This window comes from Butyrivibrio sp. AE3004 (assembly GCF_000703165.1).
Classification (GTDB): Bacteria; Bacillota; Clostridia; order Lachnospirales; family Lachnospiraceae; genus Butyrivibrio.
The window spans coordinates 3,100,377-3,158,047 of record NZ_JNLQ01000002.1 but is presented as its reverse complement, the minus strand read 5'-3'; the positions used below and the strand labels follow the sequence as shown (position 1 = coordinate 3,158,047).

Annotated in this window: 44 protein-coding genes (2 of these 44 cut by a window edge); 41 read left to right on the top strand and 3 right to left on the bottom strand. The window is 39.0% G+C overall.

Features of this window, described 5'->3' with window-relative positions; genetic code table 11:
* From BV60_RS0116525 to BV60_RS0116455, 14 genes are all read left to right on the top strand, one after another.
* Positions 1 to 80, top strand: partial view of a DNA-3-methyladenine glycosylase family protein gene (locus BV60_RS0116525; protein ID WP_029323519.1) — the end only. It extends 769 nt beyond the left edge of the window; only the last 80 of its 849 coding nucleotides appear in the window; its start codon lies off the left edge, out of view; it ends in the stop codon at positions 78 to 80.
* A gap of 27 nt (positions 81 to 107) precedes the next feature.
* The gene (locus BV60_RS0116520) at positions 108 to 1,073 is read left to right on the top strand and encodes an endo alpha-1,4 polygalactosaminidase (RefSeq protein WP_051656809.1); all 966 of its coding nucleotides are present in this window, start codon (positions 108 to 110) and stop codon (positions 1,071 to 1,073) included.
* A gap of 27 nt (positions 1,074 to 1,100) precedes the next feature.
* A complete protein-coding gene (locus BV60_RS0116515) occupies positions 1,101 to 1,724 on the top strand; it encodes a thiamine diphosphokinase (RefSeq protein ID WP_029323516.1) in 624 nt (207 codons plus the stop codon).
* A gap of 124 nt (positions 1,725 to 1,848) precedes the next feature.
* Positions 1,849 to 3,846, top strand: a complete 1,998-nt coding sequence (locus tag BV60_RS0116510) for a glycoside hydrolase family 31 protein (RefSeq protein ID WP_029323514.1) — start codon at positions 1,849 to 1,851, stop codon at positions 3,844 to 3,846.
* A gap of 33 nt (positions 3,847 to 3,879) precedes the next feature.
* Positions 3,880 to 5,640, top strand: coding sequence for a hypothetical protein (locus BV60_RS0116505; RefSeq protein ID WP_029323512.1), 1,761 nt, complete (start codon positions 3,880 to 3,882; stop codon positions 5,638 to 5,640).
* Positions 5,637 to 7,565, top strand: a complete 1,929-nt coding sequence (locus BV60_RS0116500; protein ID WP_029323510.1) for a sensor histidine kinase — start codon at positions 5,637 to 5,639, stop codon at positions 7,563 to 7,565. Before BV60_RS0116505 ends, BV60_RS0116500 begins: the two co-directional genes overlap by 4 nt.
* A gap of 75 nt (positions 7,566 to 7,640) precedes the next feature.
* Positions 7,641 to 8,810: a serine hydrolase domain-containing protein gene (locus tag BV60_RS0116495; protein ID WP_029323507.1), complete on the top strand. Its 1,170-nt coding sequence runs from the start codon at positions 7,641 to 7,643 to the stop codon at positions 8,808 to 8,810.
* Positions 8,811 to 8,952: 142 nt separating this feature from the next.
* A complete protein-coding gene (locus BV60_RS0116490) occupies positions 8,953 to 10,398 on the top strand; it encodes an ABC transporter permease subunit (protein ID WP_081846731.1) in 1,446 nt (481 codons plus the stop codon).
* Positions 10,399 to 10,409: 11 nt separating this feature from the next.
* Positions 10,410 to 11,387: a carbohydrate ABC transporter permease gene (locus BV60_RS0116485; RefSeq protein ID WP_330376315.1), complete on the top strand. Its 978-nt coding sequence runs from the start codon at positions 10,410 to 10,412 to the stop codon at positions 11,385 to 11,387.
* A gap of 104 nt (positions 11,388 to 11,491) precedes the next feature.
* Entirely contained in the window at positions 11,492 to 13,369 is a 1,878-nt protein-coding gene (locus tag BV60_RS0116480; RefSeq protein WP_029323502.1) for an extracellular solute-binding protein, read from the top strand.
* A gap of 198 nt (positions 13,370 to 13,567) precedes the next feature.
* Positions 13,568 to 15,229, top strand: coding sequence for a response regulator transcription factor (locus BV60_RS0116470; RefSeq protein WP_029323498.1), 1,662 nt, complete (start codon positions 13,568 to 13,570; stop codon positions 15,227 to 15,229).
* Positions 15,230 to 15,251: 22 nt separating this feature from the next.
* Positions 15,252 to 17,282 carry a beta-galactosidase gene (locus tag BV60_RS0116465; protein WP_029323496.1) on the top strand — a complete coding sequence of 677 codons (2,031 nt, stop codon included), beginning with the start codon at positions 15,252 to 15,254 and terminating at the stop codon, positions 17,280 to 17,282.
* A gap of 47 nt (positions 17,283 to 17,329) precedes the next feature.
* Positions 17,330 to 19,417 (top strand): beta-glucosidase, encoded by a 2,088-nt coding sequence (locus BV60_RS0116460; RefSeq protein WP_051656808.1) that lies wholly within the window; start codon positions 17,330 to 17,332, stop codon positions 19,415 to 19,417.
* Positions 19,418 to 19,558: 141 nt separating this feature from the next.
* Complete coding sequence (locus tag BV60_RS0116455) at positions 19,559 to 20,377, top strand: phosphatase (protein WP_029323492.1); 819 nt, start codon at positions 19,559 to 19,561, stop codon at positions 20,375 to 20,377.
* 91 nt (positions 20,378 to 20,468) lie between these two features.
* Here the strand turns inward: BV60_RS0116455 and BV60_RS0116450 are convergent, their stop codons facing one another.
* A complete protein-coding gene (locus BV60_RS0116450; RefSeq protein ID WP_029319159.1) occupies positions 20,469 to 21,728 on the bottom strand; it encodes an IS110 family transposase in 1,260 nt (419 codons plus the stop codon).
* A 315-nt stretch (positions 21,729 to 22,043) separates the two neighbouring features.
* Here BV60_RS0116450 and BV60_RS0116445 point away from each other — a divergent pair, with 315 nt between their 5' ends.
* From BV60_RS0116445 to BV60_RS23245, 6 genes are all read left to right on the top strand, one after another.
* The gene (locus BV60_RS0116445; RefSeq protein WP_029323490.1) at positions 22,044 to 23,195 is read left to right on the top strand and encodes an ABC transporter ATP-binding protein; all 1,152 of its coding nucleotides are present in this window, start codon (positions 22,044 to 22,046) and stop codon (positions 23,193 to 23,195) included.
* Positions 23,196 to 23,225: 30 nt separating this feature from the next.
* Positions 23,226 to 24,125 carry a carbohydrate ABC transporter permease gene (locus BV60_RS0116440; RefSeq protein ID WP_029323488.1) on the top strand — a complete coding sequence of 300 codons (900 nt, stop codon included), beginning with the start codon at positions 23,226 to 23,228 and terminating at the stop codon, positions 24,123 to 24,125.
* Positions 24,126 to 24,157: 32 nt separating this feature from the next.
* Positions 24,158 to 25,033, top strand: coding sequence for a carbohydrate ABC transporter permease (locus BV60_RS0116435; protein ID WP_029323487.1), 876 nt, complete (start codon positions 24,158 to 24,160; stop codon positions 25,031 to 25,033).
* Positions 25,030 to 26,691, top strand: coding sequence for an ABC transporter substrate-binding protein (locus tag BV60_RS0116430; RefSeq protein ID WP_029323485.1), 1,662 nt, complete (start codon positions 25,030 to 25,032; stop codon positions 26,689 to 26,691). The genes BV60_RS0116435 and BV60_RS0116430 overlap by 4 nt, the downstream gene beginning before the upstream one ends.
* 71 nt (positions 26,692 to 26,762) lie before the next feature.
* Positions 26,763 to 27,653 (top strand): hypothetical protein, encoded by an 891-nt coding sequence (locus tag BV60_RS0116425; RefSeq protein WP_029323483.1) that lies wholly within the window; start codon positions 26,763 to 26,765, stop codon positions 27,651 to 27,653.
* 250 nt (positions 27,654 to 27,903) lie between these two features.
* On the top strand, positions 27,904 to 28,659 hold the full coding sequence (locus BV60_RS23245) for a hypothetical protein (RefSeq protein ID WP_029323481.1): 756 nt from the start codon (positions 27,904 to 27,906) through the stop codon (positions 28,657 to 28,659).
* Here BV60_RS23245 and BV60_RS22840 read toward each other — a convergent pair.
* Complete coding sequence (locus BV60_RS22840) at positions 28,556 to 29,401, bottom strand: aldo/keto reductase family protein (protein ID WP_081846729.1); 846 nt, start codon at positions 29,399 to 29,401, stop codon at positions 28,556 to 28,558. The genes BV60_RS23245 and BV60_RS22840 overlap by 104 nt on opposite strands.
* Positions 29,402 to 29,431: 30 nt before the next feature.
* Entirely contained in the window at positions 29,432 to 32,479 is a 3,048-nt protein-coding gene (locus tag BV60_RS23535; protein ID WP_051656807.1) for a response regulator, read from the bottom strand.
* A gap of 274 nt (positions 32,480 to 32,753) precedes the next feature.
* Here BV60_RS23535 and BV60_RS0116410 point away from each other — a divergent pair, with 274 nt between their 5' ends.
* The 21 genes from BV60_RS0116410 to BV60_RS22260 all read left to right on the top strand — a co-directional run.
* A complete protein-coding gene (locus tag BV60_RS0116410; RefSeq protein ID WP_029323477.1) occupies positions 32,754 to 33,914 on the top strand; it encodes a glycosyltransferase family 4 protein in 1,161 nt (386 codons plus the stop codon).
* Positions 33,915 to 33,973: 59 nt separating this feature from the next.
* Positions 33,974 to 34,381, top strand: a complete 408-nt coding sequence (locus tag BV60_RS0116405) for a hypothetical protein (RefSeq protein WP_156036140.1) — start codon at positions 33,974 to 33,976, stop codon at positions 34,379 to 34,381.
* Positions 34,381 to 35,568, top strand: coding sequence for a glycosyltransferase family 4 protein (locus tag BV60_RS0116400; protein WP_029323473.1), 1,188 nt, complete (start codon positions 34,381 to 34,383; stop codon positions 35,566 to 35,568). Before BV60_RS0116405 ends, BV60_RS0116400 begins: the two co-directional genes overlap by 1 nt.
* Before the next feature lie 16 nt (positions 35,569 to 35,584).
* Complete coding sequence (locus tag BV60_RS0116395) at positions 35,585 to 36,715, top strand: glycosyltransferase (protein WP_029323471.1); 1,131 nt, start codon at positions 35,585 to 35,587, stop codon at positions 36,713 to 36,715.
* A gap of 9 nt (positions 36,716 to 36,724) precedes the next feature.
* Positions 36,725 to 37,666 (top strand): GDP-mannose 4,6-dehydratase, encoded by a 942-nt coding sequence (locus tag BV60_RS0116390; RefSeq protein ID WP_029323470.1) that lies wholly within the window; start codon positions 36,725 to 36,727, stop codon positions 37,664 to 37,666.
* A gap of 57 nt (positions 37,667 to 37,723) precedes the next feature.
* Complete coding sequence (locus BV60_RS0116385) at positions 37,724 to 38,512, top strand: ABC transporter permease (protein WP_029323468.1); 789 nt, start codon at positions 37,724 to 37,726, stop codon at positions 38,510 to 38,512.
* Between the two features lie 14 nt (positions 38,513 to 38,526).
* Complete coding sequence (locus BV60_RS0116380) at positions 38,527 to 39,762, top strand: ABC transporter ATP-binding protein (protein WP_029323466.1); 1,236 nt, start codon at positions 38,527 to 38,529, stop codon at positions 39,760 to 39,762.
* Positions 39,759 to 41,579 (top strand): hypothetical protein, encoded by a 1,821-nt coding sequence (locus tag BV60_RS0116375; RefSeq protein WP_029323464.1) that lies wholly within the window; start codon positions 39,759 to 39,761, stop codon positions 41,577 to 41,579. Before BV60_RS0116380 ends, BV60_RS0116375 begins: the two co-directional genes overlap by 4 nt.
* Positions 41,579 to 42,301 carry a glycosyltransferase family 2 protein gene (locus BV60_RS0116370; protein ID WP_029323462.1) on the top strand — a complete coding sequence of 241 codons (723 nt, stop codon included), beginning with the start codon at positions 41,579 to 41,581 and terminating at the stop codon, positions 42,299 to 42,301. The genes BV60_RS0116375 and BV60_RS0116370 overlap by 1 nt, the downstream gene beginning before the upstream one ends.
* A gap of 2 nt (positions 42,302 to 42,303) precedes the next feature.
* Positions 42,304 to 42,711, top strand: coding sequence for a DUF2304 domain-containing protein (locus BV60_RS0116365; RefSeq protein ID WP_029323460.1), 408 nt, complete (start codon positions 42,304 to 42,306; stop codon positions 42,709 to 42,711).
* A complete protein-coding gene (locus BV60_RS0116360; protein WP_029323459.1) occupies positions 42,701 to 43,513 on the top strand; it encodes a glycosyltransferase family A protein in 813 nt (270 codons plus the stop codon). Before BV60_RS0116365 ends, BV60_RS0116360 begins: the two co-directional genes overlap by 11 nt.
* Positions 43,514 to 43,564: 51 nt before the next feature.
* Positions 43,565 to 44,425: a dTDP-4-dehydrorhamnose reductase gene (gene rfbD, locus BV60_RS0116355; RefSeq protein WP_029323457.1), complete on the top strand. Its 861-nt coding sequence runs from the start codon at positions 43,565 to 43,567 to the stop codon at positions 44,423 to 44,425.
* Positions 44,426 to 44,597: 172 nt separating this feature from the next.
* The gene (gene rfbB, locus BV60_RS0116350; protein WP_029323454.1) at positions 44,598 to 45,686 is read left to right on the top strand and encodes a dTDP-glucose 4,6-dehydratase; all 1,089 of its coding nucleotides are present in this window, start codon (positions 44,598 to 44,600) and stop codon (positions 45,684 to 45,686) included.
* Positions 45,687 to 45,794: 108 nt separating this feature from the next.
* Positions 45,795 to 46,664, top strand: coding sequence for a glucose-1-phosphate thymidylyltransferase RfbA (gene rfbA, locus BV60_RS0116345; protein ID WP_029322986.1), 870 nt, complete (start codon positions 45,795 to 45,797; stop codon positions 46,662 to 46,664).
* A gap of 29 nt (positions 46,665 to 46,693) precedes the next feature.
* On the top strand, positions 46,694 to 47,254 hold the full coding sequence (gene rfbC / locus BV60_RS0116340; RefSeq protein ID WP_029323450.1) for a dTDP-4-dehydrorhamnose 3,5-epimerase: 561 nt from the start codon (positions 46,694 to 46,696) through the stop codon (positions 47,252 to 47,254).
* A gap of 18 nt (positions 47,255 to 47,272) precedes the next feature.
* On the top strand, positions 47,273 to 49,567 hold the full coding sequence (locus tag BV60_RS22265; RefSeq protein WP_051656806.1) for a glycosyltransferase: 2,295 nt from the start codon (positions 47,273 to 47,275) through the stop codon (positions 49,565 to 49,567).
* Between the two features lie 31 nt (positions 49,568 to 49,598).
* Positions 49,599 to 50,603: an ABC transporter permease gene (locus BV60_RS0116330; RefSeq protein ID WP_242840997.1), complete on the top strand. Its 1,005-nt coding sequence runs from the start codon at positions 49,599 to 49,601 to the stop codon at positions 50,601 to 50,603.
* Positions 50,604 to 50,622: 19 nt separating this feature from the next.
* The gene (locus BV60_RS0116325) at positions 50,623 to 51,375 is read left to right on the top strand and encodes an ABC transporter ATP-binding protein (RefSeq protein WP_242840996.1); all 753 of its coding nucleotides are present in this window, start codon (positions 50,623 to 50,625) and stop codon (positions 51,373 to 51,375) included.
* Between the two features lie 25 nt (positions 51,376 to 51,400).
* Positions 51,401 to 53,200 (top strand): glycosyltransferase, encoded by a 1,800-nt coding sequence (locus tag BV60_RS0116320; RefSeq protein ID WP_051656805.1) that lies wholly within the window; start codon positions 51,401 to 51,403, stop codon positions 53,198 to 53,200.
* Positions 53,172 to 54,950, top strand: a complete 1,779-nt coding sequence (locus tag BV60_RS0116315; protein ID WP_029323442.1) for a hypothetical protein — start codon at positions 53,172 to 53,174, stop codon at positions 54,948 to 54,950. Before BV60_RS0116320 ends, BV60_RS0116315 begins: the two co-directional genes overlap by 29 nt.
* Positions 54,951 to 54,964: 14 nt before the next feature.
* Positions 54,965 to 57,671 carry the 5' portion of a glycosyltransferase family 2 protein gene (locus tag BV60_RS22260; protein WP_197029584.1) on the top strand. It continues 968 nt past the right edge of the window, so only the first 2,707 of its 3,675 coding nucleotides appear in the window; it begins with the start codon at positions 54,965 to 54,967; the stop codon falls past the right edge of the window.

The following is a 57,671-nucleotide window of genomic DNA, read 5'->3' as shown; positions in this document are numbered from 1 at the left end:
AGTATGGTGAAAATGCCGGGATTATTCAGCAGTATATTTTTTATTATGAAAAAAATCATCCGAAGATGTTTGCTGACTGATTTGTATTTTTTATAGGGCGGTTTGTTATGGATATAAACATCAGAATTTTTTTTAAAAAGAGTGAGGTGAAATTCACCTGGATAAGAAATGGCGGATTACTTGTGGCTCGTTTCTTTTTGAGCTTAATGATAATTGTCCCTATGATTTTAATTTCATTTCCGGAAAGGGCTTTGGCAAAACATGTTGTTGATATAGAATCTCCTGACGGACCGCTTGGCTATGGAGTTTACATAGGTGCAGACTCTAATCAGCTGCATCAAAAGCTTGATGGTGATACAAGTATAGGACTTGCAATAATCGATGCCCAGAATGTTTCCGCCCGGGATGTGGCAGGCTGGAAAGCCGGTGGAAGGAGGGTATACAGTTATCTGAATGTGGGATCTATCGAGGAATTTCGAGATTATTACAGCCTGTTTTCGAAAATAACACTTTCGGAATATGAAAACTGGCCCGGAGAATATTGGATAGATGTTTCGGAGGAGAGCTGGCAAAATTATATATGTGACAACATTGCAGCAGAACTTGTACTTAAAGGTGTGGACGGATTTTTTATTGATAACTGTGATGTTTACTATTTGTACAATCACAGCTGGATATACAAAGGGCTGGTAAATATAATAACGAGACTTAAAGACACCTATAATCTTCCGATTATAATAAATGGCGGAGATACTTTTGTTACCGAGCTTATGAACAGTGGCAACGCTGATATCATAGTTGGGATAAATCAGGAATCTGTATTTAGCCGTATCGATGATTATGAAAAGAGGATTTACAGTGAGAATACCGCAATGGACAGGGCATACATGGAGGAATATCTTGCCCGAGCAAAAAAAGAGGGACTGCTTGTCTATATGATCGAGTACACACGTGATATGCGGCTTGTTGAAAAAATAAAAAAGTTTTGCCTGGAAAACGGCTATAAATGTTATGTAACAGATTCGTTAGAGCTTGATGGAAATGTGAAGACAGAGATGGATAGTGTCGAATAGTTTATGGAAACTGTGGAGAGTATGAAAATGGAAAGATGTGTCATAGTTGGGGGTTCTGCGATTGATAATTATGAATTTGTAAGAAAGCATATAAGTAAGGAAGATTATATCATTTACTGTGATTGCGGACTTGCTCATATGGAAAAGCTGAAAGCAGAGCCTTCTCTGATAGTGGGGGATTTTGATTCTCATGAAAACCCACACCTTGAAACAGAAACAATAGTTTTACCGCGAGTTAAGGATGATACGGATACTTTATATGCTGTAAAAGAGGCTATAAAAAGGGGATATACCGATTTTGTACTTGTTGGTGTTTTGGGAAAAAGATTTGACCACACACTTGGGAATCTCGCAATTCTTCTAATGCTTGAAGAAAAAGGGATGAGAGGAAAAATAATTGATGATTTTTCAGAAATTACAGTTGTTTCCGATAGCTGCATGATAAAGGATGACTGTAAGTACTTTTCTGTGCTTGCTGCAGGGGGGGATGCACATGGGGTAACAATAAAGAATGCAAAATACAATGCCCATGACATGGATATAGATATAACCTTCCCGATTGGAGTTTCAAACGAAGTACAAAGAGGCAGCAGTGCCTTTGTAAGTGTTAGGGAAGGAAAGGTTTTTATCATAAAAGTATATACCGAATGATGTACAGAATATCATGGGGAATATGTACAATATTTACGGTTACAAAAAGTGGTAAAAGCAAAGAAAATAACTAGGTCAATAGGATACCGAAAAATAATTTAAAGCAGTAAAGAGAGGGCATTACATGATTTTTCAGAATGACAACGGAGTTTTGATAGCAAAAAGACAGGGTGAAACGCTGAGAATAGAAAAGCACGGTAAGAATGCGCTCAGAGTTCGCACAACAATGTATCCTGATTTTACAGGAAGAAACTGGGCACTCACAGAGGATATAAGTGATAACACAAGTACGATTATCAGCATCACGGAGCGTGAGGACGGACCATTTGCAGAGATTACAAACGGGAGAGTGAAGGCAACTGTAAATTTTGCAGGTGTAATTACATTTTATAAAGATGACAAGATGTTTCTTAGAGAGTACTTCCGCTGCTACGGTGGTACAGAGTCCAGAGAATCAAGATGTCTTAAATATATAAACAGGGATTACAGACCGCATGTCGGTGGAGATTACCGTATAACTCAGAAATTTGAGAGTAATGACGGAGAAAAAATCTTCGGGATGGGTCAGTATCAACATGCTTACACAGATTTAAAGGGATGTATACTTGATCTGGAGCAGAGAAACTCTCAGGTATCAATTCCTTTTGCGGTATCAAGTCTTGGATACGGATTTTTATGGAATAATCCTGCAGTAGGTCGTGCAACCTTCGGAAACAATTACACGGAGTGGGTTGCGGAATCAACAAAAGAGCTTGATTACTGGATTACTGTTGCTGATACACCAAAAGAAATAATTGGAAACTATACACAGGTTACAGGCAGATCTCCTGAGATGCCGGAGGATCTTCTGGGACTTTGGCAGTGTAAGCTTCGCTACCGTACACAGGAGGAAGTACTAAAGGTTGCCCATGATTGCAAAGAACATGGAGTGCCGATTGATTGCATAGTTATCGACTTTTTCCATTGGACAGTCCAGGGAGACTGGAAATTTGATAAGACCTACTGGCCTGATCCAAAAGCCATGGTTGATGAGCTTCACAGCATGGGAATCAAGGTTGTGGTTTCAGTATGGCCTACTGTAGATAAGAGAAGTGAGCATTTTTATGACATGCTTGAAAGAGGTCTTCTTGTGAAGAACGAGAGAGGCGGACTTCAGAACTATGACTTTGAAGGAGACTGTACTGTATTTGATGCAACCAATCCTGAAGCCAGAGAGTACGTTTGGGAAGTATGCAAAAAGAATTATTACGATCTTGGAATAGATATGTTCTGGCTTGATAATTCAGAACCGGATCTTGTAAAGTATGATTTTGACTCACTTAGATATTACATGGGACCTGCGCTTGAAGTAAGCAACATCTATCCGCAGTATTATAGCAGAGTATTCTATGATCATATGACAAAACTGCAGGATAAGCCTGTAGTAAGCCTCCTTCGTTCAGCGTGGGCAGGAAGCCAGAAATACGGAAATGTGGTGTGGTCAGGAGATGTGCCAAGCACCTTTGAAGCACTGCGTGATCAGGTTGCTGCAGGACTTAACATGGGACTTGCGGGAATATCATGGTGGACAACCGATATAGGCGGATTCATGACAGATGATGTAAATGATCCTGATTTCAGACAGCTCCTTATCAGATGGTATGAGTTTGCTGTATTTTCACCGATTTTAAGAATCCATGGTGACCGCGGACCATACAACATCCCGCCGCTTGATAACAGAACCTTCGGAGGCGGATATCTTCACACAGGTCAGGATAACGAGCTTTGGAGCTACGGCGAGGACAACTTTAAGATTATGAAAGACCAGCTTGAACTTCGTCATGAGCTTAAGCCTTATATAAAAACTCTTTATGAAGAGACAAGTAAAAACGGTTCACCTATTATCAGAACACTCTTCTATGAGTTCCCTGAGGATAAGAAGTGCTGGGAAACCTATGATGAGTATATGTTTGGTGATAAGTACCTGGTTGCACCTATCCTTGAGCTGAACATGTTTGAAAGAAATGTTTACCTCCCTGAAGGAAAATGGGAAGATATCAGAGACGGCAAAATCTATGATGGTTGCCAGACAATTACTGCGGCAGCTCCGATTGAGTCAATTCCGGTATTTAAAAGAGTTTAAAAGAGCTGTTCTGCAAAGTGCAGTATAAGGATTATGAAGAAAAACAGCAAAACAATAATTTCAATACTTTTGTCAGTCTGCATCCTTTCAGGGTGCAGGCTTCCTTTTAGTTCTGACAACAGAACGGAAGGCGAAAAAAAATACCCCGAATTTCTGACTATTGATGTTTATGACACACAGGCAAATACGCAGGGACTTCAACGCGGATGGTTTGCCGGTATCATCAGGGAAAAATTCAATATGCAGCTAAATATCATATCTGCAAACATGGATGTCAATTCGGATGCAACCTATGAAACTATGCGTGCATCAGGAAAGCTTGGTGATATTATCATCACGAACGTAGATAACGGAAGACTAAACGATCTTGTCCGGGAGGGTCTTGTTCTGGACATGACGGATTACATGAAAAACTGTGTCAATCTGAATAAATATACCAAGCAGATTGCTGCAACTTCAGCTTTTGCTGATGCTGACGGATACTGGGCTGTTCCAAGTGAAATATCAGATTATCCTTCGACAGAGCCTTCAGAAGCAATAGAACCAACAAATGCGCCAACACTAAGATGGGATTTATACAAAAGAGCAGGCTATCCACAAATATCCACGCTGGAAGATTTGCTTCCGGTACTTAGAAAAATGCAGGATATGGCTAATGAAAGTGATTCGGGCAGACCGGTATATGCTTTTAGCCTTTTTGGGGACTGGGATGGTGGTGCAATGCAAAATGCCGGAGCTCTTGCATCTCTTTACGGTTATGATACCCAGGGGTTCATGATGTTAAATCCGAAGACAGGAGATATTGAGTCAGTGGCTGGTAAAGATTCGATTTATCTGAAAATGCTTCATTTTTTATTTGAAGCAAATCAGATGGGACTTGTGGATCCTGAATCACCAACCCAGAATTATGAAAATGTAGCTGCAAAAATGAGAGATGGAGCGGTTTTGTATTCGCTTTGGCCATGGATGGGAGAGTCTCTTTATAACTCAGATGAACATCTTGCGGTTGGAAAGGGATTTGCATCGGTAAAAATGGATGATGCCAGTTATATCTGCTGGGGAAATGATCCTGATGGAAAGCAGACCTTTTCAATAATGGTTGGAGGAACCACAAAAGATCCCGGAAGAATGGTGGATTTTATTGACTGGCTGTATTCAGATGAGGGGATTGAATGCTGCGGATCTCCTACCGGAGATATGCGGGGACCCCAAAATCTGACATGGGAAATTAAGGATAATAAACCATATCTTACAAAATTTGGAATAGATGCATTTATAAATATGAAAGAAGACCTTGATGTGCCGGAATCTTTTGGCGGAGGCACATGGAGCGGTGGCGTGTCAGAACTCAATTTCAAACCTGTAGACATGAAAAATACCGATAAAGATAATATTTCTTTTTACTATCAGGAGTGGGATGACTATAGGACAAAAACAGCAAGCAGTATAACCGATGACTGGCAAAGACACTATAATACAAAGCTTACACCTATAAAGTACTTTGAGGAAAATAATCTCATATCCGTAATTCCGGGATCGGAGTGGGCAGCTGAGGATTCCCCGGAGTATGTAAGAACGGTGGAACAACAGTGCAGACAGACGATTATTGATTATTCATGGAAAATGGTATTTGCGGAATCTGAGGAAGAGTTTGAAGCACTTTCCGATATAATGCTCAGCACACTCGTGAGACTTGGATTTGATGAAATTGAACAGATAAACAGAGAATCTGCAAAAGAGAGAGATGAACTATTGAAAAAAGCAGTTAAGGTTTCTGCAGAGGTGAAGCCATGATGCGCCGTGGAAGGGTTGGCAGGCAGATGTACAGGATACTTTTGCTAACCCTTATAATCCCTGTTGTCATAATAGGAATAATGGCTGCTATCATACTTGTAAGGCAGATGAACGGAAGGTATGAGGAACAGGTAAAGGCAGACAATACACGTGTAAAGTCAATCATGTTTGATGTTACTTCAAGCCTTTATACAAACCTTGAGCCTGTTGTTTCGGTACAGACATATAGAGATATGTTTTCTGCGGAGGAGTTTACCGACTACGAAAAAGACCAGTATGACAGCATAATAAATACCATTATGTCGCTTAGAAGATCGACAGCTGCGGTTTCAACCATAAATATTTATACCAATAATCCCAAGATTCCTACCGGAAACTATATCATCAACGTAGGCACTTCAGGTTATGATGAGGCGGGTGACGTAGCAGGAATTGCAGCAGGAAGCGGCGATGTTGATGATCCTTTTCTTCGATATGAATGGTACAGAAAAATCGATCCGAATGCATGGGATTCTTACACCTGTACACATGTACCGCTTAATGAACATGAAAACGCATTTGAGCTTACACTTGTAAGACGATTTAATACGGGTAATTCAACTAATAGGGCTTATGTTGTGGCAACAGTAAGTACCAATTACCTGAGAAACAGATTGATCACAACAGATAATTATATGCTTGCTCATGTTAAAGGAGAACCCGCATTCTTTTCGTCAGAATACGATGATAAGGAAAAAGAGATGCCGGAGACCTTTGCTGAGGGCACGTCAAACTACAATTATCTGGGAGATATGATGCTTGACGGAAAGCTGGCACTTACTTATGTTTCCAGCTTCGCACCATATAAAGTGGATACCAGATTTTTTGTACTTGTCGGAGATTATACGGCACACAATGCGGTAAGAGATATTTTAACAGGATATATTCTTGTGCTTATACTTGCTGTAGCGGGACCTGTAATTGCGATATTTTTATATTCAAGATATTTCACGAACAGAGTATACACCCTGAGAGAAGCCATGCACAGGGCAAGCACCGGTGATTATGACATAATTGAGAGCATAAGCGGTGACGATGAACTCTCAGATACCTTCAATGATCTAAAACTGACAACAGAGCAGATAAGGGACAACGAAGCAAAATATTATCAGGCGAAAATTCGCGAACAGGAGCTTGTTAATATGCAGCAGAATATGGAATTTAAGATGTTGTCCGGGCAGATAAATCCACACTTTTTATATAACACCCTTGAAGCAATAAGGATGCAGGCCATAAGGGGAGGCGACAGGGATGTTGCGACTTCGGTAAAATATCTTGCGAAGATAATGCATTATGTACTTGAGAGTACGGGAAGAGCAACAGCAAGACTCAGTGATGAACTAAAGCATGTGGAGAGCTATTTACAGATACAAAGGCTCCGTTTTGGTGAAAAGGTTGCATGGAATTTTTACATCTCTGACGATGTTGATCCCGAACAATATATGGTTTTGCCGCTTCTTATACAACCGATTGTGGAAAATGCCATAAGCCATGGCCTAAAGGAAATGGATAAAAACGGGCATATCAGCATTGTTGCGGAATACGAGAGCAGAAATAAGAAAAATGACAGCAATAATGAGGTAGAAAATGCTACACAGCAGTCTGATAATGGTGATCTGAAGAAAAAAACCGAAGAAAGACAGCTGATCATAACCATCAATGATGATGGAAAGGGAATGACGGAGGATGAAGTCAGGCGTCTTAATAAATCTCTTGATGAGAAGAGGAATGAAGGTGACGGAAAAGGCACTGCCAGCATAGGACTTTATAATATTCATCAACGCATAAAGCTTCATTACGGAGAAAATTACGGAGTAACCATACGTTCACAGGAAGGAAAAGGAACGAGCGTGGAGCTGCGACTGCCGGAAAAATCGGATGAGTAAATCCCTATCAGCAACATTTAGTCAGATAAAAATATAAATTCAGAAATCTATTGGTATTTACAAATGGAGGAGAAGATGAGAGACAAGAAAGAATTACTGCAAAACTGTATGAACAAAATGATCGAGGAGAAGGAACTGGTTGGTGTAAATCTCCTTGTTCTAAGCGATGGTAAGGAGGAAATATACGCAGAAGCAGGCTATGCAAATCTTGAACAGAAGAAACCTTTTAAGCGTGACACTATTGTAAGACTTTATTCTCAAAGTAAGCCGGTAACATCTGCCGCAGCAATGCTTCTTATTCAGGATGGAGTTATTGATCTTTACGAACCTGTGGGAAAATATATTGAGAGCTTCAAGAACCAGGAGGTTGTGGAGAAAGGAGAGAGAAAACCGGTAAGGTGGGATAGGCCAATGCTGATCAAGGATCTTCTTGATATGACTTCAGGGCTTGTTTATCCATATATTGATACCCCTGCGGAAATAGGTACGGCAGATTTATATAATGAAGCAATTGAGAGATTTGATTCAGATAATATGATGACCACCATGGAATTTGCTGAGAGACTTGGAAAGCTTCCGCTTAATTTTCAGCCAGGTGACAGCTTCAGATACGGTACAAGTGCGGATATTCTCGGTGCGGTAATAGAGAAGGCGTCAGGAATGAAGTTTAGTGAGTTTTTACAGGAGAGACTTTTTAAACCTCTGAATATGAAGGATACCGGATTTTTTGTACCTGATGAGAAAATGGACAGATATGCGATGGCATATAACTGCTATGGAGAGGAACCTCTGCCGTATAGCGGAAATAACCTGGCAATACGTGATGATGGAAAAAAGAATGCATTTGAGTCAGGCGGAGCAGGATTGTTTTCAACAATTGATGACTATGCTAATTTTGCGAGAATGCTGATGAATGATGGAACCTTTGAAGGAAAGGAAATCCTTACTGGGAAAACGGTTAAGTTCATGACAAGTCCTCAGCTATCTGAAGCACAGCAAAAGGAGATGGATAAAAACTGGCCATATCTGGCTGGATTTTCCTATGGAAATCTTATGCGAATCATGAAAAATCCGAATCGTGCAGGTATTATAGCAGGATGCGGAGAGTATGGCTGGGATGGATGGCTTGGTCCGTATTTTTGCAACGATCCCGAGAGCAGAACAACCATAATTATGCTGACACAGCGCGTTGACTATGGAACCGGAATTGCTACAAGGAAATTTAAAAATATAATCTTTTCATAAGACAAATAATCAGGTACAAAATTTACGGTATTTTATGTAAAAATATTTGGGTACTTGAAAAATAGAAATTCTTCTAAAATGACACTCGTAGGAAATGTCCTATTTTTAAGACATTTTCTACGGGGTTTTTAATTTTGGGAGGATGAAAAAAGTGAAAAAGGAAAAAGTGGCACAAATTGCCTATTACCCCTATCGAATCATTTCAGTAGCACTTCTCGTGATCCTGTTTTTTCCGGGATTAAATGTAGCGAGAGTAAGTGGTCTTATCAATAGGAGCACATCGCTTCTTACATCAGGTTTTTCCTACAGTAATTTAATAGCAAACTTTGGAAGAGCATTCAGAAAGGGCTGGGTTCTGGAGTCTACAATGAGGCTTCTTAACATCTCCAGTCTTGCAATCTGCATAGGCATTATCGCATGTGCAGTCGGAGCTTGTCTCTCTCTTGGAAACAGAAAGTGCAAATTTGCGGGAAATATCATTAGTACTGTCGGTGCTGTGATCTCAGCCTGCTCCATGGGAGGCATCTGGTCAGCATATTTTCAGATTGCTGCAACAACAAAGCCATCCAAGGTTGAGCCGATGTTTCAGAATTTCTTCTACATCATGCTGGCACTTCTTGTGGCAATGGCGATTATCTCGGTAGCGGTTCTTTTCCTTGTGGGAAGACCGAAGAAGGATGAAAAATTTGAGATGGAAACAAGATTTAAATTATTTCTTATGTTCCTCCCATTCATTCTTTTGACATTTGTATTTTGCTACCTTCCTCTTTGGGGATGGAGATATGCATTCTTTGATTACAAGTCAGGCGATACACTTAGCATGAGTAACTTTGTTGGCTTTAAGTGGTTTGGACAGCTGGTTCGAAACAAGTCGACAACCAGAGATATTGTCAATGTTATGAAGAATACTCTTGCAATGAGCGGACTTGGAATTGCGACAAGCTGGATGCCTATGGCATTTGCGATTTTCCTTTCGGAGATTAAAAATCAAAGATTCAGGAGATTTGTCCAGACATTTACGACGATTCCAAACTTCATCAGCTGGGTACTTGTTTTCGCAATAGCGTTCTGTATCTTTTCAACAGATGGATTTATCAGTTCAATGATGATGAATCTGGGGATTTGGACCGAGGGTAAAAACTTCCTTATGAGCGGTTCACACACATGGTTGAAAATGCTTTTGTGGGGAATGTGGAAGGGACTTGGCTGGAGCGCGATCATTTATATAGCAGGCATCTCAGGTATTGACCAGCAGCTTTACGAAGCTGCAACAGTTGACGGTGCAGGGCGCTTTCAGAAGATGTGGCATGTAACAGTTCCCGGGCTGATGCCAACCTTCTATGTTCTGCTCCTAATGGCTGTGGCAGGAATCTTGTCCAACGGTATGGATCAGTATCTGGTATTTGAAAACTCATCCAATACAGCACAGATAACAGTACTTGATCTTTATGTTTACAAGATGGGTATTGTAAAAGGCGCAATTCCGCTCTCTACGGTGGTCGGAATGTTGAAATCGGTTATAAGTGTGACACTTTTATATGCAGCAAACACCATTAGTAAGGTGCTCCGCGGCGAGACAATTGTTTAAAGGAGTAAATAATGAGTAGCATGGCAAGTGCGGCAAGACTCGAAGCGAAGGCAGAGAGAGAGTATGAAAAAAAACACAATAAAATGATGAAAAAAAAGCCCGGAGACATAGTTTTTAATGTCCTGAATTATACAGTATTTGCGGCTTTTACACTAATATGTATTTTCCCGTTCTACTATCTTTTCATAAATACGATAAGTGACAACGAGCTTGTAAGAAAGGGATTGATAAATTTTGTTCCCAAGGGAATTCATTTTGAAAACTATATAAGACTTCTTCAGGTAAATGATCTGTTCGGATCTTTTGGAGTAACGCTTATGCGAACAGTACTGGGAACACTTTTTATGGTTCTCGCGTCTGCCTTTGTAGGATTTCTTGTAACACAAAAGGATATGTGGGGAAGAAGCTTCTGGTACAGATTTCTTGTAATCACCATGTACTTTAATGCAGGAATTATTCCCTGGTATCTGAACATGGCAATGCTGGGACTGACAAATTCTTTTTGGGCATATATAATCCCGGGAATCGTAGCTCCTTATAATATCATTCTTGTTAAGACATACATAGAGTCGGCAATTCCCGGAGAACTTCAGGAGAGTGCATCACTTGATGGCGCATCACATCTTAAAATCTTCTGGACGATCATCCTTCCGTTGTCAAAACCGATCCTTGCGACAATTGCAATATTCGGTGCGGTAGGACATTGGAATTCATTCCAGGATTCGCTGATACTTATGCAGTCGGCTCCAAAGCTCTATACATTGCAGCACAGACTGTATATCTACCTTAATACAACAAGTAATCTGTCAGCACTTATGAGTGCGGGAAGTACATCCGGTATTAGTAAGAGTGTTCTCGATTCTGCTCTTAACGGAAAAGTAATCAAATATACGATCGCTATGGTAACAATAATCCCGATCCTGCTTGTATATCCCTTCATGCAGAGATATTTCGAAAAGGGAATCATGATAGGAGCAGTTAAGGGATGATGAGGAGTCCCTTAGAGTACTGATTTTTTATGAAAAAGGAAAACAGACTTAAGGAAATTGCAGAAAGCAGTAATTCCTTAGGTCGAAATATAAAGGAGGAAGATATGAAAAAGAAGGTATTATCAATTCTGCTGGCATCTGTAATGACAGTATCACTGGCAGCCTGTGGAACAAGTAACCCTGCAGGAACAGCAGACACAGACAAGGAAGAGGCACAGGATGCGGAAGATTCCGCAGAGGAAGCTGAAGAAAACAGGGAAGAGGCAGACGAAGAGGAAGCAGAAAGCGCAGATGATGCAGAAGCTTCTGAGGACAAGGATGATGCAGAAAACGATTCTGCAGAAGAGTCAGGTGATCTTGAAGGGGATTTATCTGATATCATCCCGAAGGAGACAGTAACACTTGATGTATATGATCAGCTTGCAAACTATTCGGGTGAGCAGACCGGCTGGTTTGGAAAGGTTATGCTTGATAAGTTTAACGTTAAGCTTAACATTATTCCGGAAAATGACGGTGTTTATGATACACGTATGGAATCAGGAAACCTTGGTGACCTTGTAATCTGGGGAAATGACGGAGACCAGTATCAGCAGGCTGTAGACAAGGGAATGCTTTTCGATTGGGAAGAGGATGAGCTTCTAAATGATTACGGCCCGTATATTAAGGCAAACATGGAATCTGCAATAGAGAAAAATAAGAGCATTTCATCAGACGGAAAACTTTATGGTCTCGGACATGATATAACAAAATCCGCAAAGGATCCCGGATCATTCATGTATACATGGGATCTTCGCTATGATCTTTACAAAGAAATCGGATCACCTGAGATTAAGGATCTTGACGGACTTGTAGATGTACTTGCACAGATGAAGGAAGCATGCCCTACAGATGATAACGGTAACCCGACCTATGGCGTATCTCTGTTCAATGACTGGGACGGCGACATGGTTATGTTCGTAAAATCAACAGCAACAGCATATTTTGGATATGATGAGTTTGGTCTTGGTTTATATGATCCCAAGACTCAGAGCTTCCATCCGGTACTTGAGGAGAACGGACCTTATCTTACAGCACTTAAATTCTATAACACATTATATCAGAAGGGACTTCTTGATCCCGATTCACAGACACAGGGATTCAACGGAATGCAGGAAGATTACCAGAATGGTACAGCTTTCCTCAATGTGTTTAACTTCATGGGATCAGCTCTTTACAACACACCTGACCACCTTGCAGCAGGAAAAGGAATGTTCCCTGTAAAACCTGCAGAAGCAACACCTATCAGATATGGTCTTAGTGTATATGGTGGAAACAGAATCTGGTCAATCGGTGCAAATACAGAGTATCCTGAACTTTGCATGGCAATCATTAACTGGCTCTCAACACCTGAGGGACGCATGACAGCAGAGTATGGCCCTAAGGATGTATGCTGGTATTATGATGAGAACGGAAAAACTTGCTTTACAGACACAGGTCTTGCATGCAAGACAGATATCTCAACAGAGATGGGCAACGGTTATGAAGGTACATATGATGACGGTTCCTTCAAGATGAACAACACAACATGGGCACTTGATGCTCCTAACCCTGACAGCAAGGGTGAGACATTTAACTACCGCAACTGGGCAAGCTACTCAACAGAAGCTGGCTCTGATATTGAGAAACAGTGGAGAGATTTTGCAGGTGCCAATACACCTGACCTTTACCTTGATAAGCAGGATTATATCCTTTCACCCGGAACAATGTACACAGGTGGCGTTCGTTCAGACGAGCTCCAGGTTGTATGGGATCAGGTTGCAACCTGCGTAAAGGATAACTCATGGAAGGCAATCTACGCCGAATCAGATGAAGAATTCGATAAGATTGTTGCAGACATGATTCAGCAGGCCGATGAATACGGCTATGATGAGTGCATAGAGTTCCAGGAGAACGAAGCAAAGCTCCGCGCTGAAGCTGAGAATGCAGCTCTTGCTGAAAACTAATAAGTTTACATTACCTCCCATTTTCGGTGTTTTGTTTCTTGGAAAGCTGCGGCCAATGTGTCGCAGCTTTTCTTTTGGGCAGCTATTTGCAGACTGCTTTTCCGAAGAGGAGGATTTATTGAAATTTAACGAATATATTAAAACCATTGTGATAGAATGATAATTAGCAGACTGGAAACTAATTGGAAGGAGATCTGCATGCAAACCGTACTGATTGCGGATGATGAAGAAAATATCAGAGAGGGAATTAAGCTGATCATAGATTGGGAAGAGCTTGGATTTGAAATTGCGGGTACAGCTTCAAACGGTGAGGAAGCTCTCTCGGCAATATCAAAACTAAATCCTTCACTGGTTGTTATGGACATGCAGATGCCCAAAATTCACGGAATAGATGTAATAAAGAAGGCCAGAGCTTCAGGATATGAGGGATATTTCATTATATTATCGGGGTATTCCAATTTTTCTTATGCTCAGGATGCCATAAGAAACAGAGTAACAAACTATATCACAAAGCCGGTGGACGAGGATGAGCTTTATGATACGGTTAAACGAATAAAAGAAGAAATAGATAAAAGTGTCAAAGAAGGACGACGCTCCGGACAGATGAGAAATAAGGCAAGAAGCGTTGTAATAAGTGAGCTTCTTTTGGGAACCTATTTCGATAAAAGTGAAACATCCGATACTTTTTTACCGGAGGATAGGCGAGAGGAGCTTTTATCACTGCATCTTTATTATCCTCTCTATCAGGTTGTGATACATGAGACGTACCACTCGGGGAAAAAAGAAAAAAGCAGAGATATTGATTTTTCAAAGAGTAAATTGATGGAAGGAGCTTTGGATTACAAACTTACAGATCTTCTTCCGACTTTTCTTGATGAGAGCAGTTACGAAACTCTTAAAGTAGGAGACTATGAGTGTATTCTTTTGAAAGGAAAGGCTGCAGTATCAAGATTTGACGATTTTATACAGCATTTTGAAAAGGCACCCATAGAAAACGACAGCCCGCTTGATGATATTTTCATAGCAATAGGAACTTCAGAGGAGTCACCTATAAGAATAGAAAAATCCTTTGAATCTGCCAAGCTCCTTGCAAAAAGAAGGTTCTTTTGTGATGAGGGAGAGCATTTTGTACGGGCAGTAAGGAAAGCAGGAAACGAAGAACCTACCGAAAGCAGTTATGAGGACATAATCTCGGAGGACTTAAAAGAATCACAGCAGCTTGTGACAAATAAAATACTGGATGCTGTCATTGCCGGAAACAGAACAGCAATGATCAACTGTGCTGAAGAGCTTTATGATTTTATTAAAGAAAAGATACCTGCAAACTCAGATGCCTGTCTGTTTGCTACGGAAATACTTCTGCAGATAAAGGACAGACTTACAAAGCAGTATCCGATGCTTTCGGAGATTTTTGATTCTCATGCAGGGATAATAGAATTCATAGAGGGGCGTTTTTATCTGTACGAGATTATTCAGTATATGACCGAAACCATGGATAAAGTGCTCTTTAAACTGCATGAACATGCAGCATCAGAGAATATTATAGATGACATTATTTCATATACAGACAGAAACTATGCTCAGCCACTCACATTGGAGGATCTTGCTTCAAGGTTTGGCTATAACAGCGGATATCTCGGACGTTTATTTACAAGGACCACAGGTACCGGCTACAACTATTATCTGAATGAATGCCGAATTGCAAAGGCTAAGGAATTTCTGGCGGAAGGCAAATACAAGGTTTACGAGGTTGCCCAGCTTGTCGGCTACAATGACGTAGACTATTTCGGAAAGAAATTCCGCAAGCATGCAGGAATGACTCCCGCTGAATTTAGAAGACAAATGAAAGAAAGCAAATAAATAATAGGATAAAGGAGGCGAAATGAACTGGAATGACAATTTGAAAAAGGTTCCCTATGGGGGAGATTACAACCCGGAGCAATGGCCGGAGGATGTCTGGGAAGAGGACATGAAGCTGTTTAAGCAGGCAGGTATCGATACTGTAACGCTTAATGTTTTTTCATGGGCTTCAATACAGCCATCTGAGGACGAGTATGATTTTGATAGATTAGATAAAATAGTTAATCTTGTTACGGAAAACGGCATGAATATAATCATGGCAACGTCAACAGGTGCACATCCCGCATGGATGGCAAAGCGCCATCCGGATATTCTAAGAACTGATTTTGAGGGAAGGAAGAGAAAATTCGGAGGACGACATAATTCCTGTCCTTCAAGTCCTACTTACCGCTTGTATGCTTCAAGACTTGCAGCAAGACTGGCAGAGCATTACAAAAATCAGGAAAACATAATAGCCTGGCACATCTCCAATGAATTTGGCGGTGAGTGCTACTGTGAAAACTGCGAGAGAGCTTTCAGGGAATGGGTTCAGGACAGATATAAAACAATTGAGGATGTTAATAAAGCCTGGAACACTTCATTTTGGGGCCATACTTTTTATGATTATGAGGAAATAGTTCTTCCGAATGCACTTTCGGAAGAAAGCGTTTGGGGTGGAAGGCTTCATACGGATTTCCAGGGAATTTCAATAGATTACAGAAGATTCATGTCAGATGCCATTCTTTCATGCTATTGCCTTGAGAGAGATGAGATTAAAAAGATAATTCCAGATGCGCAGATTACAACTAATCTGATGGCATTCTTTAAACCGCTTGATTACAGGAAATGGGCTAAAGAAATGGATTTTGTTTCCTGGGATAATTATCCGCAGCCCACGGATTCACCTGCCAGAATAGCAATGAGCCACGATCTTATGAGAGGTGTCGGAGACGGAGCACCCTTTGCCCTTATGGAGCAGACACCAAGTGTTACAAACTGGCAGCCTTATAATTCCCTGAAGAGACCCGGGGTTATGAGGCTTTGGAGCTATCAGGCAATGGCGCATGGTGCTGACAGTATTCTTTTTTTCCAGATGAGAAGAAGCATCGGTGCCTGTGAAAAATACCACGGTGCAGTAATAGACCATGTGGGAACAGGCAATACCAGAGTGTTTAAGGAAGTTACAGAGCTTGGAAAAGAGCTGTGGGAAATCGGCAGATGCTCAATCGGAATGCGTACGGAAGCGGATGTGGCAGTCATGTTTGACTGGGATAACTGGTGGGCTACAGAGCTTTCGGCAGGCCCCACAAATGACATGAACTACAAGGAGACGATAACAACATATTATGAATCACTCCGTAAACTCAATGTGAATGTAGACCTTATATCTCAGGATTCCGATCTGTCAAAATACAAGGTTGTAATAGCTCCGCTTCTGTATATGGTGAAGGGAGACCTTGATCAGAGAATAAGGTCGTTCATTGAAAACGGCGGGAGCTTTGTGACAGGAGTTTTCAGTGGTTATGTAAATGAAAGTGACCTTGTTGTAACAGGAGGATATCCCGGAAAGCTCAGAGACATTTTGGGAATATGGGTTGAGGAAACAGATGCATTTCCTCCGGAAAAGCATAACCACTTCAGTTATCACGGGCAGAGATACTTCGCAAGAAAGCTATGTGACCTGGTACATCTTGAAGGTGCGAAGATGCTTGATGATTATGGCTTCCTTGAAGATTTTTATCAGGGTATGCCGGTACTTACATCAAGAAAGCTTGGAAGTGGAAGGGCGTACTATATTGCAACAGAGTCGGATGAGGATTTCAGAGCATCATTTCTTACAGATGTACTCTCCAAGGCAGGCGTTCATCCTCTTACCTTCACTTCAAGTGATGTAGAGGTTACCAGTAGGGAAAATGACGAAGAAAAGATTTTGTATGTGTTAAACCATGGTGACAGCGAAGGTATTTATGAGCTTCACGAGGATGGTACAGAGCTTATCAGCGGTATAGAGCTTGCATCAGGAATGCATCGTATAGCAGCCAAGGATGTACACATAATAAAACGAGCAAAATAGAAAAACTAAATAGCAGGATGTCAGTGAAACTGACGGATGAGGTAAATATGGAAGGAACAATACAATCACTTAAATACAGGGCAGAAGAAATACTTGAAGCTCTTACACTTGATGAAAAGATAGGTATGATCCATGGAAATGAACTTTTCAAAACAAAGGGAGTTCCCCGCCTTGGAATTCCACCGCTTGTTATGTCCGATGGCCCCATGGGAGTTCGTGCGGAATTTCGTCCAAGTGAGTGGATACCCGTTGGAAACACTGATGATTATGTGACTTATCTTCCCTGTAACAGTGCGGTGGCTGCTACATGGAACAGAAATCTTGCCTCAAGAACGGGAAGTGTTCTTGGCGAGGAGGCAAGAGGAAGAGGCAAGGATGTGATACTTGCACCGGGAATCAACCTGAAAAGATCTCCTTTATGCGGAAGGAATTTTGAATATTTCAGTGAGGACCCGTATCTTACATCAGAACTTGCTTCGGAGTATATAAAGGGCGTTCAAAACTGGGATGTTTCGGCATGCGTTAAGCATTTTGCGCTGAATCATCAGGAGACAGCAAGACTTGAAGTTGACGAAGAAATTGATGATGAGGTATTGAATGATCTTTATTTGCAGGTTTTCAAGGATGTAATAGAGAAAGGAAATCCTTACAGTATCATGACAGCCTATAACAAGATTAAGGGCGAGTATTGTAGCGAGAGCAAGTTTTTGCTTAACGAGACTTTGAGAAAACAATGGGGCTATCAGGGCTTTGTTGTTTCAGATTGGGGTGCGGTGCATGATACTGTGAAAGCAGCGGAAGCAGATATAGATTGTGAGATGTCAGTTACTGACAATTTTGATGATTATAAGCTCGCCAATCCTTTAAAGGAGAAAGTTCTTAGCGGAGAAATAGATGAAGAGTTGATTGACAGGAAAGTAATCAGAATCCTCATTTTGATGTTAAGACTTAATATGCTTGACGAGGATGTGATGATAAGAAAAGAAGGACCTTACAATTCCTTTGCGGCAAGGCAGGATTGCCTTGATATTGCACGTGGAAGCGTTGTCTTGTTAAAAAATGAAGATAATACACTTCCTTTGGCAAGGCCCTTAATTAAGACGAAAAAGATACTTGTTATCGGTGAAAATGCCAACAGAATTCATTCAAACGGTGGAGGTAGCGCAGAGATAAAGGCGCTTTATGAAATCTCTCCGCTCATGGGATTAAAGGGAAGACTGGGAGGTGCTGCAACAGTTGATTACTTAAGGGGATATGCAAGCTCTATCAAGGAAAATGCTACTCCTGACGGAACGAACTGGCAGGCCATCAGTCTTGAAAATGAAGGCGGAAAAACCGCTGATGCAGAGACAAAGGAAAGAGAATTATCAGAATATAGAAAACAACTGCGAGATGAAGCGCTTGAAGCATGTGCTGATTATGACAAGATCATTTTTGTAGGAGGTCTTAATCACGACATCGATTCAGAAGGGCTTGATAGAAAAGATATCTCTCTTCCATATGAGCAGAATGAGCTTTTGGAAGCACTTTTGGAAAAACGACCGGATGCGATAGTTGCCATGATCGGAGGCGGTGTCGTTGATATGACAAGATGGCTTGATAAGTGCAAGGCTCTTATCTGGATGTATTATAACGGAATGGAGGGTGGAAATGCCTTAGCAGAGGTAATCCTTGGAGATATCAATCCATGCGGACATTTGCCGGAAACCTTCTATTGTTCTGAAAAAGATTCCTCTGCTATCAGTGTTGGTGATTTCGGAGACAGCCGTATGGTTCATTATCGGGAGGGATTCCATATAGGATATCGTCACATCCATAAGGAGAAGATACCTGTTCAGTTTCCTTTTGGATATGGACTTTCTTTTTCGGATTTTGAGATAAACAGCCTCTCATATAACACAGGAAGACATGCAGTAAAGGGAAGGCTTATTAACAAATCAAGTGAGGACGGCGCCGAGATAATTCAGATTTACAGATTGCCTGATGATCAGCATGATTATCTGGAACTTGTAGGTTTTGAAAAGGTTTACCTTCGCGCAAATTCGGAAATAGATTTTGAGGTGAACGTTCGTGACAGAGTTGGTATAGGTAAATATGCCGCAGGTTTTAACAGCAGAGACCTCACAGAAATTTGACAGAACTTTTTTAGAGTCACCTCGTTTGAGGTGACTCTATTTAGCTTTTTGGGAAATTACTCTGTAATTCCTATCTTCTATGGTAAAATCGGGAAAATCTGCTATCATGAATAGAGAAAATATGAGGTTTTAGGGGGGAACATGCTTAATATCAAATGCGATCTGCATACACATACTTTGTATTCTGCGCACGCATATTCCACAATTGAAGAAAATGTAAGGGAAGCGCAGGCTGTAGGACTTGAACTTATTGCAAGTACAGACCATTTCAGTTCAATGGTGGTTGCTGAGGATGAAGACCTAAGGTCATATCAGTTTTTTACAAATCAGGGATGCTGGAAGAGAACCTGGCACGGAATTAAAGTTCTTAGAGGCTGTGAGGTTGATATAGTCAATCCCGATGGATATCTGTTTGGAATGGGACTTCCCATAAAGAAATCGATTGTGGGAGATCCATATAAGGATGACAAGGACTTGTTTCAGCGGACGACAGAGCGCCTTGATTTTATAATCGCAAGTGTTCACGGCAAATGGGGATTGCAGGGGATAACCAGGTCGCAGGCAACTCAGATGTATATTACTGTTCTTGAAGATCCGAGAATCCTTATGCTGGGACATATCGGAAGGGCAGGTATCCCATTTGATGTGGATGAAGTCCTTAAAAGAGCAAAGGAGCTTCACAAACCGATTGAAATAAATGAGCACAGTGTCATCTGGAGCGGCGATGTGGCTGAGAGATGTAAGGAAATCGCAGTCAGATGTGCAGAGCTCGGAACTACTGTATGTGTGAATACAGATGCGCATATTGCTACGGATGTCGGAAGATTTCCGACAGCTACAGCAATGCTTGAGGAGATACATTTCCCGCAGGAGCTTATTATGAACAGGGATAGCGACAGCTTTTTAGAGCAATACTACGCTGCGGGATTTCCGAGGATAGAGTTTGAGGAGAAAGTTTGAAACAGAGAGGTAGCGGATAGGAATAAAGTTTAGGGCATGACAAATAAACCACCTGGAGGTGGTCGAAAAATTAAATATTTAGGCTAAAGATCTACGATGTCACTTCTGCAAGATCATCTTTGATGATAAAACCTCTGGACTTCAATAGATTGAGAGCCTGAGTTGTTGTAAGAGTTTTCTTCTCTTCAGCAGGCTTCTGAATAAGATAACCATCATGGGTATAGGACTTAAGATCTGTGAGTATGTGCCAGATAGCGGTCAGGAGCATACGGCAGATGGCAATGATGGCTTTCTTGTGACCACGATGTGATTTAATACGGCGATAACGTTCTGTGATTTCAGGATGCTTCTTGGATTTGATCAAAGCATTTGCAACTTGCACCAATACTGGTTTAAGATAACTACCAGCACGGGAAATCCTAGTGGATTTGATTTTGAAATTGCTTTGGTCATTGCGTGGACAGCAGCCAGCCCAGGAAACAAGGTGCTTGTCTGTGGGGAAGACGGACATATCGCCACCTATTTCTGAAAGTATCTGTATTGCCGTGAATGGATTTTTATCCAAACCCGGAACTGTACGAATCAGGGCAAGAGCATCGTTGTATGGATCAGAAACACGAAAGATTTCCCGCTCTATTTCATTCTTGTGTTTCTCTAACTCATCTATGTGATCCAGACATTGGCGAAGCTTGATTGCTTGTTCTTCACAGATTGCACCATCAACGGCAGCCTGGATTTCTTCAATTGGATGCTTACATCGTCTGTCAACAAATGGAGAAACATCGAAACATTCTCCGGGATGCTTAAGAATATATTCAGTTATGGATCTGGAAGATTTTCCAAATACATCAGTGAACACTTCATCAAGTTTAAGATTTGATACTGTGAGACAATTAAGAGCGCGATTCTTCTCACCTGTGATCATACAGGAAATCTTGAATCGGTATCTCACCAGATCTCTAAGATGACGGATGTCAGCTGGTGGAATGAAGGAAGGCTTGATCATGTCGCACATGAATAAGTCACATATCCATTTTGCGTCCTTACGGTCGGTCTTATTACCTTTTTGTGGTTTTGTATATTTGGGATGAGCAAGTACGACATTGCAAGTCTTTTCAAGGATATTAAAAACAGGTATCCAGTACTTGCCGGTAGATTCCATGCAGACATCAATGCAATGATGCTTGGTAAGCCACTCAGCAAGTTCACGCAATCCTCTTGAGAAGGATGAGAACCTTTTCTCAAAATACTCAGTGCGGCCATTTGCATCGGTAATGCCAATGCATGCAAAGATCCAGGTTTTGTGGACATCAAGTCCACAGCAGTTCTTTCGAAAGATTTTAAATGCCAATAGATAACCTCCTGTCAAATTTTATCGTTGTAATGCTGACAGTGACTGGTCATCCGGCGAAATCGAGACAACTTCGGAAGAGATAAGTTTACGGGCTACGTTATGCGCCATTCGTTGATGCCTTTACAGATGACCGACAACATATAAGTATGCGAGGTAGCCGCTATACCGCCCCGCCACTCACCTCCACGTGTTCTGTAGTGTGTCAGCCTTACAAACAAAGAATAAAACAGGAAACTTTAAAATAGAAGATGGTGAAAGACGCAGGGTTTCATAACCCCGTTGGTGTCTTTCACAGAAAGACGGTTAATAAGTATGAAAATAGTATTAGAAGGTCTTACAAAAAGATTCCCTAATTTGAATAAAAAAATAAAAGAGGAAGTAACAGCAGTAAAGGATTTTACCCATGAGATACCTGATGGGAAACTTATAGGTCTCCTTGGTCCCTCAGGCTGCGGGAAAAGTACTGTCCTTAATCTTATTAGCGGGCTTGAAAAGCCAACTTCCGGGAAAATTTATTTCGGAGATGATGATGTTACCAATCTCCCTCCCGAAAACAGAGGAGTAGGCCTTGTCTTTCAGAATTATGCGCTGTATCCGCATCTTAATGTAAGAGAGAATATCAGATTCCCTCTTGAAAACTTAAGAGGCAGGAACAAGCTTTCAAAGGATGAGATGAATAGAAAGGTCCTTGAGGTAGCGAAGCTTGTTCAGATAGAGGAACTATTGGACAGAAAGCCATCTGAGATGTCAGGAGGACAGCAACAGAGAGTGGCAATAGCAAGAGCTCTTGTAAAGAAACCAAGAGTCCTTTTGCTGGATGAGCCTTTGTCTAATCTTGATGCCAGACTAAGGCTTCAGACCAGGGAGGAGCTTAAGAGAATTCAGCTTGAGACCGGAATAACAACGATTTTTGTAACGCACGATCAGGAAGAAGCAATGAGCATCTGCGATAAAATAGTTGTTATGAAGGAAGGAGAGATAATGCAGCATGGTGCGCCGCAGGATGTTTATGACAATCCGGTAAATCTTTTTGTCGCTAAATTCCTTGGCACACCTCAGATAAATGTTTTTAAGGGCGAAGTTAAAGATAACGGGATCTATATCGGAAAAGATCGGGTTATAGAGACTGAACATGCTAAAAAAATGTCGGGTAAGGTATATGTTGCGATAAGACCCGAAGGCTTTGAAGCAGTATCTCCTACCGAAAAAGAAAAGAATGCCGCAGCATCTGTTGTTAAGGACAGCAGGTCAGAAATCCTTCATTGCGAATTTATGAAAATGGAGGTCATGGGACGTGATACAAGTATTATCTGCACAAATGAAGCTTTTGACGGAACGGTGATAAGAGCAATTGTTCCATCGGAAGAAAGACCGCAGTTTTTGGGAGGTGAAGTAGGCTTTAAACTTAAACCTTCAAAAGTCCATGTATTTGATCATGAAACGGAGACTAATATTGGCAAATAATCTTGCCTTTAAAAAGGGTGGTAACAATAGATGAGCACTAAAAAACAAACATTAACTGCATGGTTATGCCTTTTGCCGGCAATTATATTTCTTGGGGCATTTCTTGTATATCCTATGATTGATGTTTTTATTTATTCCTTTGAGGAAGGATATAATTATGCATCACAGAGTTATTTCGGAGTAGGAAGTTACAATTATTCCTATGTTCTTCACGACCCGTATTTTATCCGGGCATTGAAGAATACGTTCATAATTGTTCTTATAACAGTTCCTCTTTCTACGGCGATCGCACTGTTAATATCGCTGGCACTTAGTTCCATTAAGAAACTGAGGGAGTTTTTTCAGACTATATATTTTCTTCCTTATGTAACAAATACACTGGCAGTCGGCCTTGTTTTTATGATCCTTTTTCAGAAGACAGCCTATACGGACGGAATGGTAAATGTGCTCATAAATTTCTTTGGTGGTGAGAGCGTAGATTTCATAGACGGTCCGTATGCTGCAAAAATGTTTGTTATGTGTTTTTACACAATATGGGTTGTTCTACCGTTTAAAATCCTTATTTTAACAAGCTCACTTGCCTCGGTAAATCCGATTTATTATAAAGCAGCGCAGGTTGATGCCACCCCAAAGTGGAGAGTGTTTTATAAAATTACCCTTCCAATGATATCACCCATGATCTTTTATCTTGTGATCACCGGATTCATTGGAGCATTTAAGGCATATAGTGATGAGGTTGCTCTTTTTGGAACAGACCTCAATGCTGCAGGTATGAATACAATAGTGGGATATATCTACGATATGCTTTATGGTAACAGTGGAGGATATCCTTCATATGCATCTGCGGCTGCCATCATACTTTTTGCGATAGTGTTCACAATAACAGTTATAAATCTGCTTGTCAGCGAAAAGACAGTTTACTATCAATAAGAATTTATAAATATAACCGGGAAGATTGAGATATGTCTAAGGATAATAATATAGAAAAAATAGAAGCAAGTGATAGAGTAAAGAAGATATCCGGCGGGATTATCAAATATCTTTTTCTTATACTCTGGTCCCTTATAGTTATATTCCCTTTTTACTGGATGATAATTACATCCTTTAAAAGCTATAGTTCCTACAACAGTGAATTTGTTCCGAGGCTGATAGCGACTTCTCCTACACTTCAGAATTATGTGAGTGCATTTACCGAGGTTTCTCTTTTAAGGTATCTGATAAACACTTTTATATTTACCGTTTTTACAACGGCGATCATGCTGGCTATAGTTATTCTTTCAGCATTTGCGTTTTCCAGACTCGATTTTCCGGGAAAAAACCTGCTGTTTGCACTTTTTTTGTCACTGATGATGATACCGAACGAGCTTGTTATTATAACAAACTATGTGACAATTACTGATCTGAATATGCGCAATTCCTTCCCCGGATTAATTCTTCCTTCCGTGGTGTCTGTCTTTTACATCTATCTTTTAAAGGAAAATTTCGAGCAGATACCGGACGAACTTTACAAAGCGGCAAAGGTTGACGGCACAAGTGATATGCGCTATCTGTGGCGGGTTATGATTCCGATTTCCAAGCCTACAATAATTACTATAACGATCCTTAAGGTTATTGAGTGCTGGAACTCTTATGTATGGCCAAGACTTATAACAGATGACTCCGCATATTTTCTTGTATCCAACGGAATTCAGGAGATACGTGAGAATGGCTTTGGACGTGAAAATATTCCGGCAATGATGGCAGCAGTTGTTGTTATTTCCATGCCTCTCATGGTTTTGTTCCTTGTATTCAGAAAAAAGATTATGGCCGGAGTTGCAAGAGGAGGCACAAAGGGATGAGATTTGGAAAAAGACTACAGACTTTATGTATTGTTCCCATGCTCCTTTCGGCAGCTCTTTCAATAAGCGGCTGTCATGGAAGCAGAGAAGCCCATGGCTTTGAAATACCGGAAAGCTTTGACGAATCAAGAAAATATGAGATTACTTTCTGGGCAAAAAATGATACCAACAAGACTCAGACAAATATATACGAAAAAGCGATTGCTGATTTTGAAAAACTATATCCTAATATAGATGTAACTATCAGATTATATACGGATTATGGCAAAATATACAATGACGTAATCACGAACATATCAACAAACACCACACCCAATGTGTGCATAACATATCCTGATCATATAGCAACCTATCTGACAGGACAGGATACAGTTGTGCCTCTTGATGATCTCTTTAAAGATGAAAGGTACGGACTTGGGGGAAGTGAGGTTAAATTCGATGGACCTAAGGAGGATGAGATAATTCCTCAGTTTCTATCTGAGTGTAAGATTGGAGAAAACCATTATGCTGTACCTTATATGCGCTCAACAGAGGCTTGCTATGTGAATAAGGACTATGTCGAGAAACTGGGCTTTGAAATGCCAAAGGTACTGACCTGGGATTTTGTGTGGAAAGTTTCCGAAGCTGCAGCTAAGAAAAATGAGGATGGAACCTTTAAACTAAACGGGCAGAAAGTACTTATACCCTTTATCTATAAGTCAACCGACAATATGATGATACAAATGTTGAAGCAGCAAGGCGCAGACTATTCCGATTCGCTTGGAAATATTAAGCTTTTTAATGATACTACAAAAGGAAACTTAGAAACTATCGCACGTCATGCAAAGAGCGGAGCATTTTCGACATTTAAGATTTCAGGTTACCCGGCCAATTTCTTAAACGCAGGACAGTGTATTTTTGCGGTTGATTCTACGGCAGGATCTACATGGATGGGCACAAATGCCCCACTTTGTGATATTGCTAAGGATAAAATAGTAGATTTTGAAACTGTTGTATATCCTGTTCCGCAGATTGTGTCTACTGACAGCAGCTTGAAATATGAGGATGATTCAGACTATAAGCTGAGCGGTAATGAGAAGTTTGCCATGATTTCGCAGGGACCTTCACTTTGCGTTTTTAATAAGGATGATCCTCAGGAGGTGCTTGCATCCTGGCTGTTTGCACAATACATGCTGACAAATGATGTCCAGATAGCTTATGCACAAACGGAAGGGTATGTACCTGTGACCTCGAAGGCACAGGATTCTGAGAAATACCAGAATTATCTTGCAAAAGCGGGTGAAGATAATAAAACCTATTATGATATTAAGATAAAGGCTACAAGACTCCTGCTTGAAAACCAGCAGTATACATTTACCACAGATGTTTTTAACGGTTCTGCTTCACTCAGAGATGCTGCAGGGCAGCTTATAGAGAATGTAACTAAGGCTGTGCGCAGAAAAACCGAGATTGATGATGCTTATATAGATAAGCTTTATGAGGATACGAGCAGCTTGTATCATCTTGATCAAAGCAGTATGGTTGCTGCAGGTAAGGCAGAACTTGGAGAGCTTCCCATAGAATCCAGAAGGCTCATAGAAATACTTATCGGTGTATGGGGGCTTATCGGATTTTATTTAATAAGAAAATTTTATAGATTGCATAAATCCAAATTGTGATATAATAAGCGACGATAACGTAAATGGCAGTGAGCTATGATATGGCAGCTGACCTGTTAAGGAGGAGAATTATGAAAAAGAAGACAATTGCAACATTATTTACACTTGTTCTTGCATTTAGCGCAGTTGGATGCGGTGCAAAGAGCGAGCCTGCCACAGAAACAGCAGCAGAAGCTGAAACAACAGAGGATGCTGCTACTGAAGAAAGCACTGAGGAGGCTACGGCAGAGGCTTCTGAGGAAACTACTGAAGAGACAGCAGAAGAAGCTACTGAGGAAGCTGCAACAGAGGAGAGCACAGAGGCAACTGGTGATGTTATGACACATGCTGATTATGTTGCTGCAGATCTCGATTCAGAAGTTACAGTTGAGACTTATGTACAGGCTAAGCAGGGCTGGTGGGAGAATGAAGGCGTTGGTAACGCAACATTCTATACACAGGCTGAAGACGGTGCTTATTTCATTTACAACATGCCTTGCTCACAGGAAGAGTATGATAAGCTCGAAGCAGGCACAAAGATCAAGGTTACAGGTTATAAATCCGAGTGGTCAGGCGAAGTTGAAATTACAGATGCTAAGTTTGAGATTGAGGATGGAAACTATGTAGCAGAGGCTACAGATGTGACATCAATGCTTGCAGATGACAGCATTATCGATCACCAGAATGAGTACGTAGCTTTCACAGATATGGTAGTAGAAGCTTCAAAGGATGCTGATGGTAATGACGCTGCATTCCTTTACAACTATGATGGATCAGGTTCACAGGGTGATGACCTTTATTTCAACGTATCAGCTGATGGTAAGACATATACATTTACCGTAGAATCTTATCTTTGCGATAAGGATTCAGATGTATATAAGGCTGTTGAGAACCTTAAGGTTGGTGATACAGTTGATATGAAGGGATTCCTTTACTGGTATGAAGGTGTAAATCCTCATATTACAGAAGTAACAGTTAAATAATTCTGTTATCATAATTACGATTAATACTTACAAAAAAGCTGGAAAATGATATTTCATTTTTCGGCTTTTTTTGTACCTATAGATTCATATTTGTGGTATACTGATTTAGGGGAACCTACTACATGTTGTGGTTAGTTGATGTAGCAGGTCGACAGCTCTGTTGTATGAAAAATTGCGATAGATAATCCTTAATCCTGCTGGGGAGCGTTAAGGGATTAAGGATTATCAGAGTTTTGTTGGGGGAGTCATTATGGACTACGATTATTTGTCTTCCATAGTTTCAAATTACAGCAATTTAACTACTCTGAATTCCCTTGGGACAGGTGCTTTAGGAAGCATGTCCGGAAAGGGAATTTCTGCTATTTCAGGGCTTGGAAATGCGCTTGGCTTGTCGGATGATACATCTGCAATTTCCGGAGCAAGTACATTTTCCGCAATTCTTGATGCCGTAATGAAATCAGGCGAAACTGAAGAAATGGCAGATGCCGCATCTCAGAAACTCTCAAGTATAGCCGGTGCAGGCACGGACTCCGCTTTTGACGGGGAAGCCAGGAGCAATATGATACTTCAGAATTATCTGTATACTACGATGATGAAGGATTCCCTTCAAAATTCACTTACAGATAAAGCGGATTTTACCTCGGGACTTTTTTCGGGATTGGCAGTAGGCTCAGAGGATGAGGATAGTTCATCAATTCTTGGATCACTTAAAGACACAACACTTGGTGCTATTGGCAACTATTCTTCCTATAAATCACTTATGGATAATGCTCTTGGTGAAGAGGCTTTGGACACGATGGAAAACGTTCTTGGCAGTTCGTCCAAAACATCGGGTAGTGCTGATTCTGTAAAGGATTATAGTGAGCAGGGATCACTTCTTAGGGAGATGCTTAGCAGTCTTTCTAACGAACTAAGGAATATCCCAGTTTCTGTAGAATCTCAGGAGCCCGATAGAACTTCCGACTCGCATCTAAGGCTTCGATCTGCAACATATCGGCGGGCGTAAGACTGAAGTGATCGATATGCAGGTTTCTCTGAATATGGTCAGGGTTGGTTGATTTTACTACTGAAATATGACCCATCTGATAATGCCACTTAAGAATAATCTGCTGAACTGTAGTGTGATGCGAGGTTGCGATATTCATTAGTACATCATTATTTAATAATAACGGGTTTCCGCGTCCGAGCGGATAACGTGCTTCAAGCTGAATGTTCTCTTCATTCAGCTTTTTTTGTATATGTTTTTGTTGTAAAAACGGATGACATTCAACCTGATCAACGACAGGCCTTATGTTCGCCAAACTACATAGTTCATCTATTGATCTGCGTGTGAGGAAATTACAGACACCTATGGATTTAACAAGCCCTTCTTCAACTGCGCCCTCCAGCTGCTTCCAGGCTCCCTGCCATCCATTAACGATAGGAGTTTCAATTAATACCATATCAAGGTAATCTGTTCTTAATTTTTTTAAGGAACGTTCTATATTTCTTTTTACCCTATTGTTTTTATAGCAGAAGGGATAAATTTTGGACGTGATAAATAATTCAGATCTGGAAATCGGCATCTCTGAAATGGCAAGTCCTATGGAATCCTGATTGTGAAAGGTAGGAGAGGTATCAATAAGTCTGTTTCCTGCCATGACAGAATGGAGCACAACCTGTTCACATATATCAGGATCGTCCAATCCTTTTGTACCTATACCCTGAATAGGTATTTCCATATGGTTATTTAAAAGAACTGTTTCCATAAAAAATCCTCAACTTACAAAATATCATAGTCACAGTATTTCAAGGAGCATTTCCCGATCAACGAGAGATATATATTTCCCTACAAGTTTGTATTTTTCATTTAGTTCATCAGGAATCCGGTAATCCGATAGCATGCTATAGATTCCGGCAGCATTGTCATAATCAAAAGCCTCCATCAGCTCTTTCATATCTCTGAAGGCTGACTCAAGTTCATCAGCGGATATTTCAGGTTTGGAAGAATTGTCTTCATGTGAGGTTACAGGATTTTCCAAGTTACTATTTTGCTGATTATTCAGGGCAAAGTAATCAAGATAATCATTAAGCATTAAGAGTAGTTCCTGCGACTTTATGTGTATTTCCTGCAGAGCAGATTCTTCTTCGCTGTCTGATTCAATGTATTTATTTCCCATTAGCTCAAGATCTTCTGCAAGTTTGGAGAGCTTACCTGCACCTACAATCCTTGCGGAGCTTTTAAGCGAATGAACCTGAATGGTGAAATTTTTAATATCATCTGACGCTTCATATTGTCTTATGGCTTCGGTTTTACCCGGAAGATTGGTCTTAAAATCTTCGATAACTTCGTTAGCAAGTTCTTCAGAGCCACAATTTTTTATCGCAACTTCTATGTCTATCAAGCTATTATCATATTTTGACCTTATATCATTGACGGTAGGAGATGAAACTATATGGCTATCATCTTGTGAAGAAGCATTGTTATCTGAATTTTTTACAGTGTCTTCAGAAAGTATTACTTTGTCAGAAGGCAGATACTCTTTTAGCATGTTTTCAAGCCTTGCAGCATCAATGGGTTTGGAGAGATAATCCTTAAAGCCCGCATCAAGGTAGAACTCTCTTGCTCCTGCGACTGCATTTGCCGTAAGTGCAATGCACATGGTGTCAGAATTGATGTTACCTTCAAGCGTCTGCATTGCCTCTAGTGTTTCAACTCCATCCATCTCTGGCATTCTGTGGTCTAAGAAGATAAGATCATACTTTTCCTGTCTGACCAGATTCAAAGTCTCTCGACCGCTTGTTGCCGTAACGATTTGAACCAAAGTATTTTTTAAAAGCCCTTTTATAACAGTAAGGTTCATGCTGGTATCATCGACCACAAGGATTTTGGCGTCAGGGGCGGTAAAGCTTTCATGGTATTTTGTTCTGGAAGAAAGGGTCTCCTTATATCTTTTTTCAAAATCACCGATTGGTTCCCAGCTGCAGACATTTTGTATGACTGTAAAGGAAAAGTCAGAACCTTCTCCGTATACGCTGTTTACAACAAGTTTAGTATCCATGAGAGCCAGGAGCTTTTTGACAATACTCATTCCAAGACCGGTGCCCTCAATGGTGCGGTTTCTGATCTCTTCAATTCTTTCAAATGGAGAATAGAGCTTTTGGAGATCTTCTTCTTTTATACCAATTCCTGTATCTGAAACTTTGATGGTAAGAGCAATGCTCCCGGCAAAGTCGGTACTGCTGTCGGATATACTTCCTTCGCCTTCTGAGGAAGAATATATTTCTGATTCTTCGATTTTTTCATAGGAGATATCAAGAAGGATGTGTCCCTGCTCGGTGTATTTGACAGCGTTTGTCAGTATGTTTGTGACGCACTGCTTTATTCTGATCTCGTCACCAAATAAGAGGTCAGGAATGTTGTCATCAATATTTATCTTAAATTCAAGGTTCTTATCATTTGCTCTTCTTACGATAAGGTTTACAAGATCGTTGATAAGTGAGCTCAGATTATACTGAACAGGCAGGATTACCATTTTACCTGCTTCGATTTTGGAAAAGTCCAGAATGTCGTTAACAAGAGAAAGAAGAGTGTTTCCCGCACTCTGAATGGTTGCTGCATATTCAAGAGTCTGAGGTTCTGCACTTTCGCGAAGAATCATTTCGTTCATTCCAAGGACAGCATTTATAGGAGTTCTTATCTCATGTGACATATTTGAGAGGAAGGAGGATTTTGCTTCGCTTGCGGCTTCTGCTATGCGAAGATCTTCTTTTAGCTTTTGTTCCTCCTTCATTCGCTCAATGTAGCCGGTTATTTCGTTAAAGGTGATCATCATTGAATAGTAAAGGTCTGTAATTTCATCATGAGTATTTATTGGACTTTCTTTTATGGTTTGCAGAAATTCTGTACGGTTGTCTTCGTTCGTGTCGGTAAATTTCAGCATATAATCGGATAACTGACCGATTGGGTGGCCAATCCTCATTTTGGCAAAAAAATTAATATTTGAAGCAATAGGGACAGCAATACTAAGCTCCATGAAAAACATTTTTACGGTGAAAGCGATACCGTAATTGTTATATCTGAAAACCATCTGATCTCCGACACGCTGAGCTTCTTTTATCCCATCGTTCATCATGTGTCTGAGGTCTGGGAACAGAATACGGATAAAGGCTATAGAAAAAAAACCGAGAAGCATAGCTTCAACGATAATGATAAAGGTGATTTTTATACTGAGCCTAGTTTTTTTCAAAGAATTCTGGAAAAGCAGATTTTGGACATATTCACGAGTATACATATAACCAAGAGGAAAAATCGCCTTTAGGATATCCGGGGCATAATTAAAAAACAGATAAAAAAAGAGGCACCCTACAAGACATGAATAAATCGGTACTGATACATGTCTAAGGAGAGCACTGATATGGCTGATTTCAAAATCATATTTTATCATGTAATCTTTATTCAGTGCTTCGAAAAACAAACATATAAAATAGCTGTATAGTAATGAACTGACTGTTTTACCGCGGGTTCTGAACCAGCGGTATTGTGAGAACATGGAAAAGACATAGGTGATGACCATGTATGGCGTAAGCAGATAAGCATCCATGCTACTTAGACAGACTGCTATTAAAAAAAGGAAGAGGTAAGCATTAAGAGAAAGAAAATATCCGAAAAGCCCACCTATTAGCATGAATGGAACATAAGTCAGATCAATGTTCAAACCAAAAGCATGAATATAAAGGAAGTCTTTGACAAAATAGGTACATGACATCAGAGCAAAAAGACCGAATAAAAAGATAGTATATACGATTTTGATAAAATAATTATTTTTTACGAATCTGTCCGGCATAAGCAAAGCCTCATAATGAAAAAGCCTAAAATATACGCATCCACAATAATCTTAACAGAGACAGATTTTTACATTCAATTATGTAAAAATGTAATTTGGTGAAATTTTTATAAAGATTCTTGGGGAATATAAGTATAATAATTCGTGGAAAAAACAATAATAGGGTATAATTGGTTAATGGAATTCGGAAATTCAAGCGGATGAGCGCATTTAAACATAAAAATAATACAGTTTTTTCATTTAAATACAAAGATTGCGAGATTATATTAACGAGATGGTTATTAAACTAAGAAAAGTGGGGGATGAAAAAACAAATAAAAATGGGGTGGATAAAAAGCATCCAGTAATAATTAATGGAAAAATTTTTACTCAGAAAATTACCGGAGTTCAGCGGTATGGAATAGAACTGATCAAACAGATAGACAGGATCGTAAATCCCGGCGAGGTAATTCTTGCCCTGCCAAATAAGAACTTAAATATTCTGCCTGAACTTAGCAATATTAAAACAGTGGTAGTCGGAAAGAGGACAGGGAATAAATGGACCCAGATAGATCTGCCATTATTTGCATTAAAAAAAGGTGGAAGAATTCTGACGTTTGCGGGGATAGCACCCATAATAAAGCCCGATTACCTTGTTGCGCATGATATATCATTCATTAGATATCCAAGGTCATACGGGAAAAGGTTTAGGCGTTCATACAGACTAGGATATTATCTGACGCTGCCAAGATGTAAAAAAATAATCACTGTATCGGAATTTAGTAAGCGCGAGCTTATGAGTTATTATAAGCTTGATGAGAGCAGGATTACGGTAGTTTCAAATTCTGCAAATCATATTTGTAAAGAAGAATGCAGCACTGAATATAGTCTTGAAAAATGGGGAATAAGTGAGGGTGAAAGATTTTGCCTCAGTGTTGGAACAAAAGGCCTTCACAAGAATCAGATTTACATCAGAAAATTGGCCAATAAATATCCCGATATGAAATTTGTAATAGCGGGAGGAAAAAACAGGTCTGTTTTAAATGAAAATGAATCCGGGGACAAAGAGGATTTTGGAATTTTGAGAGATTTATGTGGCGCTTCAGCAGTCCCTAATCTTATTCAGACAGGTTATGTGACTGAGGAAGAACTACGTGCTTTGTACCAAAAAGCATATGCGTTTATTTTTCCTTCACTATATGAAGGCTTTGGCATACCACCAATGGAAGCAATAATGTCAGGAGTTAAGCGCATCGCTGTATCGGATATTCCGGTAATGCGTGAAATCTATTCAAAGGGATGTTATTTTTTTAATCCGACTGATATCGCTTCCTTTGATATGGAAGCACTAGAAAAAAGCGCAGAAGGTTATAAGGAAAACGAGATCAGAGATTACTATAGAAAAGAATACTCATGGGAGAAATCGGCACAACACCTTTTAGAAGAAATACGATGATCTCCGGGACAAAGAATTCTTATCATTTTGAAAGTGCAAACAGGAGGAGCAAAATCCGGATGTCTTTTAATGAATACAGATTGCAGCAATATGTAAAAAAAGCAAGAGAGTCTGTGAGCGAGAAAAAAGATGGCAGGCTCAGAAGAAAGATGAGAAATATTTTTTACAGGTTATACCCGATGCAAAGTCTTTTTAACAGGAATGTAGCTGACGCTCTTGCAGAGATATTGTTATATGTGAAGGGCGATTTTGACGTTGAAATAAAAAACAGCGACAATAATTTCGGGTTTGCGCTTTTTTCAAGAAAACAAAAAGAAGTTTATGATTCTTTTGAAATGCAGATAGAAGATCTAAGAACAGGTTTAATGCGCCTTAAATCAGAAAATGAGGATATAAAAAGGGAGAACAGAAGACTCCGGGAGGAGATGGATTTACTGAAAGCTTCCATAGAAGAGAGCAAACAATAATGAAAGTATGCTTCATAGTACAAAGATATGGTCTTAATATAAATGGCGGAGCAGAGCTTCTGACAAGACAGCTTGCAGAACAGATTAACAAAATTGAAGATTTTGAAGTAAGCGTTATAACCACTAAGGCAGAGGATTATAACACATGGGAAAATGTATATGAAAATGATGTTGAGGATATAAATGGCATAACTGTTTACAGATTTCCCGTGGAACATCCAAGGAGAATAAGGAAATTTCTAAGGCTTAATGAGATGGTGGTATATGGAGACAGCAAGTTGCAGACCCAGGAAAACTGGCTTGTTGAGCAGGGACCTTTTTCTCCGAAACTTATAGAGTTTATAAGAAAAAATAAGAAAGAAACAGACGTCTTTATTTTCTGCACTTATCTGTACTATCCTACTGTTGCAGGAATACGTGAAGTGGCAGAAAAATCGATTCTTATTCCGTTTGCTCATGATGAACCGTATTTGAGGATGGAAATATTTGAAAAACTGTTTTCATCTCCTGCTGCTTTTGTTTTTCAGACAGATGAGGAAAAAGCACTTATACGTGGCATATACAATAACTACGATATTCCATCCTGCATGGGTGGTGCAGGTGTTGAAATTCCTGATAAAATAGACCATGAATACATAAAGAAGAAATATGGGCTTGGAAAATACATAATTTATGCGGGAAGAATTGATGTCGGAAAAAACTGCGACAGACTTATAGAAGATTTTATAAGATATTGTGATGAAACAGATAGTGATATTACTCTTTTGATGATAGGAAAAAAGCTTATAGATATTCCCGAGCATAGGAACATAAAATGTCTTGGATTTGTAAGTGATGAGGAAAAGTTTAATGCCATTGCGGGGGCAGAGTTTCTGGTTCTTCCTTCGAAATATGAGAGTCTGTCCATAGTTGTACTTGAAGCCTTTTCGCTTTGTAAGAGCGTACTTGTAAATGGGGACTGTCCAGTTCTTAAGGGACACTGCGAGAAAAGCGGCGGAGGTTTTTATTACAGGAACTATGAAGAATTTAAGGAATATACGGACAAGCTTATAAACGAGCCCGGTTTAAACAAATCCATGGGAGAACATGGAAAAGAATATGTAAACAGGCGGTTTAACTGGGATATAATAAGAGGCAAGCTTGAAAATATGATCCGTTATGTTTGTGATAATAAGGCGGACAGGTAAATTCAAAGGATATTTGATGAAAGTAGCGATTGTACACGACTGGCTTCCCTTTATGGGAGGTGCCGAAAATGTAATTATAAATATGCATGAAGCTTTTCCTGAAGCTCCGATTTACACATCGATATGTAACAGGATGAACATGTCGAAGACTCTAAGAGAAGCTGATATCAGAACCACGCATTTGCAAAAGACCACAAAAAAGCAGCTTGATCACAGAAAGCTTTTTCCGTTTATGCCTACGGCAATGGAGAGCATTGACCTAAATAAATATGATGTCGTTATAAGCAGCAGTACAAGTGTTGGGAAAAGTGTAATTACAGGACCTGATACTCTTCATATCTGTTACTGCAATACACCCATGAGATATGCATGGGAGCAGAGGGGAAACTATATAGGTCCACTTACGGGAAAAGGCTCTTTTCGGAACAAGATGATATCCTATTTTATGACCTTTATGAGAGTGTGGGACTTTGCAACTGCGGCCAGGGTCGATGTTTTTGTTGCCAATTCGGTAAATGTTGCAAGAAGAATCCATAAGCATTACAGGCGGGATGCCTATGTGATCCACTGTCCGGTCCGTATGAAAATGTTTCATACTTCGATTGAGGATGGGGGATACTTCCTCTGCGTATCGAGGCTTCAGGAGTATAAGGGAATAGAGCTTGCCGTTAAGGCATGTACCAGGGAAAAGCTTCCGTTATACGTTATAGGAACGGGACCTATGAGAAAAGAGCTTGAAGCAATGGCGGGCCCTACTGTAAAGTTTCTTGGTTTTGTGCCGGATGAAGAGCTGTTGGAGTACTATGCCAAATGCAAGGCTCTGATATTTCCGGGAGTTGAGGATTTTGGTATAACGCCGCTTGAAGCACAGGCGAGCGGAAGACCGGTTATCGCACTCGGAAAAGGTGGAATTCTGGAGACGGTCATTGAAAATGAAACGGGAATATTTTTTGATGAACCGACGCCGGAATCACTTATTGATGCACTTCATAGATTTGAAAAAATGAGTTTTGATAAGGAAAAGCTGCGCTCACATGCAATGGAATTTGATGAGAGTGTATTTAAGGAAAGGCTAAAACGGTTTGTAGAAGAACAGTATAAACTGTTTAAGACCAGACAGCTTTCTGGAGTTACGATTTATAAATGAGGGGAAATTATGAAAAAGGTTTTAATCTTCGGCGCAGAGGGGTTTGCCGGAGGATATCTTGCTGATGAATTTAAGGAACACGGATATACAGTATACGGAAGCGGACTTACGGATATAAAAGATACTTCTAACATGGATGGGACTTTTCATTGTGACATTACTGATCCCGACAGGGTAAGGGAGATTGTCAGCAGTGTTAATGCCACACATATCGTTAATCTGGCAGCAGTAAGTAACGTAGGGCAGTCATGGAAGATTCCTCAAACAACAGTGGATGTTAATGTAAACGGAGCCTTGAACATACTGGAGGCTGTCCGTGAGAATAATTATGATACAAAAATACTCCTTATTGGTTCCAGTGAGGAATATAACAGCGCAGAAGGACCTATGGATGAGACCAGAGAGCTTGGAGGTTCCAATCCTTATGGTGTATCAAAGGTAATGCTTGAAAAGTTCTCATCAATTTATCGTGATTACTACGGTATGAAGGTATATCACGTAAGAGCATTTAATCATACAGGTATCGGACAGGGGGAGAATTTCATTATTCCTTCATGGTGCAGTCAGGCAGCAGATATTTCCCTCAGTAAAAAGCCCGGAGTAATGAGGGTTGGAAATTTAGATCTTAGCCGTGATTTTTGCAATATCAGAGATGTTGTACGGGCATATCGACTGATAATTGAAAGTGATGACTGTCATGAAATCTATAATGTCGGAAGCGGACAGGCGGTTCCTCTTAGGAAAATCCTTGAATATATTATAAGTCTTTCGGACCAGCCCATTACCATAGAGACTGACCCTGAACTGATACGTCCTTCGGAGAACCCGGTTACCTGGTGTGATCACGGCAAGATTACAGAAAAGCTGGGATGGGAGCCGCAGTACACCATTTTTGATACCGTCAGAGAAGTTTTCGACTACTATGCAAATAGAGAAAATAAATCTAAATGAGCTTTCATCCGGGAATGAAAAGCAAAAGCATTTTTGATGCTTAAAGATGAGGGATAAATGGAATCTACAACCGAACGAATACAGGAAATATACGCATATCGCGAGATGATTTTCAGCCAGGTGCACAGAAATCTTAGAGGAAGATACAAGGGATCTGCACTTGGTTTTTTATGGACTTTTTTAAATCCGCTTTTTCAGCTGATAGTATATACGATACTGTTTTCAGTTATCATGAGTAACAACATTGAGCAGTATTCACTTTTTTTATTTGTAACACTTATTCCCTGGATATTTTTTGCAACCTGTATGAGTGAGGGCTGTGGGTGTCTTAGGGATGCTGAAAACATGGTTAGAAAAATATACTTTCCACGGGAAGTAATACCGATTTCATATGTTGTCAGCCAGTTTATTAATATGCTTTTGTGCTTCAGCATTGTGTTTATAGCACTTCTTGTTGCGGGGAGACTGTCCAATCCTTTTGTGCTTGTGTACCTTCCTCTTATAATGATGATAGAATTTTCTCTTGCTCTCGGGCTAGTTTTTATATTCAGCGCATGGGCGGTCTACTTAAGGGATGTAAAATATATGCTGACCATAATTACCATGGCTTGGCAGTTTATGACACCGGTGATGTATTCCGTGGATATGATCCCGGGAAAACTGGTAAAGCTTTTTTATTTAAATCCGATGACCTCAGTTATAGTGGCGTACAGGGATATCCTATATTATCAGCAGACACCGGAGCTTGATACGCTGGCTATAGCATGTGTGATGGGAGGCGGCTTTTTGATAGTGGGATGGCACTTGTTCAATAAGTTAAAGCGCCGATTTGCGGAATATTTATAAAAATGGGAGCGGGAATGCAGGAAGAATACGCTATAGAAGTAGATAATATAGATAAAAGCTTCAGAGTTTATTATGATAAAGGCTTTACCCTGAAGGAAGCATCTCTTTTCAAAAAGAGAAGAAGCTATGAGATGAGACAGGTCATAAATGGGCTAAGCTTCAAGGTAAAGAGGGGAGAGGCAGTTGCGCTTATAGGGCATAACGGATGTGGTAAAAGTACTACTCTTAAGATGCTTACAAGAATCATTTATCCCGATTCAGGAAAAATCATTATGAACGGCAGAGTATCAAGCCTTCTTGAGCTTGGTGCTGGCTTTCATGAGGATATGACGGGAAGAGAAAATATTTTTATAAATGCTGCAATATTTGGCCTTACTCACAGAGAGATAGAGGAAAGGCTTGATGATATAATAGCTTTTTCAGAGCTTGAGGACTATATTGATAACCCAGTCAGAACCTACTCATCGGGAATGTATATGCGTCTTGCCTTTGCTGTTGCGATTAACGTAAATGCTGACATACTTCTTATAGATGAGATTCTTGTCGTGGGAGATGCTGCTTTTCAGGCTAAATGTTACAACAGACTTAGAGAAATACTGGGGAACGGAACGACGATAGTTCTTGTATCACATTCGATGAGGCAGATAGAGCAGCTGTGCGACAGATGCATTTGGATTCAGGACGGAAAGGTTAAGGCAGAGGGAAAGCCAAGTGAGCTGGGTCCTGTTTACCTGGATTTTTTATCGAAGCAGGATGATGACAGGAAAGAGACAGGTGGGGAAGAAAAGAGCTTTACATTTGAAAAAAACAGATACGGCAGCGGAGAGGCAAGAATAACAAGGGTCAGACTTCTTCGGAACAAAGAAACGGTAAACAGGCTTGATACTGAAGACTCGTGTACGATCAGGGTGGACTATACTGTCCAAAAAGAAATAGATTATGTATTTTTCGGAGTAAGAATCTACAGAAATGACGGCGAACTGTGCTACGGCACAAGTACAAGAGCCGAGCACATGGGAAAGATAACCTTGAAGAAGGATGGGAGCTTTGAGTTTATAATGCCAAAGCTCTCGCTTATAGCGGGAGAATACCGCATAGATGTAATGATAGAAACCCAGGAGGAATTTCCTGTGGATTACTGGAAGAACGCAGTTGAATTTACTGTGACGTCAAGTACTGAGGATGAGGGAATTGCCCGTATTTCACATGAGTGGGTACTTGAGCCGGCAGACGAGGTGATGCAGGATTGAAGGGGAAAAAAGGATTAGAGAAAAAGGAAAAAATCATACTGACGGCAGTTTTCCTTGTTCATGTGGCTGCTTTATATTTTTTATCAAACTATAGCAAAGCTATGGAAACCTATCCTGACGAACTTATATATTACGATATGGCAAAATGCATTTTCAAAGGGACAGTATTAGAACTCCATGGGGCAGAGCTTCAGTTTACAAAGCTTGCGTATTCTTTTGTGATGCTTCCTGCTTTTTTTATAAAAAATATAGCGCTGAGAGTCAGGGCAATAATGTTTGTCAATTCAGTACTTATGTCCATCCCATTTGTTATCTGCTATTTTTTGTGCATGGAACTTGGTGCTGGTAAAAGATATTGCTTGTACGCCGCAGGACTTATTTATATTTGGCCCGATATCTCAATATCTGCGACTTTTATGCCGGAAAATCTGTATTTTCCGGTTGTCTGCGCTGCTTTTTATTACGTTCTTTTATATTACAAATATAAGAAGACCAGATATCTTATAGCGTTTCTTATTTTCTCACTTCTATCGTATTTTACGAAGGAGATAGGAATATGTGTGTTTCTGGCCTTTGTTGCAGCTGAAATTTTCGAATTCTTTTTTTACAGATCCAATAATTCGATAAAAATGAGAAATACACTTATTATTTCCTCAGTGGCCTTTTGTGGATATTTTGTTTTAAGAAAAATCATTCTGGGAAGTATTTCAAATTTTTATATAGCAAGTGGGGCGCTTGATTTTGGGGAATTTATAAGTGGAGATTCCCTGCGATATATTGTTTATGTGCTCCTTTATTACGCCGCAGCCTGCGGTGTTTCGTTCTTTGTTCTGCCTGTGATAGTTCCGGTACTTAGGTGCAGATCTTTAGACGATGGATGTAAGAAACTTTTAACTTATGCCTTGCTTCTGCTTGCAGGATCGGTTCTTGTTATTACCATTGTTATAGTGGCAAGAGAGAATCCCGGAGAAGATATTCCCGCTATTCATTTAAGATATATTTCTCCGATAATAGTTCCTTTTATAGCTATTTTGTTTGCATGGATTTCCAATGATGATAAACTAGTAAGCGGTGACTTGATAAAGCTTATGGTATGGATGGCTTTTACGGGGCTGTTTTTCAAGGGAATGTATAATACCTGCACGACAGGAAGTATTGCGCTTTTGTTTGTGTATCCCTTAAGAAAGCTGTTTCCGGATATTGCGACAGGCGACGGGCATGTGTTGTATCCTGTTGGTATGGCTACAGCGATATTGTTTGCCGTATTTGTTGTGTTTTTTTACCTGATGATAAAGAAAAACAAAGAATATGCAGCTGTTTTGTTTACCGGTTTTGCCGCTTTTATATCAGTTATTAATATCGTATGGAGCTATAAAAACATTGATCTAACCTACAGGGTGGATCCTTTCATGATTAAAGAGATGGCAGAGATTGACAAATACTTTAAGGAAAACCATCCGGGGGAAATCAATGTGGCTTTTGTTGATAAGAGCTGTTTTTCAAAGGGATCTAAGGTATACGATCTGTATTTTGAAAGTGCATCAAAAGAATATTTGATTCCGGAAGAGGAATTTAATGATATACTCACTAATGCAGGTGAAAGAGCGCAGCTTTCCGGAGTGATATTAAAAGAACCTGTTTGCAGTAATATGTATATACCTGAAAAGATAGATTTTTTTATTGTAAACAGTAGGGGGTGTGACTTTTTAGAAGCTGCAGGCGGAGTTACTCCTTTAAATGAGATAATGACTCAAAATTTCGCTGTATACAAAAATGATGAACCGTATACAATAGAACGGAAGGGAATATCAGAGTAATGGAATATATAAAAAAGAAATCGGATGTTCTTATTATAATTCCAGCCTATAATGAGGCGGCGAATATCGAGAACATCGTTGATGAGATTACCACCGGTTATCCGCAGTATGATTACGTGGTGGTAAACGACGGATCATCGGATAATACAGCCAAAATCCTTAAGAAAAGAAAATATAATCACATAAACTGTCCCATAAATCTTGGTATAGGGGGAGCGATACAGACAGGCTATCGATATGCCAAGGAGAATGAATACGATATCGCTGTCCAGATAGATGGGGATGGCCAGCATGATCCTGCATATATTGGGGAAATTATCGCACCTATTCAAAGAGGCGAGGCTGATTATGTTATAGGATCCAGATTTGTTAATAAAGAGGGTTTTCAAAGCTCTGCTACAAGAAGAATCGGAATACATTTTTTAAGTTTTTTAATAGCGGTTCTCTGCCTTCGGAGGGTGAAGGATGTTACCAGTGGCTTCAGGGCTGTGAATAGATTTTTTATAAATGTATTTGCGGATAACTATCCTATAGATTATCCTGAGCCGGAAGCTATAATGGACGCAGTAATGCGAAGAAAGAGGATTTTAGAGCTTCCCGTAGTTATGAGAGAGAGGGAAGCGGGGAAGAGTTCAATTAACCTTAAAAGATCTGCTTATTACATGATAAAGGTTTCGCTTGATATTATAGTTTGCAGAATAAGCTATGGAATCAGGAGATAAATATGCATCAGATAATACCAACAAGACTGACGATAGTGCTCATAGCAGCAATAATTACATATTTTGTTATAATACTATCGCTCCTTAAACACAGGAAACTTAATATGAAATACACGCTTTTGTGGCTTTTCACGGGAGTTGTATTTTTTGTACTGGTACTTGAGCCTTTGCTGCTTGTCAGAATCATAAATATGCTCGGTATCACAGATACCATGAACGGATTGTTTATTTTGCTGATAGCCTTTCTTATCATGCTGGTATTGTCACTTACCAGCATAGCATCCAGACAGGCAGGCAGAATTACCAAACTGATTCAGACACAGGGGCTTTTGGAAAAGAGAGTAAGAGAGCTTGAGAACATGCTGTCTGATAACAACGATTCGGAGGAAAGTACAGCCGATGAGTCATAAATTTACAGCAAAAGACCATACCTTTGCCATTTGTGCTTACGGAGAAAGCGCATATATAGAAGAATGCATCAAATCGGTAACGAGACAGAAGCTTAAGACGAATGTACTTATTGCCACATCAACACCAAACGAATATCTAAAACTTATTTCCGAAAAATACAGTATTCCCTATTATGTGAATGAGGAGATGAAAGGGCAGAGCAATATAGCAACAGACTGGAACTTTGCAATAAGCTGTGCTAAGACACCTCTTGTTACAATCGCACATCAGGATGATCTGTATAAAGAGGATTTTGCGAAAGAGGTCATAAAGAATTTCAACAAGACAAAGCGTCCTCTTATAGCTTTTACCGATTATGCAGAGCTTAGAAACGGCAGGGAAGTAAGTAATATTAAAAACCTTAATATCAAGCGTATAATGCTGTTCCCTTTAAGATGTAGCGTCCTGTGGAAGTCAAGGTTTGTAAGACGAAGGATACTCTCTCTTGGCTCTGCAATATGCTGTCCATCTGTCACATATGTTCCCGGAAATCTTCCAAAGCAGCTATTTATTCCCGGCTACCGCGGAGGCATCGACTGGCAGGCATGGGAGAGATTTTCAAGAAGAAAAGGTGAATTTGTATTTGTTAATAAAATCCTAATGGTCCATAGGATCCACGAGGACTCGGAAACTACAGCGATCATCAAGGGTCACGAGCGCTCAGAGGAGGATTTTGAAATGTTCTGCAAGTTTTGGCCTAAGTGGATTGCGAGGATACTGGAGCACTTTTATAGGAAGGGCGAGGAGCAGAATAGTTTGTAATGATATAAATACCTTTATATAAATGTTTTTAATTTAAGGAGTAATAAGAAAATGAAAAAGATTTTAGTAACAGGTTGTAATGGACAGCTGGGACGTGCAATCCAGCAGGTATATGCAGGTGAAGTGGAATTTATACTGACTGACGTTGTTGAAGGTGATAACATCAAACCTTTGAATATTATGAATCAGAGGGAAGTATCTGAATTTGTAAAGTTGGAGAGGCCTGATGTGATTATCAATTGCGCAGCAGCAACCAATGTTGACGGATGTGAGAAGGATTGGGATTTTGCATACAAGCTTAATGCAATCGGTCCCAGAAATCTTGCTATAACAGCAACGAGCATAGGAGCCAAGCTTATACATGTATCAACAGATTATGTATTTTCAGGAAATGCTAATGCACCTATAAATGAGTTTCAGACACCAGGACCCATATCCGCTTATGGAAAGACGAAATATGAAGGAGAGAGATTTGTTCAGCAGTTTGCTGATAAATACTTTATAGTAAGGACAGCATGGCTTTATGGAGATGGGAAAAACTTTGTTAAGACAATGCTGAAATTATCGGAAACTCATGATGAGATAAGCGTTGTATGTGATCAGCTTGGATCACCTACATCAGCAATTGAGCTGGCAAGAATGATACATCATATTGAACCTACAGAGAACTATGGTATTTTCCATGGAACATGTGAGGGAGATACCAACTGGGCTGATTTTACAGAAGAAATTTTCAGTATAAAGGGAATTAGCTGCAAGGTTAATCATGTTACCAGTGAAGAATATAAAGCTATGAATCCGGCAGCAGCCGACAGACCACATTACTCTATATTGGATAATTATATGCTAAGACTTACTACAGATTACAAAATGGCAGACTGGCATGATGCTTTAAAAGAGTATCTTGGATAAAAAATTGAAGTAGGGATTATCAAAAAAGGAGAACTTGCACTAAAATCTTTGTAAATTCTCCTTTTTTATATAGAAGTTCAACAATATTCATGCTTCATTTTACAATATATAAATCTATGTTATAATATTACGACTCAATTGTAATATTATCAATTTAGAATAGGAGATAAATATGAGGACTTATTTAGTGACAGGCGGAGCAGGATTTATTGGTTCCAACTATATTCACTATATGTTTAAAAAGTATGACAATGAGATTCGTATCATCAATGTTGATGCTCTTACTTATGCAGGTAATCTTGAGAACCTCACAGATGTTGAGAACAGAGATAACTACACATTTGTAAAAGCTAACATTTGTGACAGAGAGGCTATAAATAAGATTTTTGAGGAGAACGACATCGACAGAGTAGTACATTTTGCTGCCGAGAGCCATGTTGACCGCTCAATCGTTAATCCTGAGATCTTCGTTGAGACAAACGTACTTGGTACTGCAACAATGCTTAATGCAGCTAAGAAAGCATGGGAGCTTCCCGATGGTTCCTTCAAGGAAGGTAAGAAATTCCTTCATGTAAGTACAGATGAAGTATACGGCTCACTTCCCGAGGATCCGAATGCTTATTTCTATGAGACAACACCTTACGATCCGCACAGCCCTTACTCAGCTAGTAAGGCAAGCTCGGATATGCTTGTTAAGGCTTATATGGATACTTATAAGTTCCCTGCAAATATTACAAACTGCTCCAATAACTACGGCCCTTACCAGTTCCCGGAGAAACTTATCCCTCTTATGATCCACAACGCACTTGAGGGCAAGGCACTTCCCGTATACGGTGACGGTAAGAATGTTCGTGACTGGCTCTATGTTGAGGACCACGCTAAGGCGATCGACATGGTACAGGAAAAAGGAAAGCTCTTCGAGACCTATAACATCGGTGGACATAACGAGAAGCAGAACATCGAGATCATTGAGACTATCATTGATGTTCTTCGTGAATCACTTGATGATTCAGATCCCAGAAAGGCTAAGATCACAACCGACCTTATCACATATGTTGAGGACAGAAAGGGACATGATCGTCGTTATGCCATTGCTCCCGATAAGATCAAGGCTGAGATTGGCTGGGAGCCTGAAACAATGTTCAAGGAAGGTATCCGCAAGACAATAAAATGGTTCTTTGCTCATGAGGATTGGATGGAGCATGTTACCAGCGGTAATTACCAGAAGTATTATGAGAGTATGTATGGTGGAAAGTTATAAGCTTTTGTGCTATATTAGCTGAATATTAATGGAAGCTCTGTTTGGCAAATGAGGTCAGACAGAGCTTCGTGATGTAGATGAATTGATAAAATATAGGGAGAATACAATATGAAGGGAATCATTTTGGCCGGAGGATCCGGAACAAGACTTTATCCACTTACAAGAGCGATATCAAAGCAGATCATGCCTGTTTATGATAAGCCTATGATCTATTATCCGCTTTCAACTCTTATGCTTGCGGGTATCAGAGAGGTGCTTATTATTTCAACACCCAGAGACCTTCCAATTTTTGAGGATCTTTTCGGAACAGGCGAGCAGCTTGGAATGAATTTCTCATATGCTATACAGGAACAGCCAAGAGGCCTTGCTGATGCTTTTATCATCGGTGAGAAATTTATTGGTAACGATGGCGTTGCACTTGTTCTTGGCGATAATATCTTCTATGGTCAGAGCTTCAGTAAGCTTCTTAAGGAAGTTGCCGCAAGAGATAAGGGGGCTACAATCTTTGGATATTATGTTCGTGATCCCAGAGAATATGGCGTAGTTGAGTTTGATGAAAACGGTAAGGCTATCTCAATAGAGGAAAAGCCTGAGCATCCAAAGAGCAATTATGCGGTTCCCGGTCTTTACTTCTATGACAATGATGTTATTGACATTGCTAAAAACGTAAAGCCTTCAGCAAGAGGTGAGATTGAGATCACAAGCGTTAACAACGAGTACTTAAGTCGCGGAGAGCTTCGAGTTGAGACCATGGGCCGAGGCTTTGCATGGCTTGATACAGGAAATCATGATTCACTTCTTGATGCAGCTGATTTTGTATGTGCATTTCAGAAGAGACAGGGACTTTATGTTTCATGTATTGAAGAGATTGCTTATAAGAGAGGCTTTATTGATAAAGAACAGTTATTGAAACTTGCTGAGCCTCTTATGAAGACTGATTACGGTAAATACCTTGTTGAAGTAGCAGAAGGATTATAATCGTTTTTTAATATATATAGGAGTTTAAAATGGGACAATTACAGGTAGAGACATGTGAAATTGAAGGATTGAAGGTCATTACACCACAGGTTTTCGGAGATAGCAGAGGCTATTTCATGGAAACATACTCAAAGAGAGACTTTCAGAATATCGGAATAGATGTTGAATTTGTACAGGACAATCAGTCTGCATCAAAAAGAGGAGTGCTGAGGGGTCTTCATTTTCAGAAGAACTTTCCGCAGGACAAACTTGTCAGAGTTGTAAATGGTGAAGTTTTTGATGTGGCTGTAGATTTAAGAAAAGATTCCAAGACTTTCGGAAAGTGGTTTGGAGTTACATTGTCAGCAGAAAATAAGAAGCAGTTCTTTATTCCCAAGGGATTTGCGCATGGATTTTTAGTGCTTTCAGACTATGCTGAATTTGCATATAAGTGCACGGATTTTTATCACCCTGATGATGAGGGCGGATTATTGTGGAAGGACCCTGAGATTGGTGTTGAATGGCCATATCAGGAAGGTGTTGAGCTCATTATGTCTGATAAGGATCAGAAGTGGGGCGGAATTGAAGATTATAAAAAGTCTAATATGTGATAGAGTTTGGAGAAGGTGATGCAGGACTCATATAATAGAGATTATTATAAGGATGGATGCGGTGCTGATTATAGTGATTCGGAAGTTTGGATGAATCAGTTTTCAGGTGTTGCACAGAAAATAATTGATGTATATAATCCCAAGAGCTTTTTAGATGTAGGCTGTGCTATGGGATATTTAGTAGCATGCTTGCGTGATCTGGGTGTTGATGCCTATGGCCTTGATGCTTCAGATTATGCTATTAGTCAGGCAAGAGAAGATATTAAGCCCTATATGGCATGCCAGAATCCGTTAGAGGGTTATCCTGAGAATTTTCCGCAGACGTTTGATTGCGTATCAACTATAGAGGTTGCTGAGCACTTGAGGGAAGAAGAGGCACAGCCATTTATACATTTTTTATGTGAACATGGAAATAGAATCATTTTTTCATCAACTCCGGATGATATTGTTGAACCTTCACATCATAATGTTCAACAGATGGAATATTGGGCAAAGCGTTTTGCAAAAGAAGGCTTTTATCGCGACTTAAGTGCTTCGGATATGAATTTAACTCCTCAAACTATGGTATTTATTAAGAAAGATGCGACAAATGTACAAATTGTTGAGGAATATGAACATAAGCTGCGATTAAATAATCAACATTTTGATGGACAGATTAAAAACCTTGAAGCTGTTATTAAAGAAGATGATAAGACAATAAAGAAATTACAAGAAGAAATAAATGAAGAAGTCATAAAAATTAATGAAGCAACCAAAATGGTTGAAGAAGTTAAGAAAGCAGCGGAGATTGAAGCAGAGAAGGCAACTGAGGCTATAAAAAGAGCAGAAGTGGAAAAGTCTCAAAGTATTAAGAAAGTAGAAAAATACTATAAGGACAAATTAAGAGCTTCTGTATCTGACGGACTTGAGTTTAAGAGAGAAAAATCCGAACTTCTTGTGAAAAATGAGAAACTTCTAAGAAGAAACACTCAGCTGATCGAGCTGGTTAATGCAATTCGTAAGGATCAAATTGCTGTATATCATTCCATGTCATGGAAAATAACATCTCCGCTAAGGGGGATAATAAATCTATTGACAAAAGGTAAGCTTGTCGGTGAAACTCCGGAATATTTGCAGCCCGACAATAGATTTAATGCATTGTTAACCCCATATGCGGATGACAGTTTTGAGCCTTGGAATATTCCGGTACAGTACAGAATTGATGAAATGAGTGCTGCCATAAAAGCAGGATATAAGATTGCACTCATGTTTTATGACAAACCGGATTCATCTACATTCAGATATGCATGTTATAACGTGTATCAACATTCGCAAAACAGCAAAGAATGGCGGGCCTTCTATTTTTATGAGTTTGAATGTGAAACAGTAAAAGATTATCTTAAGAAGGCTTCATTATTGATCATGTCCAGAACCAAATGGAGCTATTCATATGATAACCTTATTAAGAAAGCAAAAGAATTAAACATTCCTGTTGTGATGCAGATAGATGATCTGGTATGTAATTTAGACTTTGTCGATTATGTTGTTGAGTCCAATTATGATGCTAAGAATTCGGAAGTTGTTTACAATTTCTGGTTTTCATATGTTAGCCGAATTCAAAAAATAGCTGACTGTGTAGATGGCTTTATTGTTACTAATGATTATTTGGGTGGAATGATTAAGGAACACACGAATAAGGATTATGCTGTTATACACAATAGTTTGAATTCGGAGCAGATAAATGCTTCTGAAAGTTTATTTACCAATAAAAACTTTAGAAGAAAAGGAACCTTTAGTATTGGATACTTTTCCGGTTCACCTACACACAAAAATGATCTGGAAATGATATCTTCAGAAATACAGCAGCTTTTAGCAGATTATGCTGATATTGTATTTTACATAGTTGGATACATGGAATTTTCAGATGACCTTAACAAGTATATCCAGGAAGGAAGAATTATATTCCTGCCTATGGTGAACTTTGTGGAACTGCAGAGGCTAATAAGCGATGTAGATGTAAATATAGTTCCTCTTGTAGACAGTGTATTTACTAACTGTAAGTCGGAATTGAAATTTTTTGAGGCTGCAGCTGTAGGTACGATTACCTGTGCATCACCGACATATGCGTATACTCATAGTATTGAGAATGGAGTAGATGGATTTGTTTGTGAACCGGGTCAGTGGTATAAAACTATATCAGAAATACATGATGGAAAATATGATATAGCTGATATGGTTCAAAAGGCCAGAAATAAGGCATTGTCTCGTTATTATGGTGAGAATGTTGTTAACGAGATAGAAAATGCATTTAACAAGATGGTAGATAAGAAATAATTTATTAGTATTTAGAGCATTAGGGGGCCTAATGGATAGAATTAAGATATGGGATAGAATGCTACTGATAGGCGTTAGTGTTATTGCATTAGCCGGTGCAGTGTATTTTGCTGTTGGCAGAATGTCGCAACCAACAGACGAATCATCCCTTTCAAATTACTACATATGGTACGGAGCGGTATTTGCTTCTGTATTGGTTTTATATATTGCTTTTTGCATTTATAACAAAAGCTTTGAGAAGAAAAATGAAAAAACAGCTGCTACAGAGTGTCTGCATATATTTTTTGATTATAAGTTTTTGTTAAAACAATTAATTACTCGGGATTTCGCAGTAAAATACAGACGAAGTTATCTGGGAATTGTGTGGGTTATCCTGAATCCACTTTTGCAGATGATAATTCTATCAAGTATTTTTTCGTTTATTTTTAAATCCGATATTGAGAAATTCCCTGTGTACTTGATTTTGGGACAGGTGGTATATAACTTTTATAATGAAGCAACATCCATTGCATTGACGACTGTCGTTTCTTCAGGACAAATGATAAAGAAAATTTATATGCCCAAGTATATTTTTCCTATAAGTAAAACGATTTTTTCGTTTTTGAATTTTATGCTTTCGTTTATACCGGTTATCACAGTTATGATATTCTTTGGTGTTTATCCGAATATAAATTGGGTATTTTTGCCGCTTTATTTTGTATCATTGTTTATGTTTACATTGGGAGTTGGGCTGGTACTTGCAGCTATGGATGTATTTATGAGAGATACTCAGTACTTATATGGAATTTTGCTACCGCTTTTGAATTTTTTGACACCTATTTTTTATCCTGTAACATCTTTGTCACCTGCAATTCAAAAAGTTATGTGGTGGAATCCTCTGTTTCAATATGTTGATTGTATGAGGCATATTATGCTTTATAATGTTGCGCCTTCTGTGCAACAGTTTACAATGTGCATATCATATGGTGTTGGATTCCTGTTCTTAGGGCTGCATTTCTTCTACAAAAAGCAAGACCAGTTTATTCTGTATATTTAATAGTTTGTAAGGTGGATTTATGGTAGAACAAATGAATGAAGATTACTCAATAATAGCAGATCATTTATCAATGCATTTTAATATGGCTACTGAGAAGGTTGACAGTTTAAGGGATTATCTCACTAAGCTTACATCTCGCAAACTTTTTTATAACGATTTTGTCGCTGTTGATGATGTTTCTTTTTCAGTAAAAAAAGGTGAAGTCTTTGGCATTGTTGGAACAAATGGAAGTGGCAAATCAACTATGCTGAAAATGATTGCAGGGGTTCTTAAACCGACAAAAGGTAAGGTCATTACCAATGGGACGATAGCACCGCTTATTGAGCTGGGAGCAGGCTTTGATATACAGCTTACAGGCAAAGAAAACATTTTTCTAAATGGCGCAATCATGGGCTATAGTGAAGAGTTCATGAATGAAAAATATGAGAGCATTGTCGAATTTTCAGAAATAGGCGATTTCCTTAATATGCCATTAAAAAATTATTCTTCAGGTATGGTATCCCGTATAGCTTTTGCGGTTGCTACCAGTGTTAAGCCTGACATACTACTGGCAGATGAAATATTATCTGTCGGGGATTTCATGTTTCAGGAGAAATGTGAAAATCGCATAAAAGAGCTTATGTCCGGAGGTACAACAGTACTAATTGTTTCACATAGTTTTGACACAATAAGAGATTTGTGCGACCGTGTTATGTGGATAGAAAAAGGAAAACTTGTAATGATTGGGGATACAGAAGATGTAGTCGATCATTATAAGAGCATGACACGCTAAAGGGAAGTTCTGAAAGAGCAATATAATGGATGACAGAGAATTATTACAATGTGAAGAATTAAAGCAAAGAATACATGAATTAGAGATAGAGCTTGATGAAACAAAACAACTTTGTAATTCACTGTATGATAGCGCCAATGAACAAATGGCACTTTTTAAAAATTCGCTTAGTTGGAAAATAACGAAGCCCATTAGGGATATAGCAGGGGCCTTCGTGAAAAAAACGGGAGATACCTTGGGGTACCTCCCTGTTTCTAATATAAGAGAACTTAATAAAATACATGGTAAAGGCAGTTTCCCAAATAAGAAAGAAATAAGCAGACAGAAAGTAAAAATTAAGAGTTTTTCAAGGCAGCCTAAGTTTAGTATATTGGTTCCGTTATATAATACTCCGGAAAAATATCTAAAAGACATGCTTACATCAGTTGTAAATCAAACATATTATAACTGGGAATTGTGTCTTGCAGATGCTTCTGATGAAAAGCATTTATATGTAGAGCATATAGTTAAGGCATTTCATAGCAAATATGGAGAGAGAATAAAATATAAGCGATTGAGTAAAAATGGTGGAATTTCGGTTAATACTAATGAATGTGTTTTGATGTCTGATGGAGATTATTTATGCCCGTTCGATCATGACGATTATCTTCATCCAAGTGTTCTTTATTATTATGCACAGGAAATAAACAAGAGTAATGCCGATTTTTTGTATTGTGATGAGATTACATTTTCAGGGAATAATATGAATGATGTACTATCCGTACATTTTAAGCCTGACTTTGCATTGTATACATTGCTCTCAAACAATTATATATGTCACTTATCTGCATTTAAGAGAGAACTTTTGGAGAATGATGAATTGTACAGACCCGAATTTGACGGAAGTCAGGATTATGACATGATACTCAGGATGACAGATAAGGCTGGTACAATAAAACACATTCCAAAGGTTTTGTATTACTGGAGAAGTCATGAGGGGTCTACTGCTTCGGGAATAGGAGCAAAAAGATATGCCATTAAGGCAGGAGAGAATGCAGTCAGAACATTTTTGACAAACAAAGGTTTTGATGGATGTAGTGTTAATACTATTATGGCTCGTGACACTATTTACCGGGTAAAATATAAAATATCCGGAAATCCCAAAATACACATTGTGGTTTCCGATACAGATACTACTAAAAACAAAGATATATATGATTATATAAAAGACAATACAAGCTATTCAAATATTGATTTTAATAATAATATAAATGAGTATAAGTCAGATGAATATGTTGTTGTTATAAAGAAATCTGTAAGACCGATATATAAGAATTGGATAGATGAAATGCTTATGCTGACGCAAAACGAGCAGGTTGGAGCTGTTGGCGGACTTATTAATAAGGACAATAGTATCTGTTCAGCCGGCATTGCCATTAATTCTAATGCTCCAAGTGGTTTTATTACGATGTATCATGGAGATGATCCAAAGAGACCCGGGTACATGGCCAGACTATTATATACGCAGAATGTAACAGCTCTTGGAGCCGGGTGTTTAATGATGTCTGTTGATGATTATATCAGTTATGTAAAAGATCCTGAACTAATGGACGATGATTCGGAAGCAATTGACAGATGTATGAACCTATTAGAAAGAGGAAAAATCAATTTGTTTACTCCATATGCTGTTTTTGAGGATAGTGGAGAGAGAAAGCCAATGAATTCACGTAGTTCACAGCGCTTAAGAACAAAATGGAAGAAACGGATTAACAACGATGATTCATATTTGAGCGCTTCGCTTTTTGATAAGAGGATTTATGTTGAGAATGATAAACAGTATTTGTAATGAATTAAAAATAAAATTTGATTCCCCAAATGCGTCAGTATTGGAGGAACTATGTTCAACTGATACAGAAGTACTGAATGACGAATTTGAATATTTAAATAATAATGATGCGGATTTGGAAAGAGAGAATTCATTAAAACTTGAACTTGCAGAAATAACAAGTGATTGTATCAGAATGCATCAGGAATATCTTGATCTTAAGGTGAAAAGTGAGGGATTATCTGAACAAATAGACGTGATTCGTAGAAACAGAGTTCAAGTTACTTGTTCGGATAATGAAGTCAGGATTAGGCGTGATGAAATAATGAATTTGTTCCCCTTGCAGGATGGATTAACTCAGTTCCTTGAAAGCAGGGATGTTCTGTTGGAGGAACTACTCCCTGCGCCAAGTGCAATGGGGATGAAAATCTGTTTTCTTGTTGATTCAAAAAAAGAGAATCTTCATGAATTAAAAGAGTATATGCATAATGTTCCGGTCAGAGCGACACTTTTATGTTCTATAAACGAAAGTGAATTTGATTCAAAAGAATTTGAGAAGTTATTCAGTGATTTAAAGAATTTTGATCTGATACTTTTAAGAAAAGGGGAAGGAAAGGATATTTTTGTATCTTTTGAAGACTGTGGATTATCAGGTTATGATTACCTTTTTGTTACTAAAAATGTATCCGGTTTGAAAATGTTTTTGGAATCCGAAGACAGAATTCGAAGAGTTTTTGGATATTTGCAGAATTTTCCCGACTTAATGAAGTTAGTTTCTGATGAAGACGAATCTTGCTTTGTTTTAAGAAATAGTAAGGAAAACATAGGTGCTTCATTTGAAGCAGTAATAACTCATAATAGTATTTATGAGGCTAATAGAAGTATAGATGAAAATGGTGGTGAGTCAAAGCTTGGCAGAATGCTTGCGGAGGCCGCTAAAATCTGTTTAAAAAATAATTTTAAGGCTGTTATTTTTAGTGATAACAATATGCTGAAGGAGGGAACGGATAAAGCTAATTCTGAGCTGGAAATAGAAAAACTTCCTTGTAATATAGGACAGCTAAATCTGGCAGGATGTTTTACAAGTGATGATATTAAGCAGATTATGAAAACATGGTATGTAGGTAATCTTCATTATTACTTTGAGCATACAATAGGTGTACAGATTCCCTCAATATATAAATTGGTTAATATTAGAATTCCGCAGCAATATAATTATATTGAACGATTATTGGATGGAAAGTGGGAAAGACTTCTTGCATATGCATCTGAAATTCGCGAAGTAATAAAACCGGATAAAGAGAAAAATGGGATTGTTCTGATAAGCGAGCAGCCTTGTGTTAAAGCAGCATATGCAATTCAAAAACTAACCGGTAAACCGATTTGTTATTATACCAATAATACTTTTGCAGAGCTAAAATATATGTCAGATAAAATAGGAGAAACAGAAATGGCTGGCGAAAATGATGAAATCATTGAATTAAAAAAGAGGCTCGAGGAATATGAGAATCTTTTTTCTGCTATGGAAGAAGAAAAGCAGGAATTGATAAAAAATGAAAAGACTAATGATGAGTGCTGGGAAAGGAAACTTAATACAGCAGATATCAGGAACAGATTGATGGTGAAAAATCTCCAAAATCAGATGTCCATGCTTAAACATGAGAATAATACATTAAAGGTTGCAAATGCAGCATTAAAGGAATCCATGAGCTGGAAAGTCACGAAACCTCTTCGAGACGTATATGACTATGTTTACGGAAAGCGTAACTGATGATAGGTAATAGTATGATAGATAATTTATTACATAAAATTGCATCGATGCAGATAAAATATAACGAAGTAAGCGAGGAATTATCTGAACTATTTGAATCTGTTTCTCCCTGGATGCAACAGATTTCTCAAGAACCTGTAAAAAAAATCGAGACCGATGATCTGCCGAATATTGATGATAGTTATGTTGGTCAGAATCTTATAGGCCATGTTCTGAACTATAAGTCCATTATTCCTGCATCGGTACCTAAATTAGGGAATATTGTACTTCATGTTATTACAGATGATGCCAATGATATAGAGCTATTGGAAGGCAGAATAAGCAGCTTTCCGTATATAACGGATGCGATTATTTCAACATCTGATTTACAGATTCGTGAAAAAGCAAAAAACAGTTTTAACGAATCAAGAAGTATTAGTAATGTTGAAATTCGTATTATCCCTGCTGAAGGTAATATGGAGCAGTATTTTACTGATTTATATAGTACATTGACTGATCGTTTTGGGTACATTCTACAATTTGATTTTTCCGGACAAACTCAGATGCAAAGAAATATTATGAATGATCTTTGCGGTAATGAGTTAATGTTCAGGCAATTTATGAACTTACTGGATTCGGATAGAAATGTTGGAGCTATAGTGCCATCAAGTATTGTAGCTGAGGCAAATGGACGGGGCTGGATACATGTAGGAACTACATTTTTTGCTTTGACATCACAATTACTTGAATGTAAAAGAATGCCTCTTGGAATTTCGCGTAAATCTATTGAAAATGGATACCATATCGCATTAAGTGATTTTGGTGAAAGAAAAGTATATTTTGATAGCGATGAAAGGTACTATTCATCATGCTTTTCTTATAATGCAGATGAACTTTCCGAGGATATCCGGGGAAAATATGAAGAGTATTTCTTTGATGTTGAAGATGTTTTGATCGATATGAGAACCGGTATTATTCGTAATGATATTTGGGATTTGCTTGTAAAGCTTTTGGATGCTCAGCGAGAGATAAAACTAATATATCATAAGCAACGGGATAAAAACGGAACTGTTTATTCACAGATAATTGCAAAGGATAAAAGGCTTAAGAGCAGAATAATTGTAATTGAAAGCAATGATGATTTAGATATACGATCTGTAACAGATAAAAAAGAATTGATCTATTTCACAAATGGAATTGTCAGCATTGTTAACTATGATGGTTTGGATATAGTCGCTATTCCTGAAGTGGATATGATGATGTCATGGACAAACAGCTATAAGGATATATCTTCGGATAAGAATTCGGTTGAATATTATCTGATGCATTATTATTGTGCCAAATATATATTTAATTCCCCATTTGCTATCAGTGAGAGCAGAGAAATTTCTTTAGATGAAAGAAATCAGTTCCTGCAAATGATTAACGAAATGCTGATGGCAGCTCCGGGAATTACTGATGAAAATCTTAAGTCTTTGGTTTCTAAGATTAACTATAAGGGAACACTTGGAAAAATGATTTCCCTCCTATTTGGTAAATCATTACCTAAGGAGTTTGGGATGATTAAAACTAAACTTCCGGGAGATTCTGCAATAATTGAAGAATTCATAGATGATTATATACAGGCTGGAGATTTGGCTGAAAAATATGATGGCATAAAGGATTCTGAATTAAGGGAGTACCTTAGGGAAAATAATATTGATTCCAAGATTTCATTTGAAGATATCAATACAATTTGCGAAGACATTAAGTCGTTGTCTCTGAAATCTTATTCATTTGCGATTGATAATAGATATGCTGACTATAATAACTGGTATCATGAAGTTGAACCCAAAAAGAAGGAACTTCAGGAACAGAGAGAGTATCACTTCGAGTATAAACCATTGTATTCAATAGTAATTCCGGTTTATAGGACAAAAGAAGTGTATCTGCGCAGGCTTTTGGATTCAATTACAATGCAGACATATGGGAATTTTGAAGTATGCATTGCTGATGCAAGTGAATATGAAAAAGGCTCTGACTGGAAGCATGGAGAACCCAGGACAGTATTAAAGGAATATTCAGAAAAGGATACCAGAATCAGATTTGAGATATTAGAAAAGAATAATGGAATATCTTTAAATACCAATGCTGCGATCAGTATGGCTAAGGGCGATTATGTGGTCTTTGCAGATCATGATGATGAACTTACCGTAAATGCATTATTTGAGTTTACAAAGGCTATAAATGAGAATCCATGGATTGAATTCATATATTCTGATGAAGATAAAGTCGATAAGACTTCGGAAGAGTTTTCATATCCACATTTTAAGCCTGATTTTAGTATGTCCCTACTTGAAAGTAATAACTATATATGCCATCTTATGGGAATTAAGAGATCATTACTGGAAGAGATTTCCGAAAATAATAATGGTACTGTGATATATGAGAGAAAAGAATTTGATGGTGCGCAGGACTATGATCTGATATTAAGATGCTGTGAGAAGGCTTTAAGTAATGAAGCTTCAATGGTAAAAGATATAGTAGCCGGTAATTATAAAGGCGATGATGGGGATGCTTTCATAAATACAGTTAATAAGCTTACCAATGAAGGCAGATATGTTTCATTAAAGATTCATCATGTTCCTAAGGTTTTATATCATTGGCGTGTATATGAACTGTCAACAGCAGGTGGTGTGGAGGACGTAAAGCCATATACTGTTGAAGCCGGTAGAAAAGCATTGTCTGAACATTATAAGAGAT

Excerpts from the sequence above, each read along its gene's own strand:
- BV60_RS0116410 (WP_029323477.1), top strand. The coding sequence starts at position 32,754 with ATGGTTATTAAACTAAGAAAAGTGGGGGATGAAAAAACAAATAAAAAT.
- BV60_RS0116385 (WP_029323468.1), top strand. The coding sequence starts at position 37,724 with ATGGAATCTACAACCGAACGAATACAGGAAATATACGCATATCGCGAG.
- BV60_RS0116380 (WP_029323466.1), top strand. The coding sequence starts at position 38,527 with ATGCAGGAAGAATACGCTATAGAAGTAGATAATATAGATAAAAGCTTC.
- BV60_RS0116330 (WP_242840997.1), top strand. The coding sequence starts at position 49,599 with ATGGATAGAATTAAGATATGGGATAGAATGCTACTGATAGGCGTTAGT.
- BV60_RS0116460 (WP_051656808.1), top strand. The coding sequence starts at position 17,330 with ATGGAAGGAACAATACAATCACTTAAATACAGGGCAGAAGAAATACTT.
- rfbD (WP_029323457.1), top strand. The coding sequence starts at position 43,565 with ATGAAAAAGATTTTAGTAACAGGTTGTAATGGACAGCTGGGACGTGCA.
- BV60_RS0116405 (WP_156036140.1), top strand. The coding sequence starts at position 33,974 with ATGTCTTTTAATGAATACAGATTGCAGCAATATGTAAAAAAAGCAAGA.
- BV60_RS23535 (WP_051656807.1), bottom strand. The coding sequence starts at position 32,479 with ATGCCGGACAGATTCGTAAAAAATAATTATTTTATCAAAATCGTATAT.
- BV60_RS0116360 (WP_029323459.1), top strand. The coding sequence starts at position 42,701 with ATGAGTCATAAATTTACAGCAAAAGACCATACCTTTGCCATTTGTGCT.
- BV60_RS0116495 (WP_029323507.1), top strand. The coding sequence starts at position 7,641 with ATGAGAGACAAGAAAGAATTACTGCAAAACTGTATGAACAAAATGATC.
- BV60_RS0116465 (WP_029323496.1), top strand. The coding sequence starts at position 15,252 with ATGAACTGGAATGACAATTTGAAAAAGGTTCCCTATGGGGGAGATTAC.
- BV60_RS22840 (WP_081846729.1), bottom strand. The coding sequence starts at position 29,401 with ATGGAAACAGTTCTTTTAAATAACCATATGGAAATACCTATTCAGGGT.
- BV60_RS0116390 (WP_029323470.1), top strand. The coding sequence starts at position 36,725 with ATGAAAAAGGTTTTAATCTTCGGCGCAGAGGGGTTTGCCGGAGGATAT.
- BV60_RS0116395 (WP_029323471.1), top strand. The coding sequence starts at position 35,585 with ATGAAAGTAGCGATTGTACACGACTGGCTTCCCTTTATGGGAGGTGCC.
- rfbA (WP_029322986.1), top strand. The coding sequence starts at position 45,795 with ATGAAGGGAATCATTTTGGCCGGAGGATCCGGAACAAGACTTTATCCA.
- BV60_RS0116435 (WP_029323487.1), top strand. The coding sequence starts at position 24,158 with ATGTCTAAGGATAATAATATAGAAAAAATAGAAGCAAGTGATAGAGTA.
- BV60_RS0116370 (WP_029323462.1), top strand. The coding sequence starts at position 41,579 with ATGGAATATATAAAAAAGAAATCGGATGTTCTTATTATAATTCCAGCC.
- BV60_RS0116320 (WP_051656805.1), top strand. The coding sequence starts at position 51,401 with ATGGATGACAGAGAATTATTACAATGTGAAGAATTAAAGCAAAGAATA.
- BV60_RS0116485 (WP_330376315.1), top strand. The coding sequence starts at position 10,410 with ATGAGTAGCATGGCAAGTGCGGCAAGACTCGAAGCGAAGGCAGAGAGA.
- BV60_RS0116510 (WP_029323514.1), top strand. The coding sequence starts at position 1,849 with ATGATTTTTCAGAATGACAACGGAGTTTTGATAGCAAAAAGACAGGGT.
- rfbB (WP_029323454.1), top strand. The coding sequence starts at position 44,598 with ATGAGGACTTATTTAGTGACAGGCGGAGCAGGATTTATTGGTTCCAAC.
- rfbC (WP_029323450.1), top strand. The coding sequence starts at position 46,694 with ATGGGACAATTACAGGTAGAGACATGTGAAATTGAAGGATTGAAGGTC.
- BV60_RS0116315 (WP_029323442.1), top strand. The coding sequence starts at position 53,172 with ATGTTGAGAATGATAAACAGTATTTGTAATGAATTAAAAATAAAATTT.
- BV60_RS0116430 (WP_029323485.1), top strand. The coding sequence starts at position 25,030 with ATGAGATTTGGAAAAAGACTACAGACTTTATGTATTGTTCCCATGCTC.
- BV60_RS0116500 (WP_029323510.1), top strand. The coding sequence starts at position 5,637 with ATGATGCGCCGTGGAAGGGTTGGCAGGCAGATGTACAGGATACTTTTG.
- BV60_RS0116400 (WP_029323473.1), top strand. The coding sequence starts at position 34,381 with ATGAAAGTATGCTTCATAGTACAAAGATATGGTCTTAATATAAATGGC.
- BV60_RS0116480 (WP_029323502.1), top strand. The coding sequence starts at position 11,492 with ATGAAAAAGAAGGTATTATCAATTCTGCTGGCATCTGTAATGACAGTA.
- BV60_RS0116365 (WP_029323460.1), top strand. The coding sequence starts at position 42,304 with ATGCATCAGATAATACCAACAAGACTGACGATAGTGCTCATAGCAGCA.
- BV60_RS23245 (WP_029323481.1), top strand. The coding sequence starts at position 27,904 with ATGGACTACGATTATTTGTCTTCCATAGTTTCAAATTACAGCAATTTA.
- BV60_RS0116455 (WP_029323492.1), top strand. The coding sequence starts at position 19,559 with ATGCTTAATATCAAATGCGATCTGCATACACATACTTTGTATTCTGCG.
- BV60_RS0116440 (WP_029323488.1), top strand. The coding sequence starts at position 23,226 with ATGAGCACTAAAAAACAAACATTAACTGCATGGTTATGCCTTTTGCCG.
- BV60_RS0116520 (WP_051656809.1), top strand. The coding sequence starts at position 108 with ATGGATATAAACATCAGAATTTTTTTTAAAAAGAGTGAGGTGAAATTC.
- BV60_RS0116490 (WP_081846731.1), top strand. The coding sequence starts at position 8,953 with ATGAAAAAAGTGAAAAAGGAAAAAGTGGCACAAATTGCCTATTACCCC.
- BV60_RS22265 (WP_051656806.1), top strand. The coding sequence starts at position 47,273 with ATGCAGGACTCATATAATAGAGATTATTATAAGGATGGATGCGGTGCT.
- BV60_RS0116505 (WP_029323512.1), top strand. The coding sequence starts at position 3,880 with ATGAAGAAAAACAGCAAAACAATAATTTCAATACTTTTGTCAGTCTGC.
- BV60_RS0116325 (WP_242840996.1), top strand. The coding sequence starts at position 50,623 with ATGGTAGAACAAATGAATGAAGATTACTCAATAATAGCAGATCATTTA.
- BV60_RS0116445 (WP_029323490.1), top strand. The coding sequence starts at position 22,044 with ATGAAAATAGTATTAGAAGGTCTTACAAAAAGATTCCCTAATTTGAAT.
- BV60_RS0116470 (WP_029323498.1), top strand. The coding sequence starts at position 13,568 with ATGCAAACCGTACTGATTGCGGATGATGAAGAAAATATCAGAGAGGGA.
- BV60_RS0116515 (WP_029323516.1), top strand. The coding sequence starts at position 1,101 with ATGGAAAGATGTGTCATAGTTGGGGGTTCTGCGATTGATAATTATGAA.
- BV60_RS0116425 (WP_029323483.1), top strand. The coding sequence starts at position 26,763 with ATGAAAAAGAAGACAATTGCAACATTATTTACACTTGTTCTTGCATTT.